The 48764-nt window shown below is 60.7% G+C and carries 49 protein-coding genes; 19 read left to right on the top strand and 30 right to left on the bottom strand.

Translation table 11 applies throughout. From position 1 onward, the window contains the following. Positions 1 to 58 precede the first annotated feature (58 nt). Positions 59 to 1570, bottom strand: coding sequence for a phospholipase D-like domain-containing protein (locus Q0L62_RS08640; RefSeq protein WP_296678918.1), 1512 nt, complete (start codon positions 1568 to 1570; stop codon positions 59 to 61). A 237-nt stretch (positions 1571 to 1807) separates the two neighbouring features. On the opposite strand from Q0L62_RS08640, the gene Q0L62_RS08635 reads away from it, so the two are divergent. The 3 genes from Q0L62_RS08635 to Q0L62_RS08625 are packed head-to-tail and all read left to right on the top strand — an operon-like array spanning position 1808 to position 5221. After that, a complete protein-coding gene (locus Q0L62_RS08635; RefSeq protein ID WP_296678917.1) occupies positions 1808 to 2779 on the top strand; it encodes a thiamine pyrophosphate-dependent dehydrogenase E1 component subunit alpha in 972 nt (323 codons plus the stop codon). A 14-nt stretch (positions 2780 to 2793) separates the two neighbouring features. Further along, on the top strand, positions 2794 to 3804 hold the full coding sequence (locus tag Q0L62_RS08630) for a transketolase C-terminal domain-containing protein (protein WP_296678914.1): 1011 nt from the start codon (positions 2794 to 2796) through the stop codon (positions 3802 to 3804). Between the two features lie 10 nt (positions 3805 to 3814). Beyond that, on the top strand, positions 3815 to 5221 hold the full coding sequence (locus Q0L62_RS08625; protein WP_296678912.1) for a 2-oxo acid dehydrogenase subunit E2: 1407 nt from the start codon (positions 3815 to 3817) through the stop codon (positions 5219 to 5221). Positions 5222 to 5322: 101 nt separating this feature from the next. Here the strand turns inward: Q0L62_RS08625 and Q0L62_RS08620 are convergent, their stop codons facing one another. Then, the gene (locus tag Q0L62_RS08620) at positions 5323 to 7737 is read right to left on the bottom strand and encodes a TonB-dependent receptor (RefSeq protein WP_296678910.1); all 2415 of its coding nucleotides are present in this window, start codon (positions 7735 to 7737) and stop codon (positions 5323 to 5325) included. Positions 7738 to 7916: 179 nt separating this feature from the next. After that, positions 7917 to 9188, bottom strand: a complete 1272-nt coding sequence (locus Q0L62_RS08615; protein ID WP_296678909.1) for an aromatic ring-hydroxylating dioxygenase subunit alpha — start codon at positions 9186 to 9188, stop codon at positions 7917 to 7919. Positions 9189 to 9339: 151 nt separating this feature from the next. On the opposite strand from Q0L62_RS08615, the gene Q0L62_RS08610 reads away from it, so the two are divergent. The 7 genes from Q0L62_RS08610 (at position 9340) to Q0L62_RS08580 (ending at position 14791) form a co-directional block, all read left to right on the top strand. Beyond that, positions 9340 to 10101: an SDR family oxidoreductase gene (locus tag Q0L62_RS08610; protein WP_296678907.1), complete on the top strand. Its 762-nt coding sequence runs from the start codon at positions 9340 to 9342 to the stop codon at positions 10099 to 10101. Continuing rightward, a complete protein-coding gene (locus Q0L62_RS08605) occupies positions 10098 to 11357 on the top strand; it encodes an MFS transporter (protein ID WP_296678905.1) in 1260 nt (419 codons plus the stop codon). The genes Q0L62_RS08610 and Q0L62_RS08605 overlap by 4 nt, the downstream gene beginning before the upstream one ends. A 79-nt stretch (positions 11358 to 11436) precedes the next feature. After that, entirely contained in the window at positions 11437 to 12201 is a 765-nt protein-coding gene (locus Q0L62_RS08600) for an SDR family oxidoreductase (protein ID WP_296678904.1), read from the top strand. 12 nt (positions 12202 to 12213) lie between these two features. After that, on the top strand, positions 12214 to 13185 hold the full coding sequence (locus Q0L62_RS08595) for a thiamine pyrophosphate-dependent dehydrogenase E1 component subunit alpha (RefSeq protein WP_296678903.1): 972 nt from the start codon (positions 12214 to 12216) through the stop codon (positions 13183 to 13185). After that, entirely contained in the window at positions 13185 to 14171 is a 987-nt protein-coding gene (locus Q0L62_RS08590; RefSeq protein ID WP_296678901.1) for an alpha-ketoacid dehydrogenase subunit beta, read from the top strand. Before Q0L62_RS08595 ends, Q0L62_RS08590 begins: the two co-directional genes overlap by 1 nt. Before the next feature lie 3 nt (positions 14172 to 14174). Further along, a complete protein-coding gene (locus Q0L62_RS08585) occupies positions 14175 to 14405 on the top strand; it encodes a biotin/lipoyl-containing protein (protein WP_296678899.1) in 231 nt (76 codons plus the stop codon). Next, positions 14402 to 14791 (top strand): nuclear transport factor 2 family protein, encoded by a 390-nt coding sequence (locus Q0L62_RS08580; protein ID WP_296678898.1) that lies wholly within the window; start codon positions 14402 to 14404, stop codon positions 14789 to 14791. Before Q0L62_RS08585 ends, Q0L62_RS08580 begins: the two co-directional genes overlap by 4 nt. Here the strand turns inward: Q0L62_RS08580 and Q0L62_RS08575 are convergent. Beyond that, positions 14788 to 15705 (bottom strand): SDR family oxidoreductase, encoded by a 918-nt coding sequence (locus Q0L62_RS08575; RefSeq protein WP_296678896.1) that lies wholly within the window; start codon positions 15703 to 15705, stop codon positions 14788 to 14790. The genes Q0L62_RS08580 and Q0L62_RS08575 overlap by 4 nt on opposite strands. 19 nt (positions 15706 to 15724) lie before the next feature. Then, entirely contained in the window at positions 15725 to 17143 is a 1419-nt protein-coding gene (locus tag Q0L62_RS08570) for an aromatic ring-hydroxylating dioxygenase subunit alpha (protein WP_296678894.1), read from the bottom strand. Between the two features lie 101 nt (positions 17144 to 17244). Between Q0L62_RS08570 and Q0L62_RS08565 the strand changes: the two genes are divergently transcribed. Further along, complete coding sequence (locus tag Q0L62_RS08565; protein WP_296678892.1) at positions 17245 to 17778, top strand: VOC family protein; 534 nt, start codon at positions 17245 to 17247, stop codon at positions 17776 to 17778. Here Q0L62_RS08565 and Q0L62_RS08560 read toward each other — a convergent pair. From Q0L62_RS08560 to Q0L62_RS08510, 11 genes are all read right to left on the bottom strand, one after another. Next, positions 17775 to 18599: a LuxR C-terminal-related transcriptional regulator gene (locus Q0L62_RS08560; RefSeq protein ID WP_296678890.1), complete on the bottom strand. Its 825-nt coding sequence runs from the start codon at positions 18597 to 18599 to the stop codon at positions 17775 to 17777. The two genes, Q0L62_RS08565 and Q0L62_RS08560, sit on opposite strands and share 4 nt — an antisense overlap. A gap of 126 nt (positions 18600 to 18725) precedes the next feature. After that, complete coding sequence (locus tag Q0L62_RS08555) at positions 18726 to 19934, bottom strand: acyl-CoA dehydrogenase family protein (protein WP_296678886.1); 1209 nt, start codon at positions 19932 to 19934, stop codon at positions 18726 to 18728. Between the two features lie 4 nt (positions 19935 to 19938). Further along, positions 19939 to 20694 carry a ThuA domain-containing protein gene (locus tag Q0L62_RS08550; RefSeq protein ID WP_296678884.1) on the bottom strand — a complete coding sequence of 252 codons (756 nt, stop codon included), beginning with the start codon at positions 20692 to 20694 and terminating at the stop codon, positions 19939 to 19941. A gap of 3 nt (positions 20695 to 20697) precedes the next feature. Further along, positions 20698 to 21468 (bottom strand): SDR family oxidoreductase, encoded by a 771-nt coding sequence (locus Q0L62_RS08545; RefSeq protein ID WP_296678882.1) that lies wholly within the window; start codon positions 21466 to 21468, stop codon positions 20698 to 20700. A gap of 9 nt (positions 21469 to 21477) precedes the next feature. Further along, on the bottom strand, positions 21478 to 22623 hold the full coding sequence (locus Q0L62_RS08540; RefSeq protein ID WP_296678880.1) for a thiolase family protein: 1146 nt from the start codon (positions 22621 to 22623) through the stop codon (positions 21478 to 21480). Continuing rightward, positions 22620 to 23024: an OB-fold domain-containing protein gene (locus Q0L62_RS08535; protein WP_296678878.1), complete on the bottom strand. Its 405-nt coding sequence runs from the start codon at positions 23022 to 23024 to the stop codon at positions 22620 to 22622. Before Q0L62_RS08535 ends, Q0L62_RS08540 begins: the two co-directional genes overlap by 4 nt. Beyond that, on the bottom strand, positions 23021 to 24109 hold the full coding sequence (locus Q0L62_RS08530) for an acyl-CoA dehydrogenase (protein WP_296678877.1): 1089 nt from the start codon (positions 24107 to 24109) through the stop codon (positions 23021 to 23023). The genes Q0L62_RS08535 and Q0L62_RS08530 overlap by 4 nt, the downstream gene beginning before the upstream one ends. Then, complete coding sequence (locus tag Q0L62_RS08525; protein ID WP_296678875.1) at positions 24106 to 25338, bottom strand: cytochrome P450; 1233 nt, start codon at positions 25336 to 25338, stop codon at positions 24106 to 24108. Before Q0L62_RS08525 ends, Q0L62_RS08530 begins: the two co-directional genes overlap by 4 nt. A gap of 76 nt (positions 25339 to 25414) precedes the next feature. Further along, entirely contained in the window at positions 25415 to 26188 is a 774-nt protein-coding gene (locus tag Q0L62_RS08520) for a ThuA domain-containing protein (protein ID WP_296678873.1), read from the bottom strand. Continuing rightward, positions 26188 to 27201 (bottom strand): NADP-dependent oxidoreductase, encoded by a 1014-nt coding sequence (locus tag Q0L62_RS08515; RefSeq protein WP_296678871.1) that lies wholly within the window; start codon positions 27199 to 27201, stop codon positions 26188 to 26190. The genes Q0L62_RS08520 and Q0L62_RS08515 overlap by 1 nt, the downstream gene beginning before the upstream one ends. 23 nt (positions 27202 to 27224) lie before the next feature. Then, the gene (locus tag Q0L62_RS08510) at positions 27225 to 29369 is read right to left on the bottom strand and encodes a molybdopterin-dependent oxidoreductase (RefSeq protein ID WP_296678869.1); all 2145 of its coding nucleotides are present in this window, start codon (positions 29367 to 29369) and stop codon (positions 27225 to 27227) included. Positions 29370 to 29489: 120 nt separating this feature from the next. Here Q0L62_RS08510 and Q0L62_RS08505 point away from each other — a divergent pair, with 120 nt between their 5' ends. Next, entirely contained in the window at positions 29490 to 30944 is a 1455-nt protein-coding gene (locus Q0L62_RS08505) for a carotenoid oxygenase family protein (RefSeq protein WP_296678867.1), read from the top strand. Between the two features lie 17 nt (positions 30945 to 30961). Then, entirely contained in the window at positions 30962 to 31963 is a 1002-nt protein-coding gene (locus Q0L62_RS08500) for an NADP-dependent oxidoreductase (protein WP_296678865.1), read from the top strand. Here Q0L62_RS08500 and Q0L62_RS08495 read toward each other — a convergent pair. Together Q0L62_RS08495 and Q0L62_RS08490 are read right to left on the bottom strand one after the other, a co-directional pair. Further along, a complete protein-coding gene (locus Q0L62_RS08495) occupies positions 31960 to 32301 on the bottom strand; it encodes a putative quinol monooxygenase (RefSeq protein ID WP_296678861.1) in 342 nt (113 codons plus the stop codon). The two genes, Q0L62_RS08500 and Q0L62_RS08495, sit on opposite strands and share 4 nt — an antisense overlap. Positions 32302 to 32303: 2 nt before the next feature. Then, positions 32304 to 32717 (bottom strand): nuclear transport factor 2 family protein, encoded by a 414-nt coding sequence (locus tag Q0L62_RS08490; protein WP_296678859.1) that lies wholly within the window; start codon positions 32715 to 32717, stop codon positions 32304 to 32306. A gap of 125 nt (positions 32718 to 32842) precedes the next feature. Here Q0L62_RS08490 and Q0L62_RS08485 point away from each other — a divergent pair, with 125 nt between their 5' ends. Then, entirely contained in the window at positions 32843 to 33655 is an 813-nt protein-coding gene (locus Q0L62_RS08485; protein ID WP_296678857.1) for an SDR family NAD(P)-dependent oxidoreductase, read from the top strand. Between the two features lie 6 nt (positions 33656 to 33661). On the opposite strand, the gene Q0L62_RS08480 is transcribed toward Q0L62_RS08485, so the two are convergent. Beyond that, positions 33662 to 34438 carry an SDR family NAD(P)-dependent oxidoreductase gene (locus Q0L62_RS08480; RefSeq protein WP_296678856.1) on the bottom strand — a complete coding sequence of 259 codons (777 nt, stop codon included), beginning with the start codon at positions 34436 to 34438 and terminating at the stop codon, positions 33662 to 33664. Positions 34439 to 34541: 103 nt separating this feature from the next. Here Q0L62_RS08480 and Q0L62_RS08475 point away from each other — a divergent pair, with 103 nt between their 5' ends. Beyond that, complete coding sequence (locus tag Q0L62_RS08475) at positions 34542 to 36164, top strand: FAD-dependent oxidoreductase (protein WP_296678854.1); 1623 nt, start codon at positions 34542 to 34544, stop codon at positions 36162 to 36164. A 7-nt stretch (positions 36165 to 36171) separates the two neighbouring features. Here the strand turns inward: Q0L62_RS08475 and Q0L62_RS08470 are convergent, their stop codons facing one another. Genes Q0L62_RS08470 through Q0L62_RS08460 form a run of 3 tightly spaced genes read right to left on the bottom strand, consistent with a single transcriptional unit; the run spans position 36172 to position 39380 of the window. Further along, the gene (locus Q0L62_RS08470) at positions 36172 to 37512 is read right to left on the bottom strand and encodes an aromatic ring-hydroxylating dioxygenase subunit alpha (protein WP_296678852.1); all 1341 of its coding nucleotides are present in this window, start codon (positions 37510 to 37512) and stop codon (positions 36172 to 36174) included. Positions 37513 to 37516: 4 nt separating this feature from the next. After that, positions 37517 to 38788 carry a cytochrome P450 gene (locus Q0L62_RS08465; RefSeq protein ID WP_296678850.1) on the bottom strand — a complete coding sequence of 424 codons (1272 nt, stop codon included), beginning with the start codon at positions 38786 to 38788 and terminating at the stop codon, positions 37517 to 37519. Between the two features lie 4 nt (positions 38789 to 38792). Further along, positions 38793 to 39380 (bottom strand): carboxymuconolactone decarboxylase family protein, encoded by a 588-nt coding sequence (locus tag Q0L62_RS08460; RefSeq protein ID WP_296678848.1) that lies wholly within the window; start codon positions 39378 to 39380, stop codon positions 38793 to 38795. A gap of 129 nt (positions 39381 to 39509) precedes the next feature. Between Q0L62_RS08460 and Q0L62_RS08455 the strand changes: the two genes are divergently transcribed. Beyond that, complete coding sequence (locus tag Q0L62_RS08455; RefSeq protein ID WP_296678847.1) at positions 39510 to 40037, top strand: nuclear transport factor 2 family protein; 528 nt, start codon at positions 39510 to 39512, stop codon at positions 40035 to 40037. 48 nt (positions 40038 to 40085) lie between these two features. After that, entirely contained in the window at positions 40086 to 40409 is a 324-nt protein-coding gene (locus Q0L62_RS08450; protein ID WP_296678845.1) for a hypothetical protein, read from the top strand. On the opposite strand, the gene Q0L62_RS08445 is transcribed toward Q0L62_RS08450, so the two are convergent. Genes Q0L62_RS08445 through Q0L62_RS08435 form a run of 3 tightly spaced genes read right to left on the bottom strand, consistent with a single transcriptional unit; the run spans position 40406 to position 42929 of the window. Next, positions 40406 to 40762: a nuclear transport factor 2 family protein gene (locus Q0L62_RS08445; protein ID WP_296678843.1), complete on the bottom strand. Its 357-nt coding sequence runs from the start codon at positions 40760 to 40762 to the stop codon at positions 40406 to 40408. The two genes, Q0L62_RS08450 and Q0L62_RS08445, sit on opposite strands and share 4 nt — an antisense overlap. 27 nt (positions 40763 to 40789) lie before the next feature. After that, positions 40790 to 41311, bottom strand: a complete 522-nt coding sequence (locus tag Q0L62_RS08440; RefSeq protein WP_296678841.1) for a VOC family protein — start codon at positions 41309 to 41311, stop codon at positions 40790 to 40792. Positions 41312 to 41318: 7 nt separating this feature from the next. Then, the gene (locus Q0L62_RS08435; protein WP_296678839.1) at positions 41319 to 42929 is read right to left on the bottom strand and encodes a fatty acid--CoA ligase; all 1611 of its coding nucleotides are present in this window, start codon (positions 42927 to 42929) and stop codon (positions 41319 to 41321) included. Positions 42930 to 43029: 100 nt separating this feature from the next. Here Q0L62_RS08435 and Q0L62_RS08430 point away from each other — a divergent pair, with 100 nt between their 5' ends. After that, complete coding sequence (locus Q0L62_RS08430) at positions 43030 to 43440, top strand: PaaI family thioesterase (RefSeq protein ID WP_296678837.1); 411 nt, start codon at positions 43030 to 43032, stop codon at positions 43438 to 43440. A 7-nt stretch (positions 43441 to 43447) separates the two neighbouring features. Here Q0L62_RS08430 and Q0L62_RS08425 read toward each other — a convergent pair whose 3' ends face one another. Together Q0L62_RS08425 and Q0L62_RS08420 are read right to left on the bottom strand one after the other, a co-directional pair. Next, entirely contained in the window at positions 43448 to 43984 is a 537-nt protein-coding gene (locus Q0L62_RS08425; RefSeq protein WP_296678835.1) for a nuclear transport factor 2 family protein, read from the bottom strand. Beyond that, positions 43984 to 44985, bottom strand: coding sequence for a zinc-binding dehydrogenase (locus Q0L62_RS08420; protein ID WP_367183280.1), 1002 nt, complete (start codon positions 44983 to 44985; stop codon positions 43984 to 43986). Before Q0L62_RS08420 ends, Q0L62_RS08425 begins: the two co-directional genes overlap by 1 nt. A 128-nt stretch (positions 44986 to 45113) precedes the next feature. Between Q0L62_RS08420 and Q0L62_RS08415 the strand changes: the two genes are divergently transcribed. Beyond that, complete coding sequence (locus Q0L62_RS08415; protein ID WP_296678833.1) at positions 45114 to 46061, top strand: SDR family oxidoreductase; 948 nt, start codon at positions 45114 to 45116, stop codon at positions 46059 to 46061. Between the two features lie 23 nt (positions 46062 to 46084). Here Q0L62_RS08415 and Q0L62_RS08410 read toward each other — a convergent pair whose 3' ends face one another. From Q0L62_RS08410 to Q0L62_RS08400, 3 genes are all read right to left on the bottom strand, one after another. Further along, positions 46085 to 46840, bottom strand: coding sequence for an SDR family oxidoreductase (locus tag Q0L62_RS08410; protein ID WP_296678831.1), 756 nt, complete (start codon positions 46838 to 46840; stop codon positions 46085 to 46087). Continuing rightward, complete coding sequence (locus tag Q0L62_RS08405; RefSeq protein WP_296678829.1) at positions 46837 to 48486, bottom strand: FAD-dependent oxidoreductase; 1650 nt, start codon at positions 48484 to 48486, stop codon at positions 46837 to 46839. Before Q0L62_RS08405 ends, Q0L62_RS08410 begins: the two co-directional genes overlap by 4 nt. Beyond that, a partial coding sequence (locus Q0L62_RS08400; RefSeq protein ID WP_296678827.1) for an SRPBCC family protein occupies positions 48483 to 48764 on the bottom strand: 282 nt, incomplete at its 5' end. The genes Q0L62_RS08400 and Q0L62_RS08405, both read right to left, overlap by 4 nt.

Genomic DNA, 48764 nt, shown 5'->3' with positions numbered 1-48764 from the left:
TCAGGGACCGGCAGCTTGGCCATCGGGCCGGCATCACCGTGATCGTTGTCGCAGCTTATCATTCAGACGCTCCTGATCGGGGCCGACGCAGCCAGCTACCGCGACGAAACAGCCCGCGGCGCTTGTGAATCGGTTCAAACATTTCTTCGGGCCGCTCGGGATCAAGCAGCGCGTTATCGGCAACGGCCTGCTCCGCCTCGGTCAGCGCCTGTAGCACAAACGGTTCCAACCGCTTGCCGTCCTTTGGTGCATCTTCAATCAGGCGGTGCATCGATCCGTGACTGTCAAGCGCCGCTTCCACCTGTTCGACCGAAAGCCCGGTATGTTCTGCCAGCAGCCTCACTCGCAGGCTGCGGATCACGGGCACGACATGGTCGTTGCCCGGCCGCGCCGTATCAATGAACACGTCGCATTCGCTGTCCAGCCCCAGCGAGCGGTTGTTCATGTTGGCCGAGCCGATCCGGATAATCGCATCATCAACAATCATCATCTTTGAATGGACATAGATCGCGGTGCCGGCGGCATTGTAGGGTATATAGATGCGGAACCGGTTACCGGAATCGCGCGCACCGATGGCACGGCACAGCTGTACCCGCGCGCCGTCCATTGCCTTTTGTTCCAGCCAGCCGTCAGCCGTTTCAGGGTTGATGATTACGATTTCGGGAGGATCGGGCTGCGCCATTTTTGCGGCGATCGCCTCTGCAATGACGCGCGATGCAAAGTACTGGCTTTCGGCATAGATGAACCGTTTGGCCCTGCCGATATGTTCGACAAACAGGTTCTCAATTTCCCGTATTTCTTCGGTGTCGCGATATCTGGCGCGGGTTCTGGCGATGCCGATTTCGACATCTGTGAACTCTGCCTCAAGCGTTTTTGGCCACGCGGTTCCTTCCTGGGCCTGGCATGGTTCCAGCGGAGCGCCGCCCGCAACCTTCCAGCGATCACGCCCCAATGCCGAAATCGCCCCGGCAGCAGGCCCTTCCACCATCATCGTCAGATCGTGCCACGGCCCGTATAGCTTGCGGCCATCAGGACGGCGACGGCGCGGATCATGCTCCAGATGTTCGGGTGTATCCCAACGGTCCGATGTCATATCGATACCGCCACAGACGGCAAAACAATCGTCGATCGTCACGATCTTCTGATGATGACTGCAGCCCAGCGGATGGGCACTATCAAATTTAAAATCGATCTGCGGGGTGATGAACCAGCGGGCCAGGTCAAGGATCATCGACCCGCGGATCAGAAACTTCAGCGCACCGAAGTTCCATTTAAGGACGCGGACCTGCACGCCGGGCCTGCGTCGGCACAGCCAGACGATGAACGCCCCAAGGCGTGCAGGATGCCGTTTGCGGCTGGGACCATTCCACCACCGGCGGCCCGGTCCCAGGCGGGCACGGGTATCGAAATCCCATCCGATCAAGTGAATGCGCTGGCGGGCCGCCAGCATAGCGTCCTGCATCAGGCGAAAATAGTCGGCCGCATCGATTACCACATGTGCGCGGTTTGCCTTGGCAAAGCGCCAGACCGACGGAGCTGATGATCGGTCGTCAAACTGTTCGGCCTGCATACCATCCCCCTAGCGGCCGCCAGACGCGCCGTCATCTCTTGCGATGCGAAACTTTCGCAACGCGCAGCAAAAGGCTGGGTTCCATCGCTGCAAAACGGGCGGCAAAGAGTATCCTAGCATTTTGACGAATGGGAATGTCCCTGCCGACATCTCATGACAAGCAAGACCGGTATTGCGCGGGATTTCTGGCGCAGCCGGGCCTATTACCAAGTGCGGAAAGCCTAGCGAGAACCGAACATGCAACTCAGCCGTGAACAGATGCTGCAAGCCTATCGCCGGATGAAAGTGATCCGCGAGTTCGAGGAACGGCTCCACGTCGATATCGCCACCGGCGCGATTGCCGGTTTTACCCACCTGTACTGCGGTCAGGAAGCGGTCGCCGTGGGGGTGTGCGAACATCTGGATGTAGAGGACAAGATCGTTTCCACGCATCGCGGACATGGCCACTGCCTGGCCAAGGGTTGCGACGTTGAAGGCATGATGAAGGAAATCTGGGGCAGCCGCGAAGGATTGTGCAAAGGCAAGGGCGGTTCGATGCACATTGCCGATACCGATGTAGGCATGCTGGGCGCAAACGGGATTGTCGGCGCCGGCGCGCCGATTGCTGTTGGTGCAGCGCTGGCCGCCAAGCTTGACGGCAAGGGCAAGGTCGCGATCACCTTTTCAGGCGACGGCGCCTGCAACCAGGGCACCACGTTTGAAGCGATGAACCTGGCGGTGGTCACCAAGGCCCCTTGCGTTTTCGTGTTTGAAAACAATCACTATTCCGAACACACCGGGTTCGATTACGCGGTCGGCACCCAGAAAGACATCGCCAGCCGCGCTGAAGCGTTTGGCATGCAGGTCTGGCGCGCCGACGGGACGGATTTCTTCGCGGTTCACGATACGATGCGCGAATTGCTCGATTACGTCCGCGCGGGCAACGGACCAGCCGCGGTCGAATTCGATACCGAACGTTTCTTCGGCCATTTCGAAGGCGATCCGCAGCGTTACCGGGGCGAAGGCGAGCTTGACCGGATCCGCGCCACGCGCGACTGCCTGAAGAACTTTCGCAAAAACGTGGTCAGCGCCAAATTGCTTACGGACAGCGATCTTGATGAAATCGACGCAGCCGTCCTCGACCAGATCGAGGCGGCCGTTGCTGCCGCCAAGGCAGCCGAACGCCCCACCGCCGCCGACGTCCTTACCGACGTTTACGTAACCTACTGAGCGGAGACAGCGCGATGGCCCAGATGATGTACCGCGATGCAGTCCGCTCGACGATTTTCGAAGCAATGGAGCAGGACGACCGGGTGGTGGTCCTGGGTGAAGACGTGGTTGGCGGTATGGGCACGGCTGGCGGACCCGAAGCGATCGGCGGGATCTGGTCGACGTCGACCGGTTTTTACGACCGGTTCGGTCCCGATCGGGTTATCGACACTCCGATTTCGGAAAGCGCCATCGTCGGCGCGGCAGGTGGGCTGGCGCTGGCGGGCAAGAAGCCCGTGGCCGAATTGATGTTTGCCGATTTCATCGGAGTTTCGCTTGATCAGATCTGGAACCAGATCGCCAAGTTCCGCTACATGTTCGGCGGCAAATCGACCTGCCCGGCAATCATCCGCATGGCCTATGGCGCGGGCTTCAACGCCGCGGCCCAGCACAGCCAGTCGGTTCATCAGTTCCTTACCGCGATGCCCGGCCTGAAGGTGGTGATGCCTTCCACACCCGAAGACGTGCGCGGCTTGCTGCGCGAGGCGCTGCGCGGCGACGATCCGGTGATCTTTCTAGAACATAAAGCGCTGTATGGCGTAACCGGCGAAGTGCCGGACGGAGATTATACCATCCCCTTTGGTCATGCCCGCCTGGCCCGAGCCGGACAGGATCTGACCCTGGTTGCCACCGGACTGATGGTCGGCCGGTGCGAGGTCGCGGCGGACACTTTGGCGAAGGACGGCATTGGCTGCGATGTGATCGACCTGCGCACAACCAGTCCGCTTGACGAAGAGGCTGTGCTCGATTCCATCGAAGTAACCGGTCGATTAGTCGTGGTCGACGAAGCGCCGCAGCGCTGCAGCTTGGCCACCGACATAGCTGCACTTGCCGCGCAGAAGGCTTTTGCCAGTCTGAAGGCACCCGTCGAAATGGTCTGTGCCCCGCACTCGCCCGTACCCTTTGCGGCCGAGCTCGAGCGTGAATATCTGCCTTCGGCCGACAAGATTGAGGCGGCGGCCCGCAAGGCCTTGGCCTGGCGTTAAGGAGCATCTGATGACCAAGCTCCGCCCGTTCTGCATGCCCAAGTGGGGTATCGAGATGACGGAAGGCACTGTTGCCGAATGGATGGTGACCGATGGCGATCGCGTGAGCCGGGGCGACGTGATCTGCCTTATCGAAACCGCCAAGATCACCAATGAAGTTGAGGCGGAAGGAAGCGAAATTATCCTGCGGATCGTCAGCCCGGCTGGCAGTGAGGCGCTGCCCGTCGGAGCGCTGTTGGCGGTCGTCGGTGAAGATAAAGCATCCGCCGAAGAGATTGACGCCTTCGTTGCAGACTACGTGCCGTCGGACGGCGGCATCAGCGATACACCTGTAGCGGCCGATCCAGGTGCGAATAAGCCCGCGCCGAAAAAGCCGGGCAAGATCGACACCAACCGACCGATCAGCCCCAAGGCACTGGACCTGGCCGAGCGCGAGGCAGTCGACCTGGCAATGATCGAAGGTTCGGGACGCGGCGGCCGGATCACTTATCAGGACGTCTACCAGCACTTGCAACCGCAGGTCGCTAAGACTTGGCGCGGGCCGCTTGAAACGCCGCCCAGCGATCTGAAGGTCTTTGCCTCGCCGCTAGCGCGCCGTCTTGCTGCCATCCACGGGGTCAAGCTGGCCGACCTTGTCGGAACGGGACCGCGCGGACGGATATCCAAGCATGACGTACTGACGGCAAGCGGTTCTGTCGCGCCAGCAGCAGCAACGGTCTTTGCAGCCGAAGACAACGCACCGGCGATCGAGCCGTTTGACAAGATCCGCACCGTAATTGCCCGGCGGTTGACCGCCGCAAAACGTGACATTCCGCACTTCTATCTGCGGATCTCGGCCGATGCCGATGCCCTGCTTGCGCTGCGCAAAGCCGCCAACATGGTCCTGGCGATCAAGGCCAGCCTCAACGACTATGTCGTGATGGCGGTGGCCAGGGCGCTGGCGCTGCATCCGGGGGTCAATGTGCAGGTCCATGATGTCGCGGTCCACCGTTTCGCCCACGCCGACGTGGCCATCGCGGTCGCTTCGCCCAAAGGTCTGGTAACGCCAATAATCCGCCAGGCCGACGCGATGTCGATCAGCCAAATCGCAGCCGCTTCGGCTGCACTGATCGACAAGGCAAAGACGGGTAAGCTGGCATATGCCGACCTGGATGGCGGAACCTTCACGGTTTCCAATCTTGGCATGTTCGGCATTGATGATTTCGACGCAGTGATTAACCCGCCGCAAGGTGCAATTCTTGCGGTCGGTAGGGCGCGGCGCGAGGCGGTGGAAACTGCCGACGGCGACTTGGCCTTTGCCACCAGGATTGCGCTAAGCCTGTCGGTTGATCATCGCGCCATCGATGGCGCAGAAGGTGCTAAGTTCCTGGCAACGCTTAAATCTCTGATCGAATATCCTGAAAGCCTGTTCAGCTAGAATTGGGCTGGCGGCCATCCCGCCGCCGCCGAACGCCGCCGGTCAGAAAAAAGCCCGCGAACATAAAGTTCGCGGGCTTTCCTGTTGTGCGATCTGACGATCTAGAACTTGACCGACCCCTGGATAAAGACCTGACGCCCGCGGTTCTGGTTGATGATGATGTCATCGCCGCCAGCCGGCAGGAACGGCCGGTCACCGGTTGTCGTCGCCCAGATTTTGTCGGTTATATTGTTGGCAATCAGTGCCAGCTTCCACAGGCCGTCAGGATGACCGATCGAAGCCGACGCATCAAACGCCCAATATGATGGCTGGACGAAGTCGGACAAGCTGGTTTGCGTTGTGAAATACTTGTCCGAATAGGTGGCATTGCCGCCTAGGTTAAACTCCAGCGAGGTTCCCAAAGGCACCTTCCAGTCAAACGCAAGGTTGCCTGACAGGCGCGGCGCATTCGACGTATCGCGTCCTTGCAGCTGTTGACCTTTGAACGTGATGTAGCTGCTGCTGAACTTGGCATCGAGGTAAGAGAGGTTCCCCGACAATGTCAGCCCTTCCACCGGCGTGCGCCAACCCATCTCAAGATCGACGCCCTTGGTTGTGACGTCGCCAGCGTTCAGCGTCTTGAACTGAACATTGACTGCGTCGAACACCTGGACTTGCAGATCCTTGAATTTGTACCAGTAAGCGGTCGCATTCAGGGTGAGCGTACGGTTGTTGAACTGCGATTTGATGCCAACCTCGCCGCCCTTGGTCGATTCGGACTTGAAGATCAGAGAACTGAAATCTCCGGACAGCGCCGCCTGGCTCAGGCTGTTTGACGGCAGTGCGGAATTGTCGATACCGCCTGATTTGAACCCGGTCTTGTAAGACGCGAAGACATTGACGTCAGGCGATATTTTGTACTTGATTGTCGCCTCTGGTGACCAGTTGCTGTCGCTGAATGGAATTGCACCAGACTTGTATCCGCTGGGGATGAAGAGCCCGGTGCCGACGAGAAATGCGTGCACATATGGCACGTCGATCCACTGGGTCTTGTCTTCCTTCGTGTAGCGCACGCCGCCCGATAGTTCGAGCTGATCGGTTATATCGATGATCGTGCTGGCAAACAGCGATTTGGCTTCAGTCTTGGTGGTGTGAACCTTGTCCCAATCGAAAGTGAAGCCAGTGATCGGATCAGGCGCGACCAGCGAGATATTGATCCCATTCTGAGCCGTATCAAAAATGAACTTCCGCCATTCGTAGTATCCGCCAACCATGAAATTGATTGGACCGTCCAGCTTTGAGGTCAGGCGAAGCTCTTGCGAGAATTGTTCGAGGGCATTGCGCGGGTCGCTTGTGCCGACGCCAAATGGCACCGTCCCGAATGCACCGCCGTAGCTGTAGTTGTCGAGGTCGGTAGCATCCAGATTGACGTAACCTGTAACCGAAGACAGCGTAAGATGGTCAGAGAAGCCGAAATCCAGTTTGAGCCGACCAAACCACAGGTCGGTCACGCCGAACGGTACACCTTTAAAGCCAAGAGCCTTTGTCGGACCGGTAGCGGTAGGAACAGAAACAGCAAGCGCGGGAGCGGTATCCGGAAGAAAGTACCGCGAGTCCTGATAGTTGCAGTTATAGCCAGCCGGGACCGAAAGTCCGCCTGAAAGCAGGACAATCGGATCGGCAACGCCATTCACTCCGCAATAAATGTCGGAATGGCCGATCGCGCCATCGTTTGTGTTGTGGGTGTACTGCACTTTCAGATTGGCATCGAAACCGGGTACTGGGTTCCAGGCGAGGGTCATGCGCGCAAGCGAATTGCGCAGCCCGCGCTTCTGGTTGACTGCGGGGGTTCCGGCCTGCAGCTCAAGATACCGGTCTATGTCATTGTACTCGCCAGACAAACGAACGCCAAGATTCTCCGTCAACGGACCGGAAACATATCCTCCGACGAGCCAACCGCGCTCTTCGAATTCATAAGACGCACGAGCGCCTATTTCCCAGGCCTTGGTCGGATCTTTCGATCTGATCGACAGCACCCCTGCTGAGGCGCTCTTGCCGAAGAACAGCGATTGCGGTCCCTTGAGAACGTCGATCTGTGCGGTGTCGACAAAAGCTGCCTGCACGAGACGCATGGTAGAGACCTGTACGCCATCATAATCGAGTGCGACGGCGGAATCGAATGCTGCGGAAATGGCCGAGGAACCAACACCGCGAAGGTTGATCTGCCCGCCCGAACCTGAACCGCCAACCTGCACTTTGAGTGTGGGCACCCGGTTGACCACCGAAGCCACATCGCTAACGCTGTACTTGTCGATCACGTCCGCACCTACGCTGGTGATAGTGACCGGCACTTCCTGCAGACTTTCATTCTGCTTGCGGGCGGTGACGATGATCTGGCTTGGGTCAACTTCGTCAGTGGGTGCAGCCTGCGCCAAAGCGGCCTGCGGAATGGACAGCACGGCAAGGCTGGAAACAGTCCCTAACAACCACCTGCTGGCCTTTTTCGACATACGGGCTTCGAACGCGGAACCTCTCATAGTCATCCTCCCCACTGGGTCGCATTAAGCTTTAGCTTCGTGTGCGCCGGATCGTACGACCACCGATATTCCGGCCTCGTCTGTCTACGTCCAGTGCTGCCTGCACACATTTAGCAAAACCGATAGGGCCCTATTTGAACCGTATTCCGTAACGTAATACAGGCACGCATCGATTGCAGTCATACAAGCCTAAAGCGCGGATCGTCTGGTCCGGCCCAGCGCGCGTCGATCACAGGATCGACCCGCAGTTCAGGCGGCACGCGGTTCGCACCGATCATTGCATCGCACTGCTGATGGAAATAATAGATGCGCGCTTCCTGGTAACTCAACGGCACACTGCGAAAGGCGCGGCTTTCCATTGAGCGCTGGATTGCTTCGCCAAATTGTGTGTCCTCAAGGATGATCGGACTCATCGCCCGGCCGTGTGAAGCAGCGGGATCAGGCACGGTCCACAGATCAGGCGCAGGACCCTCGCCCCAGTCGAGCGCCATGGTCACCAATTCGAGCCGGGTAGTACCAAGCGAAGTCGGCCAGAACACGAGCGGCGGTACGAAATAGTTCGACAGCGGCGATACCCAGTTGGGAAACAGAGTATAGCTTTGGGTACAAGTTCGCCCCAGTTCTCCTACAGTCTCGATCTGTTTCCATTCGGGCGGGCTGTCGATAGCGCGAACGTGGGCGCGATCGGTTTGCGCTGGCGGCGGGGCGAGCATTCTGGCGTGGCCGTTGGGATAAAAGCTGTTGAAGTTGCGCTTGGCATCAACCAGCGGTGCCACAGTGGTCGGATGGATAAACGGCACATGGTAGACCTCCATGTTGGCCTCCATCGCAACCTTCCAGTTGCAATTCAGTTCAAAACTGTGCCGCGCTCCCAACCTTACCCGGTCGAAACCGAACTCGGCCCATTCCGCAGCAAGCGGCCCCAGCCAGTCGAGCAGCGGCATCGCATGATCGTCCAGGTTGACGAAGATGCAGTTGCCGAAGCGCTCGCAGCGAACGCTGATCAGGCTGCGGCACGCCAAATCGAGATTTGCAAAGTCGCGCCGTTCAGGGATGCCAACAAGAGTGCCATCAGTCTTGTAGGTCCAGTTATGATAGCTGCAAACCAGCCGCATGCTCTTGCCGCGCTGATCAGTTACTACCGGGGCACCGCGATGACGGCAGGTATTGTAGAAGGCGCGAACCACTCCGTCGCTGCCATGAACGATCACCAGCGGCTGCCCGGCATTGTCCCAGCGCATGTAGCAACCAGGCTCCGGAACCTCATCAATGTGCCCGGCGAATAGCCAGCTTTTGCCAAAGATGTGCTCTTGCTCCAACGCGAAATATTCGGCGCTGGTGTAGCGCGCTGCTGGCATGTCGGGCAGCGCGGGGAAACCTTCAGGCGGCTCTGAGCGCTGCCCCTCCCACTCCATCATCCGCTTCAACAGGTCGACTTCGGCCTGGTCCATAATCCTGCTCCTCGGGGACACAGGCTAGGAGCAGAAATACTAGGCCGCGCGTGGCAAAAATGACAGGAAGGCCTCGCGCTTTAGCCAGTATGGAACGCCCGCACCGTCGCTTACCAAGGTGCTGACTTTGGTGGATTAGAAGGGATTGGCCGTGACAGGACGGGTCGAAGGCAAGATCGCGCTGGTAACCGGCGGGGCGATGGGTCTGGGCAAAGCCGATTGCTTGCGCCTGGCCGAAGAGGGCGCCAAAGTATTCGTGACCGACATTGATCTGGCAGGGGCGCAGGCGGTTGCCGAGGAAATCGGCGGTGAGGCGCTTCATCATGATGTACGACTTGAAGAACGCTGGCTTGAAGTTTTCGAGCATGTCCGCCAGCGACATGGCCGGCTCGACATTCTGGTCAACAACGCGGGCAACGTTATTTTCGAAAGTATCGAAGATTGCTCAACCGAAAACTTTCGCCTGCAAATGGCGATCCATGTCGAAGGCACTTTTTTCGGCTGCAAGCATGGGCTGGCGCTGCTGAGGGAATCAAAGGCCGGTGCAATCATCAACATGTCCTCGACGGCTTCGCTGATGGGATACGGTACAATTATCGCATACACTGCGGCCAAGGGTGCAATCCGTTCGATGACAAAGTCGATTGCGATGCATTGTCAGGACATGGGCTATCCGGTGCGCTGCAACGTGCTGATGCCCGGCGGGATCGAAACGCCGATGGTTCGCGACATATCGGGACGCGCGGGTGAGGCCCTGATGGACATTCCGGACGGAATCCTGCCCAAGGAATCCCTTGGTGCGCCGAAAGACGTGGCCAATGCGGTGCTGTTTCTGGCCTCGGATGAGGCACGCTTTCTGACCGGGGTAGAGTTTCCGGTCGACAACGGATTGTTTGCCCGGCCCGAGCGGTGAGCGAAAATCCGCGTTACAGATATTATGTTCTGGCGGTCCTGACCCTTACGCTGCTGCTCAGCGTCGCTGACCGGCTGGTGTTCTCCATCCTGATTCAGGACATCAAGGCCGAGTTTGCGTTCAGCGATACCCAGCTTGGCCTGCTGGGAGGGGTGGCTTTCACCGCAACGTATATCATTGCGGGCTTCCCCGCTGCCCGACTTGCCGACCGTTCTGTTCGCAAGAGCATTGTCGCCGCGGCCATCGGCTTGTGGAGTTTGATGACCGCGTTGTGCGGCGCAGCTACCGGTTTCTGGACCTTGTTCCTGGCCCGTACCGGGGTCGGCGTAGGCGAAGGCTGCAGCGGCCCTGCGTCGCAATCCCTGATCGCGGATTATTTCCGGCGCGAGGAGCTGGCCCGGGCCATGGGTTTCCTGACGGTAGGATCGACGATGGGCACGGTTACCGGCCTTATGGCGGGCGGCCTGCTGGAACAGGCGCTTGGCTGGCGCTGGGCTTTCGTGTTGATGGGTCTGCCAGGGCTGCTGGTAGGCGTACTGATCTACGCGACGATCCGTGAACCGAAACGCGGCCGGTTTGCGCCGCCCGACGTAAACGCGGCACAGCTGCCTCTGCGCCAAACCCTGCGCTTGCTCCTTGGCAACAAGGTCTACCTGGGGATCGCCGCAGGTTATGCCGTACAGATAATGATCGGCTATGGCATGGCTTTCTGGATGGCGCCGGTTCTGATCCGGCAGTTTGGCGTTTCGACCGGAGATGTTGCCATCTATCTTGGTTTGGCTTTCATGGTTGGCGGCCTCCCCGGCCCGATCCTTGGCGGCTATATTACCGACTGGCTGACCCGCCGGGACGAGCGCTGGCGCGCCTGGTATCCGGGCCTCGTCAGCGTGATGTGCATCGCGCCGTTGTGGATGAGTTTCCAATCAGCCACCCTGCCCCTGTTCCTCATCCTGTTTTCGCTCTCGTACGGCGTCTTCGTGTCAAGCCAGGCGCCGATCCTGTCCGGCATCCAGACTGCCGTAGAACCCGCGCAGCGCGGCTTTGCGGTGGCCTTTGCGCTGTTCTTCAACAATCTGATTGGTCAGGCGTTCGGGTTAGGCGTGATAGGCTGGATAAGCGACCGGCTGGCAGCCGGGCACGGCGTCAAGGCTCTTGGTCTTGCCGTATTCTGGGTCGCAGCACTGGCGGCACTTGTCGCCATGGCGATCTTTGCATGGACCGCACGGCAGATCGGCAGGGCCGCGCAGCCAACCTGACACATTTGCGGATTAACGCGTTGCTCTTGGGCGCATAGACCGGGCAAAGTATCTTATTCGGGCACAAGAGGAGCGACACATGGATCTGGGTCTGGCTGGCAAGAAAGTCATCATGAACGGCGGCGCGCACGGGCTTGGCCTGGCCTCGCTCAAGCTGTTCGCTGCCGAAGGCGCCGACGTTGCCTTCTTTAGCCGCAAGACCGACAAGATTGAGGCGGCCAAGGCAGAGATTGACGCGGCTGGACCGGGCAAGGTTCATGCCGAGGTGTTCGATATGGCCACCGGAGCCGACGCCTACAAGGCGTGGCTCATCAAGGCAGCCGAGACGTTGGGAGGGTGCGACATTTTCGTCCACACCGCCAGCTCGTCCGGCACAGGCGGTACGGGTGATTGGCAGCAAGGGCTGGACATGGATATCATGGGCGCAGTCAACGGGGTTGAGGCGCTGACGCCCTTCCTGGAAAAGTCGGACTGCGGCTCAATCGTGTTCCTGTCATCTACCGCCGCGTTAGAAACCTTCGTCGCCCCGCAGGCCTTTAACGCGCTTAAAGCCGCACTGATTACTCATGGCTCGCAGCTCAGCCAGGCGTTTGCCGGCAAAGGCATCCGCGTAAACACGGTCTCGCCAGGCGCGATCTATTATGAAGGCGGCAACTGGGAAATGATCAAGCAGCATGTCCCTGCGCTCTATGATGGTACATTGGCAAAGATGCCGATGGGACGTTTCGGCAACCCGCAGGAAGTTGCCAATGCGATCGTCTTCGTCGCCAGCCCGGCCTGTCCCTACATGACAGGAGCGAACGTAGTGGTCGACGGCGGCTTTACCCAGCGCGTCCAGTTCTAGGCCCTGAAAGGGATGAGCACGATAGATCGCGCCAGGCTGCTCGACATCTACACACGTACGATGAAGGTAAACCGCACAGACGAAAAGTTCCGCTCACTTTTGATGCAGGGCAAGGTCGCGGTGATGTATTACTGCGTTCGCGGGCAGGAACTGGTTTCTGCCGCGGCGATGGCGGCGCTGACCGACGACGATTACGTGGTTTGCACCTATCGCGGACAGGGCGAGCAAACCGCCAAGGGCATTCCCGCCGAGCTATGGTGGGCCGAATGCCTGGGGAAGGTCACCGGCACCTGCAAGGGAAAAGGCGGGACAATGCACATCACCTATCCTGCCAAGGGGATAATGGTGACGACCGGGGTAGTCGGATCGGGCCTGCCGATCGCCAACGGCCTCGCCATGGCGAGCCAGAACAACGGTGACGGCAAGGTCACCGTGGTAAGTTTCGGGGACGGCGCCGCCAATATCGGCGCTTTTCACGAAGCCATGAACATGGCGCAGCTCTACAAGCTGCCGGTGGTCTTCCTGTGCCAGAACAACCGGTACGGCGAACACACTGCCTTTGCTGATCACACATCAAGCGAATCGATCTCGGCCCGCGCGTCTGGGTACGGCATGCGAGGCGTGCTGGTTGACGGCAACGATGTCCACCAGGTTTACCCAGCCATGCAAGAGGCAGTAGATCGTGCGCGGGCTGGCGAAGGTCCGACCCTCATCGAGGCGATGTGTTACCGCATGATGGGACACTTTTTCGGTGCCGATTTTTCCTACATGCCGCCCGAACATCTTGCTGAAATGCAGCGCGAAGACCCTTTGCCCAAGCTGCGTAAGGTCATGCTCGAACACCAGTTCAGCGCTGAGGAGCTTGACGCCGTCGTCGCCGGCATCGACGCCGAAATTGACGATGCCGTTACCATGGCGCTGGCCGCCGATCTGCCTGGCGCCGAGGAGCTGGCGATCGATGTGCTGGAAGGAGCGCCCGCCTGATGGGCGAGATCACGTTGGCGCAGGCGCTTAACCGCGCCATTGACGAGGCTATGGCCGACGATCCTGGCGTATTCTGCCTGGGCGAGGACGTTGCCGCCAAGCAGGGTGGCGGGGTGTTCAAGATTACATCGGGTCTCAGCGAAAAATATGGCGAACACCGTGTGCGGGCTACGCCGATTTCGGAAACCGCCATCGTCGGGGCGGCAGTCGGCGCGGCCCTGGCCGGGCAGCGCCCGATTGCCGAAATCATGCTGATGAACTTTGTCGGCGTTTGCATGGACCAGATCGTCAATCATGCCGCCAAACTGCGCTTCATGTCAGGCGGACAGACCAACGTGCCGCTGGTTATCCGCACCACCACCGGGGTCGGCGTGGGCTTTGGCGGGCAGCATTCCGATATGCTCGAAGCCTGGTTTGCTCACGTTGCCGGGCTGCACGTGGTGACGCCTTCCAACGCTGCCGACGCGCGCGGGCTGATGCGTTCGGCGATCGAGTGCAACGATCCGGTGATCTTTATCGAGAATATCCTGTGTTACGGCCTAAAATCCGAAGATCCCGGCCCGGGCTACCGCGTCCCTATGGGCAAGGCGGCAGTGGCGCGCGAAGGCAGCGATATTTCACTGATCACCTATGGCCGGACCGTGCTTGACGCGTTGGCAGTCGCTGGCGAACTGGCAAGCGAAGGTATCTCGGTCGAAGTAATCGATCTGCGCACCATTGCGCCTTATGACGAGGCCGCTGTTCTCGCCTCGGTCCGCAAGACCGGATTGGCCCTGACCCTTCATGAAGCCGTCCGTCCATTTGGCACCGGAGCGGAACTGGCGGCAACGATCCAGGAAAAATGCTGGGACTACCTCAAAGGCCCGGTGCGGCGGGTTGGTGGGACATTTTCGCCGGTACCCTTCGCAACTGTGCTGGAACAGGCGTGGATCCCGACAAAGGCGCAGATCATAGAACAGATCAAGGCCGCGTTGGGCAGGAGTTAAGCGGTGGTATCAGAAATCCGCATCCCCAAACTTGGCATGAGTGCACTTGAAGTGACGCTGCTCGAATGGATGTTCGGAGATGGGGAAACGGTAAGCGAAGGCGACATTATCTACACCGTTGCAACGGACAAGACGACGGTCGAGATTGAAGCCCAGTCGAGCGGGATCTTTCACCCCAGCGGCAGCGAGGGCGAAGTCTACCAGGTTGGTGACCTGATCGGCACGATCGAGTGACAGTCAAACCCGCAACGCTACTGGCGCAGATCTATGCCATGGCCGGCGCGCGCGACTGGGACGGTGTAGCTGAACGCTGCGCGGCAGATTTCATCGTCCATGAAGCCCCAGGCATACCTTATGGCGGCGAATGGCGCGGGCGCGAAGCGCTACGCCGAGTGGCTGAGGCGATGTACGGCACCTGGCACGATGCATCGGTACAAATCCATGAGATCGTTGGTGGTGAAACCTGGGCGGTGGTGGTGCTCACCCTGACGATGACATCAAAACGCACGGGCCGCACGTTCAGCCAGACGGTCAACGAAGCCGGACGGTTCGAGGATGGTCTGCTCAAGGAATTGCGAATCCACTATTTCGATACAGCCGAAATCGCCGCCGAAGCCTAAATCGGCTTGGTCCAATCCCAGCGCTTCAGCCATTCGCTCATCCGTGTGGGTGTTACATCGATCAGCTCCGCTGTCTTCCCGGGATCGACCAGCAGCGGACTCTGAGGCTGCGTGTTGTAGAAGCGGTAGAACTTTGCCATGCCCTCATACGGGGTCCCTGGCGTAAGGGTGCGCGACCCAGTGACAAGCTCGCTCATACTCGCCGCAAAGTCGCCGGGATCAAGGCTGCGGAACACAACTGGCTTGCCGATTTCTGCTGACAGCCGCTGTGCCACCTCGTCCCCGGTCAGGGCCTCGGGTCCTCCGACCGGGATGTGGCGGCCATCTGCGCGATCGGTCTCGAGTGAGGCCGCCATATATTCACTGACGTCGGATAGCGCGATCCAGCTGATTTTGAGATCGGGCGCTGCCGGATAGGCAAAGATGCTGTTGTTGACGATCGACGGCTTGGTCCAAGCGCGAACTATATTGTCCATAAATACGGTTGGCTCGATGAACACGCAAGGGATGCCGGTGCCTTCCAGCGCGCGTTCGATATCGCGGCGGCCATCATGCGCGGTCAAATCAAGATCGTGGTCGGCGACGAAGCAGCTGGTGTTGAATACAATTTTGCGCAACCCCGATCCCTTCGCGCCCACAGCTATTGCCCGGCCAAAGCTGGCCGCACGCTCGCGATTGAACTCGAACGGCAAGTGCATGACCAATGCGTCCTGTCCCGCGAAGGCAGCCTTCAGCGTGTCGCTGTCGGTAATGTCGGCGTGGACCACACGCAAATCAGGAAACGGCGTGCCGGCCATGGCATCAGCGCGCCTCGCCCCGGCGGTGAGCGAAAATCCGCGGCGTTGCAGCGCATTGACCAGCGGAATGCCTTGGTCTGCGGAAGCGCCAAAGACGATGACTTTTTCGATGCTCATCGCAGCTATGCCCCTCGGTCTAACCGGGCAGCTCTCCGCTCATGTATTTGGCCATGGTCGTCTGGAAGTGCCGGACCCGGCTGTCCTGGTACTTGCCCAGCTCCATCAAGCCGTTGCCTGAGGCTTTCATACCGGTCTGGACGTGCGGCAGGTTGGCCAGATCTTGGTCGAATACTCCGGCGAGTGCCTCACCCATCACGTTCTTTGCCCAGGCAAACGGCTCGTCATCGGGAATGTAAAGCCGTTCAACTGCGCGCGGCCTTGCCTGTCCCTTTGGCGTGGGCATGAGCAGCCGGATCTCCATGATGCACCAATCAGGCGTGTCGCCGGGAAGCCAGCGATAGACCAGCGTTGGCAGGAAACCGATCCACGGCGAGAAATTCGGGAAGATATTGTACGTGAAATTGTCGAGGATTTCGGCGTCGGACTTGTCCGAATAATCATAGCCGTATTGTTCCTGAAAACCCTTTCGGCTCGCTTCGGCCAGCAATTTGCGCGCTTGAAGGGGATCATCATGATTTAGTTCCACCGCATCGGAACTGGCGTTGAAACGGCGGTTGGTATTGGCGTCGCTGCCGCCAGAAAACTCGGCCATCTTGTCAAGGATGTACTGTTGATCCTTGCCCGTCACATGCGGGCTGAGCACGCCGGACGGCGTGATGGCGCGATTGAAGAAATCGCCGTAGATATCGTAACGGCTGTTCGCATCGCCCAAGAACGGCAGCAGCTGCGGATGCGTGGTGACCGAATGCCACGCCTCCATGAAGGCTTCGGCAGTCGCCTTCCAGTTGGCGGTCACCTTCTTGGCGATCCACATCCCGGTATAGCGATTTGTGAAGTCGTAGTTATCGTACTGATCGAGAACCGGGCCAACCCATTCCTTGAAATCGGGAATTGAATTGTTTTCGGTAATCATGACAAAGCCTTGCCACAGGTTCACGCGCACTTCGGGCAGGCTAAGATCTTTGCCTTCCAGATGCTTGAAATCCCAGGCGCAGGGAATCTCTTTCAAAGATCCGTCGTTGTTCCAGGTAAAGCCATGGAAATTGCAGCGCAGCTGACTGGTTGCGCCTGATTTTGTCCGCAGCTTGCGGCCGCGATGCAGACACACATTGTAGAACGCGCGCACCGCGCCATCGCGCTGACGCACCAGCAGGAACGACTTTTCATTGATTTCGAAAACCACGGTATCGCCGGGGTCGGGCATCTCGTCCTCGCGGGCAGCAAACAGCCATACATTTGGCCACATCTTCTCGCGTTCCATTCGCGCGTAGTCTTCGCTGATATAAGGCTCTATCGCGATCGGATCGGTCGGCATGTCGGGCATTGATTCGTCGAACAGATAGTCCGGCACCCGGCGCGTATCGCCTTCCAGCATTTCGGTATAAGACATCGCCGGGCAGCGATCCTCGCGGGCGATCTTGGTCACTTCAGTCATGGGAAACCGGGCCTCACTGTCGATTTGCGCAGTATGCTGTTGTCCTGAAATGCCACAAGTTTGCCCCAGCGCATCCTAGCGTAACTGTGAGGAGTAGAGGAATGGCGGTGCAAGGCTTGGCGCGTTTGGGGCCGGTAATGCAGCTTGCCTGGCTGCCCGAAGACTTCGACGCGGCGCTGGATCACTGGACCCGTGTCATGGGGGTCGGCCCATTCTTCCTGATGGAAAATATCGCCCTTGAGGACATGCGCTACATGGGCCAGCCGACCGCAGCGATATTTACGCTTGCCCTTGCATATTGGGGCGATACCCAGATCGAACTGATCCGGCCGGAAAATGATGCGCCGTCGATCTATTCGGGACCCTATGCGGTGCGCGACCGGATGCACCACACCTGCCTTTTGGTCGACGACATCGCCGATGCCTATGCCGCCTGCAAAGCGCAGGGCGCCAAAGTGCTGGTCGAAGGCAAGGTGGGGGATTCTGGCCATGTGATCTATGCCGATCCGGGCGGCGGCCCCGGCAGCGTGGTTGAAATGCTCCAGCCCCAGCCCGGCACTGCCGATCTGTTCAACATGCTAAGGCAGGCTGCCGCGACATGGGATGGCAGCGAACCGGTTCGCAAGCTGGGTTAATCGCTTGCCCCCAGATAGCCCAGCTGCCCGGCCTTGAAGATGGTCTGGGCGCGGTTGACGGAGTTGAGTTTTTCGCCGGCGCGGTGGATATGGTAGCGGATCGTCGCATGGCTTCGATCAAGGATCATGCTGATTTCTTTGTCGGTCTTGCCGATTGCAGCCCAGCGCAGGCATTCCACCTCTCGCTTCGACAGCACGCAGTCAGACCGGATCCGCCGTTTGGTGCGGTTTGCCTGGACATAACCGGCGATAAACCGCCGGGTAAGTTGGGAAAGCAAGGTCGAATGCTGCGCAAACTCTGCCGAAAGGTCTTCCTGTTCCCGGTCCATACTAATGAAACTGTTGGCTGAAATCTGTCCGAACGGCAGGTGGACCGGCACCACGATTGCCGCCTTGCACAGCGAGCGCCGCTCAAAATCGTTGAGGTCGATTTCGTCCAGATAGGAATTGCGCCATTGCCCGTGGAACCCTTGCTGATTGACCCAGAAAGGTTCGCTTTCATAACGGCAGGCACGCGGCAGCGGCGAATGCAGGGCAAGGCGATGATCCTCCCACCACCGCGCCCCATCAGCAAGCCAGCGGAAGATATCAGCGTTGAGGATCGTGCCATCGGCATCGACCATCGGTTCCTTGGAAGAAATGTCATCGCACATCGCGATCTGCAAACCGCGTTCCTGCGCGATGCGAGCCATCGCGACCGCTGCATCATGGATGTCTTCCGTGCAACGGATCGTAACCAGTTCGAGTAGCTGTGCGGTTGTTTCGCGGCCATGCGGAGTGCGCAATTCAACAATCTTGCCGGCTTTAGCTTCTTCGATCACAGCTCTCTCCCATGGGGCCGGCACTGCTGTACTCGGCGATTCCCATGATAGCAAAAAACCGGAGGTCAAGCCAAGGTTTACGTAGCGGAAAGTACGCCGGTGCCGTTACGCTGCAAGCGTTTCGATTCAAAGGCGCAGCACGGCCTTGGCAATGATGTTCTTCTGCGTTTCGTCCGACCCGCCAAAGATTGTCGCGGCGCGGTTATTGAGGAAGCGCGCCATGGCAATCTGGGCCCGGTCCGATCCCACAGGTTCGGGTGGTTCATTGCCATAAAGAGGCCTTTCCAGCGGGAGCTGCAAGGCATCATAACCCAGCAACTCAAGGCGCAATTCGTCCAGCGCTTGACCGATGTTCGACCCAAGCAATTTGCAAAGCGAGGTTTGCGGCCCCGGCGATCGGCCTTTTGCCAGTTCGGCCAGAATGCGCAGTTCGGTGACCTCCAGCGCTTCCGCTTCGAGCCGCGTGCGCGACAACCGGTCGCGAAAGCGCGGATCCTTGGCAATCGCCCCGTTTACGCCAGACGGCTGATTGCTGGCCATATCCTCAAGTTCGGCAACGCTTTGCAAGAGTCGCGGTGCAAAGCACGATCCGCCGCGTTCGTTTTCCAGCAGGAATTTGGCAATGGTCCAGCCCTGTCCTTCTTCGCCAATGCGGTTGGCCTGACTGGTGCGCGCATCGCTGAAGAACACCTGGTTGACTTCGTGATCGCCCGACATCGAAACGATCGGCGCCACCTCAACCCCCGGCTGGGCCATTGGCACCAGCAGAAACGTGATACCTGCCTGCTTTTTGACATCGGGATTGGTGCGTACCAGCGCGAAAATCCAATCGGCGTGATGCGCATGGGTGGTCCATATCTTGGACCCGTTGATCACATATTCGCCGGCTTCGATGCGTGCCGATGTTGATAACGAAGCTAGGTCAGAACCGCTGCCGGGTTCTGAATAGCCCTGGCACCAGTAAACTTCTCCGGCCAGAATTCCTGGAAGGAAGCGGTCCTTCTGCTCCTGCGTCCCAAAATGGCATATCACTGGCCCGACCAGCCGCAAACCCAGGATCGACAGTGCCGGCGCACCCGCCAGAGCGCACTCTTTTTCAAAAATGAAGCGCTGGGTTGGGGTCCAGCCGGTGCCGCCGTCTTCCTGGGGCCAATGCGGTGCGACCCAGCCCTTTCGATAAAGGATCTTGTGCCATTCGATCCCTATGTCTGGTTCAACAAATACGCCGGGCGTGCGCCTGGCACCATCACGCAAATGATCAGGCAGGCTTTCCGCCAGAAACGCGCGTACCTCGTCGCGAAAAGCCGTGTCCTGGGCCGAAAACTGCATGTCCATCGGTTCAGTCCCCCTCTCGCATCGCCCAGACAATGCCGCGGCGCAGGAGATCGTAATAGACCTCGTAGTTCCAGGCACAACGCTCAGGATGCGGATAAAAATCGGCCATTCCAGGAAGGTCGTAGTGGCCCCGACAATGGCCTAGTGTATTGTAGACGATCCGGCCTGCGCCGATGTCGCGCGTGTACAGAATTGGCACCACGCAATCTTGCCATTGCCCGTCAACAAACCCGGTCGCTTCGCCATCAAAACGGGTCTGCATCAGCAGGTCGATCTTCGCAGTCGTGTGCGATAGGTACAGCTCGTCTACGATGTCGAAATCAGCAATACCGCGCGTAAGCTCGTGATCGTGGCTAACCACTTCGACTCTGAAAGGTCCGATTGGCGGATGCGCCTTGAACTGAGTACCCAGCATTTCCATCACGTCCGGGCGGTCGTTGGGCGCATCGACCAGGCCGCTTTCGGTAAACACGAGAATCGAATTAGTGCCATGCAGCGCAAGCCACTTGCCGCCCGCTTCAAGCCAGGAACGGATAGCCGCAGCCTCTTCCAGGGTGGGCATCAGATCGCACGTGTAGCTGACTAGAAACCGGCACTGCGCCAGCCGGTCAAGATCACCATAATCGCAGGCTACCGTAGTGCGGACCTGAGGGTGTTCACCAAGCAGTTTGAGCACTTCGAGCCGGGCGTAGTCGATGTCGTGATATTTGCCCGCAGCAACGAAGTGCGCGTCAATCCGGGGAGGAGGCATATCTGTCATCAGTCAGGACCTTATCGAACCGCCGCCGTCGACGGTGAAATCGCAGCCTGTGGTAAAGCTGGCTTCGTCGCTGGCCAGAAATACAACCGCGCGGGCGACCTCCTCCGGCTCTCCGATACGGTTCATCGGGTGCGTTGCAGCAAAGTTGGATTCAATGTTTTCGGGCGTATCAGCACCAGAATACTTGTAGCGATCGTACATCGGCGTGCGGATCGCGCCGGGGTGGACCATGTTTGCCCGCACCGGCACTCCGCGCGCTGCGCAGTCTAGCGCAATGGAACGAGTCAGGCCGACCAGCCCGGCCTTGGATGCGCTGTAAGCGGCGACAAAGGCGGCGGCGCGCAGCGCGATCATCGAGCCAATGTTGACGATGGAGCAAGGTTCACCTGAGGCTTCCATCACCGGAAGCGCGGCACGGCATCCATAATAGGGGCCGTTCAGGTTGATGTCGATCGTCCGCTCCCACACATCCAGCGTTCCGTCGACGACATTGCCGGGTTCGGAAATACCGGCGATGTTGCACAGCACTGTCAGTTTGCCAAAACGTTCGACCGTGGCTGCCACAGCCGCTTCCCAGGCATCGCGATCGCGCACGTCGAGCAGCACCGCTGCAGCCTGTGTCCCAAGCTGCGCGGCAAGCCCATTGGCTTTGTCGATCTGCAAATCGCCAAGCATGACGCTGCCGCCTTCGGCAATAATTAGCTTGGCCGTGGCTGCCCCGATCCCTTCGGCGCCGCCGCTGATCAATGCGACCTTGCCGGTCATTTTTCCCATGTCCGGCTCCTAGCGCTCAAGGATCGCGACAGCCGCCAGCCCTGGCGCGCCGTAGACGTGACTGTAACCAACCTTGGGCGACCCCGGCACCTGCCGCGCCCCGCCCCGACCGCGCAGCTGCTGGACGTTTTCGTAGACCTGGCGCAGACCGGATGCGCCGACCGGCTCACCGCAGGCCAGGCATCCGCCATCGGTGTTGACCGGCAACTTGCCTGAAATCTCGGTCCGCCCTTCGACCAGCCACTTTTCCTGATCGCCGTCCGCGCAGAAGCCGTTTTCAGCCATATGCATGATCTCTGCCCCGCTTTCGGTGTCCTGCAACTGGGCAACATCGATATCTTCGGGGCCAATCCCCGCACCCTCGAACGCCGCCTTGGATGCAAGGATCGTCGGCTTGCCCCCTTCAACCACGTTGATCGCCGGCTGAAACACCTCAAAGCTATTGGGCGGGCGCGTGCGCACAGAAATCTGCGCGATCCGCACGCCGTCAGCGCCCAGTTCGCGCATCTTCTTCTCGCTCGCCAGGATAAGCGCCACTCCGCCTTCGGCCGGCGAGCAAAACATGTACTTCGTCAGCGGATCGTTGATCATCGGCGCGTTCATGATCGTATCCAGATCGACGGGCGAACGCCGCCAGGCATGGTCGGTCTTGCTGCCGTTGCGGAAGGCCTTTTCCGCAACGCGGCCCAGTGTTGTGCGGCTGATGCCATGGGATTGCATGTACCGCTGGATCTTCAGCGCGAAGAACTGCGTGGTCAGCATCATGCCGGTCTGCCCATACCACTCGGGCAGGCCATAGCTTTTCGGGTCCGCATTGAAAGCGCCGCGATCGTGCTTGTCGAAGCCTGTCGCGAGCGCCAGGTCATAGGCGCCCGAGGCAACCGCATACTGCGCTGAAGCGAGCGAGCTTCCCCCGGTTGCGCAGCCGTTGGCAACATTGACGAACGGCAGTCCGGTCAGCCCCAGCTCGTTGACCATGATATCGGCCGATCCCGATGCCGACGATCCGCCATAGGCGCATTCGATATCGGCCCATTCGAGCCCGGCATCGGCCAGCGCCTCACGCACGGCATAGACTCCCTGCTCCCGGCCAGAGCGGTGATCCGTCCGGCCAAACGGATGAATTCCGGCACCGATAATGTAGACGTTGTTCATGCGCGCTGCTCCGGCCGGAAGGCAAAGGTGGTATGTTTCGCATTGAACGGCACAACAGCAAACTCCATCGGCATGCCCAGTCGCAGCTCGTTCAGTGTCGCGTCGACGATAAGGCTTTCGACGATCACTTCGCCCGGCAATTCTATATAGCCGATCAGATACGGCTTGAAATCATGCGGCCCTTCGCCCGGACCTTCGTATGGTGACTTGGGCCTAAAATCCTGGCTTGTAAAAGACCACAACGTGCCTTTGCGTGACAGGTTATATGGCTCAACCCCTTGGGCGGCATCACCCTCAGGCATGGGAAACACAATCTGTCCCGATTGCAGACGCCCGCCGATCAGCCTTGGTTTGGCTTCATCGGTCCACAGTCCTTCAGCTATTGGAGACAGCCCGCTCACGCAGCCACCGCATAGTCAACCAGTGCGGCATCGCTATCGCCCAGAAAGCTGGATAGCAGCAGCACCCGCTTCATCGCGTGGCCGATCAACAGTTCCTCGGTGATCCCCATGCCGCCGTGGAGTTGGACCGCCTCGCGCGCGATATGCCCGGCAACATCGCCAACAAACGCCTTGGCCCCGGCTGCAGCTCGGCGCCATTCGGCTACGTTGTCTCGGTTGGTCAGGGCAGCGCGGTAGAGCATCGATCGCGCCTGCTCCAGCTTGGCATAGCATTCGACAAGGCGGTGCTGGATAACCTGGAACGTGCCGATTGGCACCCCGAACTGCTGTCGCTGTTTGACGTAATCAAGCGTGTCATCGAACAGTCGCTGGGCCAGTCCGAGCATTTCAGCCGCCGCCTGAAGCCGCACATCAGCCGCCGTAATTTCAAGATCAGCCAATCCCAGCGCGAGCCGCTGATCCTTGGCCAGCGCCACGTCGAGGAACTTGATTTCACTAGCCAGACTGCCATCCACAATTCGGTAGTGGCGGGCGTCAACTCCGGCCTGTGCGGCGTCGACCAAAAACACCGCTACCTCCCCCGCCAAATCTGCCGAAACGATCAGCCGGTCAGCCAGCGCGCCGCCCAGAACGAACGTTTTTTCGCCGCTCAGCACATATCCATCAGCGCTAGCCACTGCTTTGGTCTGGTGCGGCGCAAGGGTATAGCGCCCCTGCCGTTCAGCCAGCGCCGCCGCATAGATAGCGGTCCCGGCCATGGCGCCATTGACCGCCTTACTGGCTCCAGCCAAGGCCAGCAGACGGACCGGTAGTACGCCGTTTTCCAGCCAGGGGTCGGGCGCAATTGCCTTGCCAAGCGCCTCGCCTACCACGGCCAGATCGATTGCCTCACCGTCCAATCCGTCAAATCGCGCCGGGGCGGCCAGCGCGAGCAAGCCCAGTTCCGCCATGATCTGCCAGCGGCCGCGGTCATAGCCGCCGGTATTCTTACGCAAGGCCCAGCGTTTGGGCGCATCCAGGTCTCCGGCAAAGCGTTCGACCGAGCTGCGAAACAGCTCCTGCTCCTCGCTAAAGTCGAAGTTCACGATGCCCTCGTGTAGCTAATCGGCAGCCGGGTTACACCGCGCAGCAGGATGTTGGGCAGGACGGCGATCCCGGCCTCGTCGGCAATGGCGAAATTGTCCAGTCGGTCGAGCAATTCGTCAAAGGCAACGAACATTTCCTTGCGGCTCAGCATGTTGCCAACACACATGTGCGGTCCTTTGCCAAAGGCCAGATGGGTGCGCGCATTGGTGCGTTCGATGTCGAACTTGTCAGGATCGGGAAATTTCGCCGGATCGCGATTGGCAGCGGCATAGCGAAGTTGAAGCGTCGAACCTTGCGGGATTTTTACCCCGCCCAATTCTGTGTCAGCCTGCACGATCCGCCACATTCCGGCGCTAGGGGTCTCATAGCGCAGTGCTTCTTCAACCAGGTTGACGATGGTCTTGGGATCGCGACCGCCGGCTGCCGCCCTGGCCTTGGCCATCTGGTCAGGATTGCGGATCAGCTGCAGCAAGGCTCCGGCAATGGTCGAGGTGGTGGTCTCGTTCCCGGCGACCATGAACTGCTGCATGATCGACATGATTTCTTCGTCGGTCAGCGATTCACCATCAGCGCGAGCTTCGACCAGGTCGGTCAACAGATCATCTCCGCCATTGGCGCGGCGATCATCAATCTTAGCCTTCATGTATTGCTGGTATTCGACAAAGCTGCGCGCGCATTCCAGCTCGCGTTCGCGGTCAACCATCTGACTGAAGCGGTCAACTGCGCAGTCGGACCAGTACTTGACCTGCTTGGGATCGTTATCGAGCCCGATCTGCTGCGCAATCATCGCCACTGGTAGTGGAATCGCGAAGGCTTCGACAAACTCGCACTCCCCGGCATCGGCCAACGATTCGATCAATTCAATCGATTTGGCCCGCATGTCCTGTTCAATCGCGTTCACGCGCGGCGCGGAAAAAGCCAGGTTTACCAGCTTGCGATTGCGGGTGTGGATCGGCGCATCGACGGTCAGCAAGGTTGACGGGTTGTCCCAGCCTTCGGCCAGAATGGCATCAATCTCGGGGTCGGTCGTACCCATCAGCGAGCTGAAATCATTAGAGAACACGTCAACCCGGCCGGTAGCTTCGGAACACAGTTCATAGCTGTAAACGACGTAGGTGTTCATTTCCGGGAGATGCTGGATCGCCACCCCGCCCTCGTGCATTGCGCTGTAATGCGCGAAGGGGTTCATCAGCGTTTCCTTGGCAAACATATGCGTCTGCTCGTTCATTCAGCATTCTCCGAGGGGCAACTTTGCACGCCTGCTTCTAGTCCCGCAGTATGCGTCGGCGCGATGCGTGATTTTGTTAGGAACCGGCTGCCGTAAAGTTCAGCGCGTTGGCCAACAGTCTGCGTATGGCCGGGTTTTGGTACGCTTGCGGTCCATCGCCGAATTGCAGATAAACCAGGTCGGCGTTACCGGCGCGTTTGGCCCAAGCAACGCAATTGCTGCCCGGCGGATGGTCCCAACGCTGATTGTCAAACATTCGTCCGGAAACTGCCGCTGCGGCAGAAAAGAAACCTTCCGCCACAAACGCATGATCGGCCCTGACAAGCGGAAAAATCTGACCTTCGAATACCTCGGCCAGATATAGCTCGTCGGTGACTGAAAAGTTTGCTGGCACACCGCGGGTGACTGGATGGTCTGCCACTACCGTTGCCTGGTATTGGACATCGTGGCGATAGCCCGAATCAAGCACCGCATTGCCCCGCAATTGGCCCGGCTGGTACAGGAACCGCCCGCCCAGCAGTTCTGCCCATTCCGGCCAGTCAGCCCATCCGGCCAGTGCGTGATGCATTACTACTGCACCGCGGCCGGCGGCAAAGCGCGCAAGGATTGCCTGTTTGAAAGCTTCGCTTGGCGGGCGGCTTGCCAAGCCGCCATCGGAAAAGTCGAAGCCCGCCATGTCATAGAACAGCATGGCGTCCGCGCCTGCCGCGCGCCCTTCTCCGACCAAACGCTCAGCTTCCGGGTGGACGAGATGAGTCACATTCCAGCTGTCGAGCGCGCCAAGAAAAGCATCCCACGCCGCTTCATCGTAAGGGTGTCCGCCCGACAGAACCAGCAGATCCTGGCCCATCAGGCGATCTTGAGGATCATCTTGCCCTGGTTCGACCCGCTGAACAGCCGCATGAATGCGGCATAGGTGTTCTCAAGGCCCTCATCGACATGCTCGTCGACTACGATCTTGCCTTGTGCAGCCCACTGGCCCATCTGCGCCGCGCCTTCGCCGAACCGGGCGACGTAGTCCGCCACGAGCAACCCGCGGATCGACGCGCGCTTTACGATCAGGCGCCATAGGTTTCGGGCTCCGACCCGCTCTGTGCTATTGTACTCGCTGATCAACCCGCACAGCCCGACCCTTGCGTGCATGTTGAGGTTCATCAACCCGGCATCGAGAATGATCCCGCCGACGTTTTCGAAAATCACATCCACTCCGCCTGGCGCAGCAGCGGCAATGGCGGCGGTCAGCGCTGCCTCGTCCTTGCCCCTATAGTCGATTGCTGCGTCAAACTTGTACCGCTGGGTCAGCCGCGCGCACTTGGCCTCGCCCCCGGCAATCCCGATCACGTGGCAACCGTGGAGCTTGGCGAGCTGGCCGACGATCGATCCAACCGCGCCAGCCGCGCCGGTAACCAGCACGGTATCGCCCGGCTTGGGTTCGCACACGTCGAACAGGCCGAAATAGGCGGTCATCCCAACCGCGCCGAACAGCGACAGGTAATTGGTAACGCTGGGCACCAGGCCCGGATCGATCGGTTGGGTAAAGCCGCCCGCCGCGCAGACCGAATAGTCCTCCAGCGCATTAAGTCCCATGACCCATTGACCCTTGGCAAAACCTTCGGCCCGACTTTCTTCGACTACACCTATCGTGCTGGCGCGCACGGCTGCGTCGAGCGGAATCGGCGGCATGTAGCTGTCAAGATCGTCCATCCAGCCGCGCATGGCTGGATCAAGCGAGGCATAATGGTTACGAACCAAAAACTGCCCTTCGTCCAACACGGGCAGCGCCTCGCTGACCAGCTCGAAATCGTCAGGCACAGGCTCACCCTGGGGTCGGCGGCGGAGCAGAAACCGGCGGTTAGTCAGCATAATCTCGTTTCTTTCTTTTGCCGTCAGGCAGCAGCGATCCGTACCGGGATCGCGCTTTGCAAAGCCATGCCTGTCACTGGATCGAAGTCAACTTCGTCGCTTGTCAACCGGTTGGTCGACCCGCCTACCTCGCGCACATTGTGCTTGCCTGCCTCGCTGTCGCCAAAGGCGTGCGCCATCGAGATCAGTCCGCGGCGGACCCGGTCACTGGCTTCGGCAACACCGTGGATAGTTGCGTGGGCCGAGGAGATCGCAATGATGTCACCATCCTTCAGCCCATGGTTGGCCATGTCTACTGGGTGAATATAGGCCGGGTTGGTGGTGACCTTTTGCCCCAGGTTCTTGAGCGGCTGGCCGATGGAGTTGAAGCGGTGTTTTGACCGGCGCGAGATCAGCCGGAAATCAAACCCGGCGGCTCGAGCGGCATCGGCACTGTATTTTTCCAGATGCTTCGGCATGTCACCTGCCGCCAGATCGAACCGGTTGCTGCCATCGGCATCGCCAGCCTCGATCAACGGGTGCAAATCGTCGTAGATCACCGCCGCCCCTCCGGCCTTGCGTGCATCTTCGCGCACCTGACTGGGCGGCACCAGGCAACCTTCGGTCATCAGGTCCAGAAAAACCTGTTTGGGTGGCGGAGCATCGCCATCCATCGGCAGCGGTCCGCCAGCAAGCTCCATCTGCAAACCAAGATGTTTGGCAAGGTGCCAGAACATTTCGTATTCGTCGATTACGTCGCCCGGCGCCTCGGCCACGGCTTCGGCGTAGCGGGCATAGGCGCGTTCATGCCACCATTCAGAAAGGTTAGTGATGTCTTCGCGCTCCAGGCACTGCTTGGGCGCCAGAACCACATCGGCGCGCTTTGCGCTGGCGCTCATCCACGGATCGACCTGGACGAACAGCTCCAGATCGTCGAGCGCACGGCGCATCTTGAGCTGGTTAGGAAAACCGACCTCTGGATTGCCGCCCACCGAAATGAGCGCACGAATTTGTCCTGGTCCTGGAGTCAGGATTTCATCGGCCATGACGTTGCAGGGCATTTCAAAGCCAAGCTGTCCAAGCCCGCGGAACCGGCTTTTGGCCATCCCGGGTGCGCCATACATGGCGACGGGATCGGCGACCTGGGCGCGCGTGGGTGCACGCGGAGACGTGAACACGCGCGGTGCGCTGGCCTTTTCGCCCTCCTGCTTGAAACGAGCACAGATGGTGTTGAGCGCGGTGGCTAGGTATTCGGTCAGTGTGCCGTTGCCTGCCATTTCGGGCCCGGTCCCGGTGACAGCGCACCCTTTAGACCCGCTCGCGAACATTCGCGCGGCACGGACCAGATCATCCTTTTCGACGCCCGCTCGCTCGGCTGCTGTTGCAGGCGGAAAAGCCTGCACTGCCGTCTTGAGGTCCTCGAACCCGTCGACGTGCGCTGCTACGAAATTACGGTCGTATAGTTCTTCAGAAATGATCACATTGAGCATGCCCGCCAGCAGTGCAGGATCCTCACCCGGTTTGACCGGCAGGTAGATGTCGGCAAGTTGTCCGACCTCGGCCAGGCGCGGATCGGCTACAATCAGTTTAAGGCCGTCTTTTTTGCGGTCACGAATGCGCTTGGACGGACTGAACGGCGGCACACCCCCAACCGGCGCGTAGTGCGACACGATTGGGTTGTTGCCGATGAACAGGGCGACGTCGGCTTCGGAGAAGTTGTTTACCCCCCCTTCCCACTTGCCATAGCGTGCCGTGGTGAAAACCTTTGCCGGCTGGTCAAGTGTGACCGAGGTGAAGAAGTGTTTTGTGCCCACCGCTTGGGCAAAACTATAGGACGCAGCCCATGCAGCGCTGTTCTGATAACCCCCTGATCCCATAAACACGGCAACGCTGTCGGGACCGTAGGTGTCGATAATCCGGCGCAATTCGCCCGAAACGCCGGCCAGCGCATCTGACATGAGGGTCTGGCGGAAGTCTCCCTCGGCGCTGCGTACCAACGAATGGTGCAGCCGGTGCGCAGCATTGTGCGAATCCGGCAGTTCACGCCCCTTCATGCAGGTGTAGCCGCCATATTCTGGATCATCGGGATCGCCGCGCACGGCCTTCACCCGGCCATCTTCGACGTCAACCAGCATCGCGCAGTTGGCGTGGCAGAACCGGCAGAATGTCTTGTGTGTGGCGACGGCCATAGCAAGCTCCTCTAGCGTCCATCCCCCTTATGGCCCCTGCGCGCGCGAAGCTCGCCGCTTACTTTTGCTAGCTGAAGCGCCGCCGTCCTTGCTGCACTAGGCCTGTGGAGCAGAAAAACCATGGCCGAACCCTTTTTCGATCACCCGTTCCTGAGCGGACACCACGCCCCCCAAAGGTTTGAGGCCGATGCGCCAGACCTGATCGTGCGCGGAGAACTGCCGCGCGATCTGGCCGGGATATTTCTGCGCAACGGGCCAGAACCGCTCTATCCGCCGCGTGAAGGCGACTACCACTGGTTTGACGGAGATGGCATGGTCTATGCCTTCGACATCGCTGACGGGCGGGTGGCGATGCGCAACCGCTGGGTCCGGACCGATAAGTTCGAACTGGAAAGGGCTGCTGGAAAGCGCCTGTTCGGAACTTTCGGCAACCCGTTCACGTGTGACCCGTCGGTCCAGGGCAAGCGCTACAACACCGCCAACACCAACGTAATCATCCACGGCGGCAAGGTGCTCGCGCTGATGGAGGGAGCGCCGGCCGTCGAACTGGATCCGCGCAACCTCGATACGCTGGGCGAGCATGATTATGACGGCACCATCACGACCACGTTCAGCGCGCACCCCAAGGTTGATCACTTTACCGGCGAACTGATCAACATCGGAGCGTCGATCAACGGGCCGGCAGGTGAGCCTGAATTGCGCTATGACGTGATTAACCCCGACGGGTCGGTCAAAAAGGCCGAGCGGATCAAGGTGCCGCACCACGCGCTTATCCATACTTTCTTCGTGACCGAGAACTGGGTTGTCTTTCCGATCATTCCGATCGACACCGACCCCAATCGCTACATGGCCGGCGGGCCGATGACCGCGTGGGTCGATGATCGTCCGACCAAGATTGCGATCATGCCGCGCAATGGAACCGCCAAGGACGTGCTCTGGTTCGAATACGATCCGCGCCACATGTTCCACGAATGCAATGTCTGGGAAGACGCCAATGGCCACATCATCGCTGATGTCGCCGCCGCCAATGGCACTGCCCTGTTCCCCAACCAGGACGGGGTAAAACGCACTCATGGCCAAACCCTGCAAAGCCTGCGCCGGTGGACGATTGATCCCATGGCGAACAGCGGTTGGATCAAGGAAGAAACCCTGAACGATCGCGACATCCAGTTTCCCCGGCCTGATGACCGCCTGATGACCCGGCCAACACGCCAGGCCTTTGGCAACATCAATCTGGAATCGCGTGATGGGCGCGCCGAAGGCATGGACGCGGTGCTGCGCTTCGACACGGCGGCCGGGACCGAGGATATCTACCATTTCGGCGCGGGCGCTTCTGCTGGCGAGCTGATTTTTGCCCCACGTCTTGGCGCCGCTGACGAAGCTGATGGATACGCCATGACGCTGGTCCACCGTGCCAATGCACCTGGCAGTGAGCTAGCGGTGTTCGACGCGCGCAGCATTTCCGCCGGGCCACTGGCGACAGTCGAGATTCCCTTTCGCGTACCTTCCGGCTTTCACTGCAACTTCTATGCAGCTGACAGCGCCCTTTATCGCGGTGCCTACACCGCCGCCTGAACCGGAGACCTGGACCCATGCCGACCACCGCCCGCCAATGGCTTTTGAACGGACATCCGCGCGGCCGCGGGATCGAACAAGGCGATTTCCACTTTGCCGAAGTGACCCTGCCCGATCCGGCCTCGGGCGAAATGCTGTTCAAGACGCACTATCTGGGGTTCGACCCTGCGCAAAAAGGCTGGATGGAAAACATCGCCGACTACGTCGCGCCGATGGCTATCGGTGACGTGATGCGCGGCAGCGCAGTGGCCGAAGTCGTGTCCAGCAATGGCGGGCGTTTTACCGTGGGGGACATGGTATTCGGCTCTACCGGCTGGACCGATCATTTTGTGTCGGACGGGCATGACCTTACCAGGATTGAAACCGATCTTCCGCCTACCGCAGTTCTGTCAGTTCTCGGCACGACCGGCGTCACTGCTTATTGCGGTTTGTTCAAGGTCGGCAAGCCGGTTGCCGGGGATACGGTTTTGGTATCCGGCGCGGCGGGCGCGACCGGATCGATCGTCGGTCAACTGGCCAAGATCGCTGGGTGCCGCGCAGTCGGCATCGCTGGAGGTACCGACAAATGCGACTGGCTGGTCAAGGAAGCCGGCTATGACGCGGCGATTGATTACAAAGCTGGCAATGTCCGCGAACAGATCAAGGAGCACTGCCCGCATGGGGTGGATGTCATTTTCGACAATGTCGGCGGCGCAATCCTCAACGACATGCTCGGTCAAATCGCAACCGGCGCGCGCGTGGTAATCTGTGGCGGGATTAGCCGCTACGAAACCGGAAGCCTGCCTGCCGGTCCGCAGAACTACTTCAATCTGGTGTTCCGCCGCGGCACGATGGCCGGGTTCATCGTGCTCGACTGGGCGGCTGAGTTTCCGCAGATCCGCAAGCGTCTGGAAGGCTTCGTGAAAGATGGCCGCCTCAACTACCGCGAGGACGTCCAGCATGGTTTCGAAAACGCCCCTGATACGCTCAAGCGGCTGTTCAGCGGCGCAAACCGCGGCAAGCAGCTGCTAAGGCTTTAGGCAAACTTTTCGGTCGGTTTGCCGTCGTCACCGTAAACCGGGCTTTCGGCGTCAACCCGATATTTGCGGCTGACCGCGCCAATCAGGCCAGACTGGCCGATATGGCCCAGCATTCCGGCATATTGCGGCCCAGCGAAATGGCTGGCGAGCGCGTCCTCGCTTTCCCATTCCTCAAACACGTTAACGCGGCTGGGATTGTTGATGTCGGCGCTCCAGTCATAATGGATGCAGCCCGGCTGCGACAGCGCGCCGTCGATCCACGGCTGCGCGGAACGCAGGGCCTCGTCGCGCTTGGCGGGATCAAGGTCGATCTGGGCGGAAATGACGATTTTGGCCATGGCTAGTCCCCTTGCGGATTGTATTCGGCAACGATGCGGAACGTGCGGCTCGAGAACAGCCAGCGTCCGTCACGCTTGACCAGTTCATCCTCATACAGCCCGCCGATTGCGCGGGTCTTGCCTTCTTTGGTCAGCATGTATTCCTGGGTCTGGACACGGCTGCGGGCCGTGTCGCCAGTCACTTCGATCATGCACGGTACGCAATGAAAGCTGACTGCTTCCAGGCCGCCCATCGCGCCTTTCCACATGGTGACGATCGCGTCCTTGCCGTCAACAGCCATGCCCATCAGGTTCCAGTGCGCCTCTTCCGCCCAGACAGTGCCCCAGGTTTCGGCATCGGCGCGCACGACGCCGTCGGCATAGGTGCCATTTAGTTCACTGATCGCCACGCGGTCTTCCAAAGGTCCGCTAAACATCGCTCGCTCTCCTTCATGGCACGCTATCGGCTGCAAGGGCCGGCCGCGACAATGCCCATTTTTGGGAAGGGCGCGCCAGCGCGGTCCGCGCTACAGCGTGCGCATCAGACTTTGGGAGATGGGCGATGGCGCGACTGGCAGGCAAGACAGCAGTGGTTCTGGGGGCCGGATCGAAAGACAACATGGGCCAGACCATTGCCCGCCGCTTTGCCGCAGAGGGTGCAACTGTGCTGGTTGCGGGCCGCAAGGAGGATGTGCTGCGCGATTTGGCTGAAGAACTGGGCGGCCACTATGCACTGTGCGATATTACCAGCCGGGCGGAAGTGCAGGCGCTCGCAGATGCAGCCGTCGCAAACCTGGGCCGGGTTGATGCTGCAATCAATGCATCAGGCTGGGGGCTTCTCGCCAATACGTTGGAGATCACCGAGGAACAGCTCAACCAGATCGTCGCGCTGCAATTTACCGGGGTGCACCACTTCCTGCAGGCCTTTGTCGAGCGGATGATCAAGCAGAGTCCGTCGGGCGGGTCGCTGATTTCAATTTCATCGGCCACGACCAAGGCGGTGATCCCCAACCATGCCGCCTACATCGGCACCAAGACCGGAGCCGAAGCGCTGATCCGCTGCGTCGCCAACGATTTCGGGCAATACGGAATAAAGGCCAACACTGTGTCGCCCGCTTTCACCGAATCGCCAATGACCGCGCAGTCGTTTGCTGTACCGGGTCTGGTCGATGCTTTCCTGCCCCGTTATCCGTTGGGACGGCTCAACACATCGGATGATGTCGCCAACGCCTGCCTGTGGCTGTGCAGTGACGAAGCGTTCGTTACCGGACAGAACATCCAGCCCAATGGCGGACTGACGCTGCGCGGCAATCCGCAAGCCGCCGATATCGAACGCTCAATCGGCGCGGCAATGGCGGCAATGCAAAAGGAATAGGCGCGCCTAATACTGCGCAGTGCCTCCGTCGACGCTGATCGACGCGCCCGTAATCCCTGCCCCTTCGGGCGAAGCGAGCAGCACCGCCACAGCGGCGACTTCCTCGACGGTATTGGGCCGCTTGATTGCCGATTCTTGCGCGAACAAATCAATCATCGCTTCGAAAGTGAGACCCATGGTTTCGGCTACGGCAGGGCCATTGCTGCGAATGATGTCGGTGATGACTAGGCCAGGACAAATCGAATTGGCCGTGATCCCGTCGGTTCCAACTTCCCGTGCCAAGGACTTGGTCATGCCGATGATTGCATGCTTGGCGGCAGTATATGCGGTGAAGATCGCCTTGCCGTGCTTGCCCTCCATCGACGATATGTTGATGATCCGCCCGCTTTTCTGCGTGATCATAGTTTTAAGCGCACGCCGGCTTGCCCAGAAAGTGGCATAGACGTTCCACTTCATCGCCTGATCGAAGGTTTCGTCCGACAGGTTGACCATCGGCTGCAGATCCCCCGCCCCGCCAGCGTTGTTGACCAGAATATCGATTGTCCCGAAGCGTTTTACGGTGGCATCAATGAAAGCCTCGACATCGCCTTGTACCATGGCATCGCCCGAAACGAACACAGCACGGCCTCCGACACCCAGTTCATCAAGCACTTGCTGGCCCTTGGCCGCATTGCGCGCCATCAGCGCCACGCTCGCCCCTTCTGCAAGGTAGGCCTCGGCTATGCCTCGCCCAAGTCCGGCGGTCCCCCCCGTGATAGCCGCGATTTTGCCGTGCAGTTTCATGTGCCGCTCCTTTGTCCAGCATCCGTAAATGGACGTGGGCCGCTGCGCACCTCCCCAAAATGGAGGGTTGCCGTGCGGCAGCCCGATCAGGCTTTGTCACGCCATGGAAGACTGCGAAGTTCTGGTGCTGGGAAGCGGTGCTGCAGGAATGACCGCGGCGCTGGCCGCGCATGATACAGGGGCAAAGGTTCGTCTGGTCGAACGGTTCGACCGGGTCGGCGGCACCTCGGCAGTGTCAGGCGGTGTAATCTGGGTGCCGAACAACCCGCAGATGCGCGCGGCCGGATTGCCCGATAGCCGGGAAGAGGCGCTGGCCTATTTCCGGGCGCTGGATCACGGCGATCTGCGAAGCGATGTGTTAGAAGCCTTCATCGATATGGGTCCCGAGGCGCTTGGTTTTCTTGAAGGCATTGGCGCGCTGAAAGTCGTTCCCCTGCCCGGGTATCCGGACTATTACCTCGACCGGCCCGGGGCAAAGCCGCAGGGGGGCCGCGCGCTCGACCATGACCTGTATTCGCTGGGCGGACTAGGCGACTGGGCTGCAAAGATTTACGGAATCGAAGAACCCAAGCCGATGATGCTGCGCGAAACCCCGCTGGGCGGCGGCAGCGGCGTGGTTCCGCCCGACGAGATCGGCCGGCGCATGGCATCGCGCGAATGCGGCTTTGGCCAGGCAATGGTCGCGCGGCTGCTCAAGGCCTGTCTGGATCGCGGAATCGTGCCGGACCTTGGCGTAGAAACGCTGCGTTTTCTGCGCGAGGAGGGTCGGATCACGGGCATTGTGGTGCGGGACGGTGCCGGCACTCGCGAATGGCGCGCGCGCAGCGGCGTAATTCTGGCCACCGGCGGCTTTGAGTGGGATGCCGACCTGCGCCAGACCTTCCTGCGCGGTCCAGCCAACCACCCAGCCAGCCCGCCCACAGCGCGGGGCGAAGGGCTGGCTATGGCCATGGCGGCCGGGGCCAAACTGGGCAACATGACCAGCGCATGGTGGGCGCCCACCCTGGCCCCGCCGAGCAGCCGCTGGCCAAGCGGCGAGCAGCGGGCATCGCCCTTGCTGATCGAGCGGACGGTGCCGCATTCGCTGATGGTCAACCGGGCGGGTCGGCGCTTTTGCAACGAGGCGGCGAACTATTCAGCGCTGGCCGGAGCGTTCCATGCCTTTGACCCGCAAAGTTATTCCTATCCCAACCAGCCCGCCTGGCTGGTGTTCGACAGTCAGTACCGTGCGCGTTATCCGATCGAAACCACCATGCCCGGCCAGCCGCTGCCGGACTGGGTGACAGAGGCAGCGTCGCTTGGCGAACTGGCTGCAAAGACCGGCATCGACCCAGCCGCGCTGACCGCAACTGTCGAGCGCTTCAACGGCCACGCCCGCGCCGCCAGCGATCCCGATTTTCAGCGCGGCACCAGCGCCTATGACCACTTCTACGGTGACCGTTCCCGCCATGGTGCGGCGGTCACGCTTGGCACGGTCGAGGTCGGGCCATTCTTTGCCGTAGAGGTTCACATGGGCATGCTGGGGACCAACGGCGGGCCGCAGACCGACGCCCGGGCCCGCATACTGGGCCACGATGGTGCGCCGATCCCCGGCCTTTACGGAGCAGGCAATGCCATCGCCTGCCCGACCGGCGGGGTTTATGCAGGAGCCGGCGGAACGCTGGGCCCGGCATTGACCTTTGGCTATATCGCCGGGCGCGCGGCAGCGCACCGGGACAACGCCTGAGCGCGCGCTATTCGCGCTCCAGCCAGCGGTCTATGGTATCGTGAAAGAACCGCACCCGGCTTTCCTGCCCGGACAGGACCCCGCCGGTGTACCCGCGCGAACGCAGACCCTTTTGCTGGTTGGACCAGACCGACACGTCCTGATCGATGCCCGGCCCGCAGCTCAATTCGCCAACCACTCCGCGCTTGTGCTCCACCGGCTTGGTCAGATCGACCGTCTCGGCCATCGAATAGCTGTAATATTCCTGCTTTCCGTCGGGGAACCAGGTGAAATACCACATGTCGAACAGACAGCGTTCGGGATCGGTCGGGTGCGGATCGGCGCGCAGCCAGATGCACCCGTCAGGCTTCAGGCTGAAGCTGATATTGGGGAAGATCGTGAAGTGGTAATGGTCAGTCAGCTGGTCATCGTGGAACCGGGCATAGTCATAACCCTTGTCCGCGCCCCCCGCGCGCTTGGCCTGTTGCAATCCCGCGCGGATCGCCAGCGGGTCGCGGCGAAAGTCCTCTGGGTCGAGGTTCCAGTAACGCAATTCGCGCTCCATCATTTGCAGCACGGTGTCGGTATGCCCCGCCAGCGCGCGTGACGGGCGCGATCCCGGCATCAGCATTCGGGCATGGCCTTGCGGCGCATAAAGGTCGAACTGGCAGTCCTTGTAGCTCTGCTCCATGATGTAGCGGGTCTGCGGATGGACGAATGGCAGGTGATAGCTTTCGTTGAAGTTGTCCTGAACGATCTTCCAGTTGAAATCACCCTCCAGCGTCACCCAGTGGGTCCGGCGCATATTCTCCATCTGGTAACAGGCAATCTGCGGCATCACCGGGCCAAGGTGATCGGCCAGCGGCGAAGCCTGCGGATCAAGATTGACCCAGACGAACCCGGCAAACACCTCGCACCGCACTTCGCTCAGCCGAACTCTCCCGCAGGGACTTCCGCCCGCGAAATCCTCTGGACACGGCGCGAACTTGAGATCGCCACCGGGGGTAAAGCGCCAGCCGTGATAGGCGCAGGCAATCGCCTTGGCATGGCCTTGTTCCCCATCGACCAGCCGGTTTCCGCGGTGCGGGCAAACATTATAAAACGCACGGACCTGACCCTGCTCATCGCGGGTAACCAGGATCGATTCGCGTCCGATGTCATAAGTGAAATAATCACCGGGCTGCGGGATCTGTTCGGCCAGCCCGCCGATCAGCCAGGCCCTTGTCCAGATACTGTCCCATTCGGCCTTCATGAAATCGTGTGACCAATAGCGGTCACCGCTTATCGGCCGGTCTGACAGGCAAGGTTCCGGCTGCTTGGACCGGTCGATCCGTGATTGCTCATCCGACGGTTTGAGCTGCGTAGCCACAGGTTCAGTCCTTCCTCGGTTCAAACTCGATGTGCAGCGCTTTCAGGCTGCGCAGCAGGAAATGCGGGTGATAGGAAAAATCGTTCTGGCCGGGCGCAAAGTGCATATCGGCAAACCGGTCGACCACGGCGGTAAAACCCCAAGTCAATTCGCGCCGGGCCAGCGGCGCGCCCAGACAGTGGTGCACGCCTGACCCGAACGCCATGTGCGCCCCGGCACGCGGCCGGTCCAGATCGATTTCATCGGGCCGGTCAAACGCGCGCTCGTCGCGGTTGGCGGCGGCATAACGCACATTGACCAGCGCGCCGGCGGGAATGACTGTGCCGCTCAACTCGATATCCTGGGCGCAGAACCGCATCAGGCTTTGCACGGGGGATTCCAGTCGCAAGACTTCCTCGACAAAGGTTTTCATATAGCGATCAGGATCGCTGCGCAGCGTGTGCCAAACGTCCTTGTTTTCAATCAGCAGCTTCATCCCCGCGGCAAGCGCATTGGTCGTGGTTTCGCTGCCGCCGACAAAGGTATCGGCCATCATTTCGGCGTGCAATTCGTTGTCCGTCAGCGGACGGCCCCACCCCTCGATCACGGTGTTGACCAGCACGCTGATCAGCGAGCTGTCGGGATTGGCGCGCAGCCGCTCGAATATCGGCTGGAAATAATGTTGCGCCTCGATTTCGCGGTCGACCATCTCCATTTCCAGATCTTCAGGAAGCATCATCGAAATGCGGTGGAAGAATGCGTCGGTCCAGCGCTTGATTTGCCAGATATCCTCGCGCTTTGCCCCCATCTGTTCACCGATGATATAAAGCGGCAGAGGTATCGCGAACTGGCTGACCCAATCGCATTTGCCATCGGGCAGAAAGCTGTCGATCAGGTCATAGGCCAGCCGTTCGACCAACGGATCGATCTGCTTGATGCGGCTGGGCTTGAACGCTTCGTTGAACATCGCGCGCATCTGGCGGTGGCCGGGATCATCGCGCCCGGCCAGCGGCGGCGCAGGCACCCAGCCCTTGTCCTGAAACCGCGCCGCGACCTTCTTGGCGCGGTCGATATTGGCGGTATTGGCGCGGTAAGGCGTATCGCCCGCGCTGGACGGAAACGCCGCTGGATCGGTCAGTACCTGCCGGACATCGTCATAGCGGGTAACGATATAGATATTGGTGCCTGGCTGCTGGTATACCGGGGCTTCGTTACGCAAGGTTGTGTAGGCGGCATAGGGGCATTGCTGCACCTTGGCATCAAACAGATTTATCTGAACGGAGGGGTTGCCGGCCATCGCTTCAGCGCACCTGTATTCCGGGCGCGGCCCACGGGGTGACGGATCCTTCGGCCTGGAACGCTTCGGGCAGTTCATCGACCATGTGCCAGGTTGCTGCAAGCCTGCCGAAGCCGACGAAGAACGCGCAGGTCATGCCCAGTTCGACGATCTGTGCCTCGGTAAAATGGCGGCGCAATTCGGCGAAATGCGCATCGCCGATTGCCAGATGATCGGTCGCCATCAGCTCGCCGAACCGGATCGCAGCCTTTTCAGCGTCTGACAGCCCTTCAGCCTCGTGCGGGCGTTCGAGCGAACAGACCGCTCCTTCGTCCAGCCCGTCGGCCAAGGCATCGGAATAACGGATTGCCATGCAGCTGCGGCACTGGTTGAAAAACGCCACGCGCAGACGGACCAGTTCGACCAGCCGTTCGGGCAAGGTCCTCCCGGCTTTGAGCGACCCGGCAAACGACATCAAGCCCAGCGCCTGGTCTGGGCAATGGGCAAAGAACCGCGTCAAACCCTGTTCCAGCGGGCTGCGGTTGTCCGGATCAATGGCAGCCGTAAGCCGATAATCCCAATCTGCCGGGTCGATCATGCCGATACGGCTCATCCGCCTCTCCAATCTGCCAATGGTGTGATGCGGCAAGATAGATTTCTATCAGCAGGGACTGAACTGGCGATTTGATGCAGGCCGGGAGGGTTTATTGGAACACACAGATATCGCGGATTCGAGCAGGCCATGACAGCGCCTGACATGGACCGCGCGCTGCAGGAACTGATCGACAAGCAAGCGATCGGCGATGTCCTTGCCCGCTATGCCCGCACGCTCGACTGGCTTGACGATGCCGGGCAGGCGAGCTGCTACTGGCCCGATGCAATTGTCGACTACGGCTTTTTCAAAGGCACGGCCGCCGATTTTCTGCCGGTGGTCATGGGGATCGAGCGCCAGTCAGACCGGCGCTGGCACATGCTGGCCGGGCAGATCATTCATTTTATCGGCCCGGACCGCGCAAATTGCGAATGCTATGGCATCTTCGCCGGTGCGAAGCGGCAAGACGATGGAACGCTGGCCGGGAACCTATATGGCGGCCGTTACCTCGACGCATTCGAGAAGCGCGGCGACGAGTGGCGCATTTCCAGCCGGACCTATATACTCGACTGGAGCCAGCAGCTGACAGATCAACCGGGTTTTGTTCCGAACCCAGACTTTCCATTGCCGACGCTCGAAATCGCGGCGAGCGGACATCCGCGCTATCGGGCGCTGTAGCGCGAACATCGCTTTAAGTTCCAAGGCCGCTGATATAGGCTGCACTGATTGGAGGGCAAAATCGTGGCTACAGCCGTCGCAGCAGTCTTTGCCAAGGCAAAGCGGGAAATCCAGCACCATTTATTTTCGTCGGATGCGGTGCGCCCGGATCAGGCGGTGAACTTCACACCGTCGAGCGGAGCAAAAGCCCGCCAGTTGTCAAAAATGTTGAGCCAGGGGATAGTGAAGAAAGAAGGCGCGGACCGCTACTGGATCGATGTGGTGGCCTATGACAGCGACATTAACCGCCGCCACAGCCTGGTCAGAACGGCACTCTTGACACTGTGTGCAGTGCTGGCCATCGCCGTTCTTGTCCTGGCCCTTCGCGCCTAGGCTTCGCTTTCCGCCGGGTCCATATAATCGCGATAATACGTCAGCTTTCCGCCGCGCACCTTGTAGATGCCGCACCCGCCGCGCGATCCGGCGGGCGAATGCATCGTCCAGCGCGACCAAACCGCATGTTCATCGCCGCACACCTCATCCAGAGTGAAGGTGATTTTCATTTCGCCCATCACCGCGACCATCTTGGTCATGAACGCGCGGATTTCCTCGCGCCCGCGGTACGTTCCATAGACCGGGTCTTCGATTACCGCGTCTTCGGCGAACAGATCGACCAGGCGGGTGTAATCCCCGCTGTCCTGCACGGCCCAGAACCGCTCGATCACATTTTGCGCTTCTCCCGGCATGTTTCCACTCCCTTTCCTGGTCTACAGCTATCCGATGCGGCGCACTGGATCGCGCCTGTCCCAACCCTGGGCCGCCGCTTCGATCATGGCGTAAAACCCGGTGAGCTGGTCGCTTGGCTCATAAAGCTCGATCATATGACCCAGCTGCGCCCGAGCATCGACGAAGGCAAAGGCGGTGCCGCTCTGCGTTTCGCACCATTGCGCCAGCGGACGGCCAGCCGCGGCGTGACGCTCTACCGCCGCGGCAAGGTTATCCACGAACAGCGCGATATGGTGCAGGCCCTGCCCGCCGCCGCCATGCGGGAACATGTCATGATAGGCGCTGCGGTCCGGGTTATGCTGCTGCACAAACTCGACCATCACATCGCCCCACTGGCCGTAAGCGCTGCTGTGATCGAGAGTGCGCGGCATACCGCGATGCTCCGACCGCGACAGCGCGATGTGTTCGATCAAAAAGAACGGCCCCGACCCGAAGGCATCGTGATGCGCGCGCGCTGCCGCCGCGATATCCGGCACGAAGTAGGCAACCTGGCGTGGCGGATGGAGCATCGAGCGATCAATTCACCGCGCGGTCGCGCCCCTCCCAATAGGGCGCGCGCAATTCCCGGCGCAGTACCTTGCCCGAAGGATTGCGGGGTAGCGCGGGAATGAAATCGACGGTCTTGGGGCATTTGTACCCGGCAACGTGCTGGCGGGCATGGGCGATGACCTCGGCCTCACTCAGCGCCTGGCCGGGCTTGACCACGACGCAGGCCTTGACCGCCTCGCCCCACTTGGCGTCGGGCACGCCGATCACGGCGACGTCGCCGACCTTTGGGTGCGAATAGATCGCGTTTTCCACTTCCGCCGGATAAACATTTTCGCCGCCTGAAATGATCATATCCTTCACCCGGTCGTGAATGTAGAGATAGCCGTCTTCGTCAAGGTATCCGGCATCGCCTGTGCGCAGCCAGCCTTCGGCGTCGATTGTGGTCGCGGTTGCATCGGGCTTGTTCCAGTAGCCCTTCATGTTCTTGACGCTGCGGGTGGCAATTTCGCCCACCACGCGCGGGCCGACCTGGACCCCTGCGGTGTCGATGATCTTGATTTCCACCCCGGGCAGCGGCTTGCCCACCGAGCGCATCCGCGGGCTGCCTTCGCTGACGTGATCTTCGGGGTCGAGCGTCACGATCGTGCCGCTGGTTTCGGTCATCCCGTACATCTGCACGAAACCGCAGCCGAACCGGTCCATCGCCGCGCGCATCAGATCGAGCGGGATCGGCGAAGCGCCATAGGTGATGAACTTGAGCCGCCCGAAATCGACCTCAGCCACCCGCGGATGGTTGAGCATGATCTGGATCGCGGCCGGCACCATGAAGATTTTTGAGATCGGATAGGTTTCGATCATTTCAAGCGCCTTGGCCGGATCATATTCGGGCAGCACGATCGCGCCTGTCCCGGCGAACATCGAGCCAAGCCCTGTCCCGGTACCGCTGATGTGGAAGCACGGCATGGCCAGCAGCGTGACTTCGCCCGGGATCGGCACTTGCCACGGGCGCAAGTCTTCCGGCGCGACGGCCGAAGGGCGCGAAGCGAGGATCGAGCGGTTGGTCAAAATCGCGCCTTTGGGGAAGCCGGTGGTGCCCGAGGTGTAAAGCTGGATCGCGTCATCCTCTATCCCGCTTTCGCGGTGCGGATCGCCTGCTGCAAACTGATCGCGCCAAGTGCGGTAGTCGGTCGCCGCCATGTCCGGTGCATCGATGCCGATAATCTTCTCGATGTGCGGCAAGTCGGGCAGCGCCTTGGCCACAAGATCGGCAAAGCCTGCGCCGACGAACAGCACTCTGGCCTGGCAATCGCCCAGCACATAGACCAGTTCGGGCGGGGCAAGCCGCCAGTTGACCGGGGTCATCACCGCCCCGATCTTGAGCGCGCCCAGCAGTACTTCAAAGTACAGGTGGATGTTCTTGCCGAGGTAAGCGATCCGGTCGCCCTTGCCCAAACCCAGCGCCAGCAAGCCATTGGCCGCACGGTTCGCGCCGCTATCGAGGCCGGCAAAGGACATCACCTCGTCGCCAAAGGTGAACGCCATGCCATCAGGGTTGCCCTGCGCATGCGCGCGTACCGCTGCGGCCACGGTCTGATATTCAGGCGCCAGCGGCCCTGCCTCTGCTTGGGTTTGTGCCATCGTGCCAGTGTCTAGGAACTTGGCACCTAGCGGCCATTGGCACTATTCATAGTGCTGCCCGCCGCAGTCTTGCGCCACGGTGCGCATATCGAGGTGACTGATGAACGATGTTCCCGCCGGTTTTGTGCCAGCCGATTTCTCTCCCGGCTTTCTGCACCTGTCCGGTCCCTATTACCTGGGACGCGGCGAAGAAGGACGCCAAATCGGCCTGCGCGTGACCGAAAGCCACGCCAACTATGTCGGCGTTGCACACGGCGGGGTGCTGGCAACCTTTGCCGACGTGGCGCTGTCATTCATCGTCCATGACAGCGAGCGCCCGCAATTGCAGGTCGTGTCCAATTCGCTGACAGTCAACTTCCTGTCCGGCACCCGCACAGGAGACTGGCTGGAGGCGCGCTGCCGGCTTGACCGCAAAGGCAAGCGCATAGCCTATGCCAGCGGCGAAATCCGCCGTGGCAATGAAGTGGTGATGACAATGACCGGGGTTTACACGATCCTGGCCAGCAGTTGACCGGCCTTCAGTAAAACGCCTGCGCCACTGCCCATGCAGGATCCCCGGCGTGATGTGCGCCGCGGGCATCGTCCGGCACTGCCGACAGGCTGGCCTCGCCAATCGTGCGAAACTCGCGCCAGTCATAGATGCCGATACGCTGCATGATCCGCCAGCCCCCATCATGGCGCACAAGCCGGTCGACATAGCGTCCGGCAATGATTGCCGAATAGTCCTCGCCCCGATCGGGAAAAACCGTGGTCAATGGATACCCGGCGGGCACGATGTGCATCGCGGTCATGTATGTTTCAGCCTGCGCCGCATCCGGGCCATCGGCAGTGATCAAAACCTGGCCAAGCTGATGATGGGTCGCGACGCACGGTTCGATCACGCCGCGGGCCTGTTCGACGAATTGCTGCCAACCGCCCTGGACCGGGCCGAAGGCGAAGGTTCCATCGGGATGGAACAGCTGCGGCATCAGGTCCCAGCGGCGCCGGTCGATCGCATGGGCATAGACCGTCAGCACATCGCGGATCGCATCCTTGTCCTCAAGGCTCAGTCCCATCAATCAATCTCCACCATCACTTTGCCGACATTGCTGCCGGTGAACAGCTTGGCATAGGCCGTCAGCGTGTTTTCAAGCCCTGCTGTGACGTCATATGGCATGGCAAGCAGCCCGCGATCCACCCAGCCGCGCAGCCGGTCGGTCAGCGCCGCGCCCTGATCCATGAAATCGGGCGAGAAGAACCCTTCGATCCGCAACCGCCGCATCAACACCTGATCAAAGTTTGCCGGACCGCGCGGCTGATCAGCGGTGTATTCCGCGATCAGGCCGCAAACAGCAACGCGCCCGTAAAGCGCCATGTTGGCCAGTACGTCCTCCAGGATCGGCCCGCCGACATTGTCGAAATAAACGTCGATCCCGCCATCAATTCCCGCAAGGCGCTCGCGCAATTTTGGCGCGCGATAATCGAAGGCGCCGGCAATGCCGAATTGATCAACCAGCATCGCACACTTTTCCGTGCCGCCGGCGATGCCGTAAACCTCACCGCCAAGGATCCGGCCAATCTGGCAAGCAAGAAGCCCGGTCGCCCCGGCTGCAGCGGAAACGACCAGCGCCTCGCCCGTCTGCGTTGCGCCGGTCCGCTCCACACCCCACAGCGCGGTCCAGCCGTTCATGCCCAGCGGCCCGAAATAATCGCGCAGGTCCGCAACCGAGGGATCAAGCTTTACCGCACCGGCCATGACCGGGTCGACCACACTGTAATCGCTCCATGTTCCGAACGCGCGAACGAGATCGCCCGCGGCAAAGCCGGCTGTGCGCGATGCGATCACTTCGCCCAGCACCAGCCCCATCATCGGCGCGCCTAGTGGCAAAGGCGGCTGATAGCCATCGGTGCGGTCGGTCATCCACATTCGGGTACCGGCATCCATCGACAACCAGCGATTGCGGATCACGATCTCGCCATCCTGTACTTCGGCCAATGCGCCATGCTGCAGCGAAAGCGCCGCGGCGAAATCATTGCCGGCCGGCCGAGTATCCAGTCTCCAGAAACGGTTGACCACGATCGTTCTCCCTCTGCCCACCGACCATAGGGGCAAACCCCGATCTGCACGGCTATCAATTTCGCCGAGCGCGCGCCGCGCAGCGATGCCCTAGGGTCAGGCAATCACGCGGAACAAGGAAGCAGGCGATGGCACTGATTACGGTGGTAGGGGCAAGCGGACGGCAAGGCATGGCGCAGGTGCGGCAAGCACTGGCAGCAGGTTATGATGTCAGGGCCCTGTCGCGCAGCGCCGATCCCTTTGCCGGATCATCGTTCCCGGGTGTCGAAACGGTCGAAGTACGCCCGATCGACCTTTACGATCAGGACAGTTACCGCCCCGCGCTCGAAGGGAGCGACTTTGTGTTCTACACCCATCCGCTGCAGGCCCGCGCCGACCGGGCAGTGCTGGTCGGCCAGATCGGCGCTGCGGCTGCAGCCCTGAATGTCAAACGCGTGGTTTGGAACACGTCAAGCTGGATCCCCGACAAGCCCGGCGATGCCCATACTTACGCTGGCAACACGGCGGGGATCAACGCCCTGTGGCGCTCAGGTGCGCCAGGCACGGTGTTCGGATCAGTGCTGTTCATGGATAACCTACTGACCAACTGGGCGCGCCCGTTCATCATGAACGAGGGGCGCTACGTCTATCCGCACAACCCGTCGCTGGAAGCCAACTGGATCAGCCTCGATGATGTCGCGCGGTTCATGCTCGCCTCGCTCGAACGGCCCGATATGGAAGGCGCCTGGGTCAACATCGGCGGGCCGGAGCGGCTGGTCGGCAAGCAGGTGACCCAGATCCTGTCCGATACCCTGGGCAAACCGATCAAATATGATCCGTGCACGCCGGCAGAGTTTGGTCGCTATCTGGTCGACGCAGCGGGCGACAACATGGCCGAGGCTGAACGTGACGCCTTTGCCGCCGGGATCGCCGCCTTCTACGAATACAACAACACCGCGCCGACGCGGCCCTTCGCGGTCGATATGGACCACGTCTACGAACGCTTCCCCGAACTGGACGGCAAGCTGGAAACGATGCGCGACTGGGCCGGCCGGGTCGATTGGAACGAAAGCAATCACCGCCCCTCATTTGGCTGATGAACCGGCTCCCGCAGTCCGTTCTATGGGGCCAGCCAGCCGCCATCCACTGGCAGCGTTGCCCCGCTGATGTAAGAGGCGGCATCAGATGCCAGCCATAGCGCAGCGGCGGCAACTTCCCCGGCTTCACCAACACGGCCAAGCGGCACCTGCTCGACGATCGGTGGCGGCCAATCGCCCCCGGTGCTGCGCAGCATCGGTGTGTCGATCGGGCCGGGAGCGATCGCAACCGCCCGGATACCATGGTGGCCGTTTTCAAGCGCCGCTGACCGGGTCAGCGATACGACGGCCGCCTTGCTCGCGGCGTAAAAGGCAGCGCCTGGATACGCGACGCGAAAGCTTTGCACCGAAGCCAGGTTGATGATCACTCCCGCGCGCGCTGGGATCATGTGGCGCAGCGCCTGTTTCATGCCCAGCACCGTGCCTTTGAGGTTGACGTCGATTACCAGGTCAAGCGTCGCGCGCTCCTGCTCGGCGATGGGCACCCAGCTGCCCAGCACGGCGGCGTTGTTGACCATCACGTCAAGCCTGCCCGCGCGCATCGCAGCACTGTCCACCAGCGCTGCAATGCCCGCCTCGTCACGCACATCGCACAGCATTGTCGTCAGCGATCCATCGCCCTGGCCAAGCAGCGCGCGCGTTTCTGCCAGTCCCGCCTCGATGATATCCGCGGCAATCACGTGCGCGCCTTCACGCGCGAAGGCCAGCGCGATCGCACGCCCCATCCCGCCACCTGCACCTGTGACGACAACGCCCTTGCCCAGATAGGCCCCGCTCATGCTGCGGCCTCTACAAAGAACGGATCGCCTGCGGCGTGGCGCCCGGCGACAAACCCGAACACCATCCCCGGCGCGATCGTGCCGCCCGGTCCGCCATACGTCATGCCCATCGCGCTCGCCATCACATTGCCTGCTGCATAAAGTCCATCGATCGGCGCGCCATCCACGTTGAGCACCCGGGCGTTGCGGTCCGTCTTGGGTCCGCCCTTGGTGCCAAGCGCGCCGCTCTTGATCTCGATTGCGTAATACGGACCATGTTCGAGCGGGCCGAGCGTGGCCGAAACGCTGCCGCGGTGGTCGGGATCGCCCCACCAGATGTCATGCGCCGCCTCACCGCGCGCAAAGTCCTCATCGCGGCCGCCTGCGACCATCCCGTTCCAGCGTTCAACTGTCTGCTCAAGCGCGCCCCTGGGCAGCCCAAGGCGCTGCGCCAGTTCGGCCAGACCGTCGGCGCGCATCACCCACTGCGGCGGCGGTTCGCCAGGTACGCCGCCCATCATGCCAAACCCGTACTGGTCGATATAGCCTTGATCGAACACCAGCCAGCACGGCAGGTTGGCATAGTCGAACGCACTGACATCATGCTCGTGGAAAGCCGCACCGAAGGCATTGTAATTCGCCGCCTCGTTGACGAACCGGCGCCCCTTGCGGTTAATCATGATCGAGCGCGGCAGCGCGCGCGACCCGGCGACCAGCACCACTCCGGTCGAGACATCTTCACGCGGGACCTCGTGGACCGGCATCCACCAGGCCTCGCGCATGTTGCCAAGCTGGGCACCGATCCGCATCGCCATTCTAAGGCCGTCCCCGGTGTTGGTCTGGATCGAGACCGGATGGGTCATCGGCCCCCGCAGGAACGCGCGCTTTAGCTCGTCGTCCCATTCGAACCCGCCCGTGGCGAGGATCACCGCATCGGCTGCGATGGAGCTTTCGTGCCCGCCGATCTCCACCATCACGCCGCGAACCGCGCCGTCCTCGGTTACCAAACGCAGCGCCCGCGCGCTGGTTACCGGTTCGATCCCGCGATCGAGGCAGGCCCGCAGCAGCCGCCCGATCAGCGCCTGGCCGCTGCCGCGCTCGTCTTGCTGCGCGCGGCGCTCCAATTCCGCTTCAGCCACCGGCTCGGGCCGTGCCTGGCCCAGCGGCGTGTCGAAAATCGAATAGCGCGGGTCAGGATAATAGGGCGAGCGGGTCACCCGGTCCCGCCATTCGCCCAGCTCTTCGAAGGGATAAAGCGGACAGTCGAGCGAGCGACCGCCGCGCGGCATCCCGCCCGGATGCTCGGCATGGTAATCCGGGAAGTCGGGGATGGGACGAAACTGCACCGGTCCATTCGCCTCAAGATGGCGGATCATCGCCGGGCCGGCATCAAGGAACGCTTCGGCCATATCGCGCGGGATCATGTCGTGCGAGAGCCCCATCAGGTACGTCAGCGCCTTTTCGCGGCTGTCCTCGACATCAAGCCCGGCTTCGTGCGGGTTGCCGGGAATCCAAACCATCCCGCCCGACCACGCGGTTGTCCCACCGATCTGACCGTGTTTCTCGTAGACCGAAACTTGGGCACCGGCGTCATGGGCGGCGATCGCAGCTGTCAGGCCCGCACCGCCCGAACCAAGGACAACGACCCGTTTGGCCGGGCCCGTCATTCCGCCGCGTCAGCGACGTGTTCAGCGGCGAAGATGCGCACCAGATCGTCGTCGCTGGCACTGGTCAGCCGCTCGACCCACTGATGGAACACTTGCCCGCCCCGCTCATTGCGGCCGAACATCACGTTTTTCATAAGCCCGCTTTGCAACGCCTGGTGCTGGCGCTTGCCGGTCTTGTAATCCTCGTCCCGCACGACGATTTCCAGGAAATCGAATTGTTCGTGCGCGGCCTTGATTGCCACCGGGTCTTCTGGCTTGTGCTCCATCACATAAAACTG

It is taken from the genome of Novosphingobium sp. (genome assembly GCF_024642085.1).
GTDB lineage: Bacteria > Pseudomonadota > Alphaproteobacteria > Sphingomonadales > Sphingomonadaceae > Novosphingobium.
Note: the sequence above shows the minus strand (reverse complement) of the source record. Positions and strands in the feature narration are given on the sequence as shown.

What these genes read in the sequence shown, in the direction of transcription:
- Q0L62_RS08640 (WP_296678918.1), bottom strand. Translation starts at nt 1,570, where the DNA reads ATGCAGGCCGAACAGTTTGACGACCGATCATCAGCTCCGTCGGTCTGG.
- Q0L62_RS08635 (WP_296678917.1), top strand. Translation starts at nt 1,808, where the DNA reads ATGCAACTCAGCCGTGAACAGATGCTGCAAGCCTATCGCCGGATGAAA.
- Q0L62_RS08630 (WP_296678914.1), top strand. Translation starts at nt 2,794, where the DNA reads ATGGCCCAGATGATGTACCGCGATGCAGTCCGCTCGACGATTTTCGAA.
- Q0L62_RS08625 (WP_296678912.1), top strand. Translation starts at nt 3,815, where the DNA reads ATGACCAAGCTCCGCCCGTTCTGCATGCCCAAGTGGGGTATCGAGATG.
- Q0L62_RS08620 (WP_296678910.1), bottom strand. Translation starts at nt 7,737, where the DNA reads ATGAGAGGTTCCGCGTTCGAAGCCCGTATGTCGAAAAAGGCCAGCAGG.
- Q0L62_RS08615 (WP_296678909.1), bottom strand. Translation starts at nt 9,188, where the DNA reads ATGGACCAGGCCGAAGTCGACCTGTTGAAGCGGATGATGGAGTGGGAG.
- Q0L62_RS08600 (WP_296678904.1), top strand. Translation starts at nt 11,437, where the DNA reads ATGGATCTGGGTCTGGCTGGCAAGAAAGTCATCATGAACGGCGGCGCG.
- Q0L62_RS08595 (WP_296678903.1), top strand. Translation starts at nt 12,214, where the DNA reads ATGAGCACGATAGATCGCGCCAGGCTGCTCGACATCTACACACGTACG.
- Q0L62_RS08590 (WP_296678901.1), top strand. Translation starts at nt 13,185, where the DNA reads ATGGGCGAGATCACGTTGGCGCAGGCGCTTAACCGCGCCATTGACGAG.
- Q0L62_RS08575 (WP_296678896.1), bottom strand. Translation starts at nt 15,705, where the DNA reads ATGAGCATCGAAAAAGTCATCGTCTTTGGCGCTTCCGCAGACCAAGGC.
- Q0L62_RS08570 (WP_296678894.1), bottom strand. Translation starts at nt 17,143, where the DNA reads ATGACTGAAGTGACCAAGATCGCCCGCGAGGATCGCTGCCCGGCGATG.
- Q0L62_RS08565 (WP_296678892.1), top strand. Translation starts at nt 17,245, where the DNA reads ATGGCGGTGCAAGGCTTGGCGCGTTTGGGGCCGGTAATGCAGCTTGCC.
- Q0L62_RS08555 (WP_296678886.1), bottom strand. Translation starts at nt 19,934, where the DNA reads ATGGACATGCAGTTTTCGGCCCAGGACACGGCTTTTCGCGACGAGGTA.
- Q0L62_RS08550 (WP_296678884.1), bottom strand. Translation starts at nt 20,694, where the DNA reads ATGACAGATATGCCTCCTCCCCGGATTGACGCGCACTTCGTTGCTGCG.
- Q0L62_RS08545 (WP_296678882.1), bottom strand. Translation starts at nt 21,468, where the DNA reads ATGGGAAAAATGACCGGCAAGGTCGCATTGATCAGCGGCGGCGCCGAA.
- Q0L62_RS08540 (WP_296678880.1), bottom strand. Translation starts at nt 22,623, where the DNA reads ATGAACAACGTCTACATTATCGGTGCCGGAATTCATCCGTTTGGCCGG.
- Q0L62_RS08525 (WP_296678875.1), bottom strand. Translation starts at nt 25,338, where the DNA reads ATGAACGAGCAGACGCATATGTTTGCCAAGGAAACGCTGATGAACCCC.
- Q0L62_RS08520 (WP_296678873.1), bottom strand. Translation starts at nt 26,188, where the DNA reads ATGGGCCAGGATCTGCTGGTTCTGTCGGGCGGACACCCTTACGATGAA.
- Q0L62_RS08515 (WP_296678871.1), bottom strand. Translation starts at nt 27,201, where the DNA reads ATGCTGACTAACCGCCGGTTTCTGCTCCGCCGCCGACCCCAGGGTGAG.
- Q0L62_RS08510 (WP_296678869.1), bottom strand. Translation starts at nt 29,369, where the DNA reads ATGGCCGTCGCCACACACAAGACATTCTGCCGGTTCTGCCACGCCAAC.
- Q0L62_RS08505 (WP_296678867.1), top strand. Translation starts at nt 29,490, where the DNA reads ATGGCCGAACCCTTTTTCGATCACCCGTTCCTGAGCGGACACCACGCC.
- Q0L62_RS08500 (WP_296678865.1), top strand. Translation starts at nt 30,962, where the DNA reads ATGCCGACCACCGCCCGCCAATGGCTTTTGAACGGACATCCGCGCGGC.
- Q0L62_RS08495 (WP_296678861.1), bottom strand. Translation starts at nt 32,301, where the DNA reads ATGGCCAAAATCGTCATTTCCGCCCAGATCGACCTTGATCCCGCCAAG.
- Q0L62_RS08490 (WP_296678859.1), bottom strand. Translation starts at nt 32,717, where the DNA reads ATGTTTAGCGGACCTTTGGAAGACCGCGTGGCGATCAGTGAACTAAAT.
- Q0L62_RS08485 (WP_296678857.1), top strand. Translation starts at nt 32,843, where the DNA reads ATGGCGCGACTGGCAGGCAAGACAGCAGTGGTTCTGGGGGCCGGATCG.
- Q0L62_RS08480 (WP_296678856.1), bottom strand. Translation starts at nt 34,438, where the DNA reads ATGAAACTGCACGGCAAAATCGCGGCTATCACGGGGGGGACCGCCGGA.
- Q0L62_RS08475 (WP_296678854.1), top strand. Translation starts at nt 34,542, where the DNA reads ATGGAAGACTGCGAAGTTCTGGTGCTGGGAAGCGGTGCTGCAGGAATG.
- Q0L62_RS08465 (WP_296678850.1), bottom strand. Translation starts at nt 38,788, where the DNA reads ATGGCCGGCAACCCCTCCGTTCAGATAAATCTGTTTGATGCCAAGGTG.
- Q0L62_RS08460 (WP_296678848.1), bottom strand. Translation starts at nt 39,380, where the DNA reads ATGAGCCGTATCGGCATGATCGACCCGGCAGATTGGGATTATCGGCTT.
- Q0L62_RS08455 (WP_296678847.1), top strand. Translation starts at nt 39,510, where the DNA reads ATGACAGCGCCTGACATGGACCGCGCGCTGCAGGAACTGATCGACAAG.
- Q0L62_RS08445 (WP_296678843.1), bottom strand. Translation starts at nt 40,762, where the DNA reads ATGCCGGGAGAAGCGCAAAATGTGATCGAGCGGTTCTGGGCCGTGCAG.
- Q0L62_RS08440 (WP_296678841.1), bottom strand. Translation starts at nt 41,311, where the DNA reads ATGCTCCATCCGCCACGCCAGGTTGCCTACTTCGTGCCGGATATCGCG.
- Q0L62_RS08435 (WP_296678839.1), bottom strand. Translation starts at nt 42,929, where the DNA reads ATGGCACAAACCCAAGCAGAGGCAGGGCCGCTGGCGCCTGAATATCAG.
- Q0L62_RS08430 (WP_296678837.1), top strand. Translation starts at nt 43,030, where the DNA reads ATGAACGATGTTCCCGCCGGTTTTGTGCCAGCCGATTTCTCTCCCGGC.
- Q0L62_RS08425 (WP_296678835.1), bottom strand. Translation starts at nt 43,984, where the DNA reads ATGGGACTGAGCCTTGAGGACAAGGATGCGATCCGCGATGTGCTGACG.
- Q0L62_RS08415 (WP_296678833.1), top strand. Translation starts at nt 45,114, where the DNA reads ATGGCACTGATTACGGTGGTAGGGGCAAGCGGACGGCAAGGCATGGCG.
- Q0L62_RS08410 (WP_296678831.1), bottom strand. Translation starts at nt 46,840, where the DNA reads ATGAGCGGGGCCTATCTGGGCAAGGGCGTTGTCGTCACAGGTGCAGGT.
- Q0L62_RS08405 (WP_296678829.1), bottom strand. Translation starts at nt 48,486, where the DNA reads ATGACGGGCCCGGCCAAACGGGTCGTTGTCCTTGGTTCGGGCGGTGCG.